47 protein-coding genes (1 of these 47 running past the window's edge) are annotated in these 57671 nt (G+C 71.6%); 25 read left to right on the top strand and 22 right to left on the bottom strand.

Annotation, left to right across the window (positions count from 1 at the left end):
• On the top strand, nucleotides 1-445 hold the final stretch of the coding sequence (locus tag BEK98_RS01720) for a carboxylate--amine ligase (protein ID WP_094214530.1). 827 nt of this gene lie to the left of the window's left edge; the window shows 445 of its 1272 coding nt (coding positions 828-1272); its start codon lies beyond the left edge, outside the window; it ends in the stop codon at nucleotides 443-445.
• The gene (locus BEK98_RS01715) at nucleotides 445-1701 is read left to right on the top strand and encodes an FAD-dependent oxidoreductase (RefSeq protein WP_094214529.1); all 1257 of its coding nucleotides are present in this window, start codon (nucleotides 445-447) and stop codon (nucleotides 1699-1701) included. Before BEK98_RS01720 ends, BEK98_RS01715 begins: the two co-directional genes overlap by 1 nt.
• 87 nt (nucleotides 1702-1788) lie before the next feature.
• Here the strand turns inward: BEK98_RS01715 and BEK98_RS51575 are convergent, their stop codons facing one another.
• The 3 genes from BEK98_RS51575 to BEK98_RS01700 all read right to left on the bottom strand — a co-directional run bounded on the left by BEK98_RS51575 (nucleotide 1789) and on the right by BEK98_RS01700 (nucleotide 3872).
• A complete protein-coding gene (locus tag BEK98_RS51575) occupies nucleotides 1789-2829 on the bottom strand; it encodes a chaplin (protein WP_094214528.1) in 1041 nt (346 codons plus the stop codon).
• A 120-nt stretch (nucleotides 2830-2949) separates the two neighbouring features.
• The gene (locus BEK98_RS01705; protein ID WP_244201706.1) at nucleotides 2950-3201 is read right to left on the bottom strand and encodes a chaplin; all 252 of its coding nucleotides are present in this window, start codon (nucleotides 3199-3201) and stop codon (nucleotides 2950-2952) included.
• 272 nt (nucleotides 3202-3473) lie between these two features.
• Nucleotides 3474-3872 carry a rodlin gene (locus BEK98_RS01700; RefSeq protein WP_094214526.1) on the bottom strand — a complete coding sequence of 133 codons (399 nt, stop codon included), beginning with the start codon at nucleotides 3870-3872 and terminating at the stop codon, nucleotides 3474-3476.
• 257 nt (nucleotides 3873-4129) lie between these two features.
• Here BEK98_RS01700 and BEK98_RS01695 point away from each other — a divergent pair, with 257 nt between their 5' ends.
• Complete coding sequence (locus BEK98_RS01695) at nucleotides 4130-4528, top strand: rodlin (protein WP_094214525.1); 399 nt, start codon at nucleotides 4130-4132, stop codon at nucleotides 4526-4528.
• 223 nt (nucleotides 4529-4751) lie between these two features.
• Nucleotides 4752-5150, top strand: a complete 399-nt coding sequence (locus tag BEK98_RS01690) for a rodlin (protein ID WP_094214524.1) — start codon at nucleotides 4752-4754, stop codon at nucleotides 5148-5150.
• 66 nt (nucleotides 5151-5216) lie between these two features.
• Here the strand turns inward: BEK98_RS01690 and BEK98_RS01685 are convergent, their stop codons facing one another.
• The 10 genes from BEK98_RS01685 to iolC form a co-directional block, all read right to left on the bottom strand.
• Nucleotides 5217-7136 carry an AMP-dependent synthetase/ligase gene (locus BEK98_RS01685; protein WP_094214523.1) on the bottom strand — a complete coding sequence of 640 codons (1920 nt, stop codon included), beginning with the start codon at nucleotides 7134-7136 and terminating at the stop codon, nucleotides 5217-5219.
• A gap of 86 nt (nucleotides 7137-7222) precedes the next feature.
• Nucleotides 7223-8740: a vWA domain-containing protein gene (locus BEK98_RS01680; RefSeq protein WP_094214522.1), complete on the bottom strand. Its 1518-nt coding sequence runs from the start codon at nucleotides 8738-8740 to the stop codon at nucleotides 7223-7225.
• Nucleotides 8741-8897: 157 nt separating this feature from the next.
• Nucleotides 8898-9761 (bottom strand): ABC transporter permease, encoded by an 864-nt coding sequence (locus BEK98_RS01675; protein WP_094214521.1) that lies wholly within the window; start codon nucleotides 9759-9761, stop codon nucleotides 8898-8900.
• Nucleotides 9758-12589, bottom strand: a complete 2832-nt coding sequence (locus BEK98_RS01670) for a CocE/NonD family hydrolase (RefSeq protein WP_094214520.1) — start codon at nucleotides 12587-12589, stop codon at nucleotides 9758-9760. The genes BEK98_RS01675 and BEK98_RS01670 overlap by 4 nt, the downstream gene beginning before the upstream one ends.
• 203 nt (nucleotides 12590-12792) lie before the next feature.
• Entirely contained in the window at nucleotides 12793-14199 is a 1407-nt protein-coding gene (locus tag BEK98_RS01665) for an APC family permease (RefSeq protein WP_094214519.1), read from the bottom strand.
• 378 nt (nucleotides 14200-14577) lie between these two features.
• Nucleotides 14578-16080 (bottom strand): CoA-acylating methylmalonate-semialdehyde dehydrogenase, encoded by a 1503-nt coding sequence (mmsA, locus tag BEK98_RS01660; protein WP_094214518.1) that lies wholly within the window; start codon nucleotides 16078-16080, stop codon nucleotides 14578-14580.
• 15 nt (nucleotides 16081-16095) lie between these two features.
• A complete protein-coding gene (gene iolD, locus BEK98_RS01655; RefSeq protein WP_094214517.1) occupies nucleotides 16096-17982 on the bottom strand; it encodes a 3D-(3,5/4)-trihydroxycyclohexane-1,2-dione acylhydrolase (decyclizing) in 1887 nt (628 codons plus the stop codon).
• Nucleotides 17979-18794: a 5-deoxy-glucuronate isomerase gene (gene iolB, locus BEK98_RS01650; protein WP_094214516.1), complete on the bottom strand. Its 816-nt coding sequence runs from the start codon at nucleotides 18792-18794 to the stop codon at nucleotides 17979-17981. Before iolB ends, iolD begins: the two co-directional genes overlap by 4 nt.
• 7 nt (nucleotides 18795-18801) lie before the next feature.
• Nucleotides 18802-19680 carry a Cgl0159 family (beta/alpha)8-fold protein gene (locus BEK98_RS01645; RefSeq protein WP_094214616.1) on the bottom strand — a complete coding sequence of 293 codons (879 nt, stop codon included), beginning with the start codon at nucleotides 19678-19680 and terminating at the stop codon, nucleotides 18802-18804.
• A 65-nt stretch (nucleotides 19681-19745) separates the two neighbouring features.
• Entirely contained in the window at nucleotides 19746-20696 is a 951-nt protein-coding gene (gene iolC / locus BEK98_RS01640; protein WP_094214515.1) for a 5-dehydro-2-deoxygluconokinase, read from the bottom strand.
• Nucleotides 20697-20821: 125 nt separating this feature from the next.
• On the opposite strand from iolC, the gene BEK98_RS01635 reads away from it, so the two are divergent.
• The 3 genes from BEK98_RS01635 (at nucleotide 20822) to BEK98_RS01625 (ending at nucleotide 22939) form a co-directional block, all read left to right on the top strand.
• Nucleotides 20822-21736 (top strand): sugar phosphate isomerase/epimerase family protein, encoded by a 915-nt coding sequence (locus BEK98_RS01635; protein ID WP_094214514.1) that lies wholly within the window; start codon nucleotides 20822-20824, stop codon nucleotides 21734-21736.
• A 372-nt stretch (nucleotides 21737-22108) separates the two neighbouring features.
• Nucleotides 22109-22309 carry a helix-turn-helix transcriptional regulator gene (locus BEK98_RS01630; RefSeq protein WP_094214513.1) on the top strand — a complete coding sequence of 67 codons (201 nt, stop codon included), beginning with the start codon at nucleotides 22109-22111 and terminating at the stop codon, nucleotides 22307-22309.
• A 57-nt stretch (nucleotides 22310-22366) separates the two neighbouring features.
• The gene (locus BEK98_RS01625) at nucleotides 22367-22939 is read left to right on the top strand and encodes a GNAT family N-acetyltransferase (RefSeq protein WP_094214512.1); all 573 of its coding nucleotides are present in this window, start codon (nucleotides 22367-22369) and stop codon (nucleotides 22937-22939) included.
• Here BEK98_RS01625 and BEK98_RS01620 read toward each other — a convergent pair.
• Nucleotides 22920-23963: a zinc-dependent alcohol dehydrogenase family protein gene (locus BEK98_RS01620; protein WP_094214511.1), complete on the bottom strand. Its 1044-nt coding sequence runs from the start codon at nucleotides 23961-23963 to the stop codon at nucleotides 22920-22922. The two genes, BEK98_RS01625 and BEK98_RS01620, sit on opposite strands and share 20 nt — an antisense overlap.
• 31 nt (nucleotides 23964-23994) lie before the next feature.
• On the bottom strand, nucleotides 23995-26208 hold the full coding sequence (locus tag BEK98_RS01615; protein ID WP_094214510.1) for an MMPL family transporter: 2214 nt from the start codon (nucleotides 26206-26208) through the stop codon (nucleotides 23995-23997).
• 160 nt (nucleotides 26209-26368) lie between these two features.
• Here BEK98_RS01615 and BEK98_RS01610 point away from each other — a divergent pair, with 160 nt between their 5' ends.
• From BEK98_RS01610 to BEK98_RS01595, 4 genes are all read left to right on the top strand, one after another.
• Nucleotides 26369-27007: a TetR/AcrR family transcriptional regulator gene (locus BEK98_RS01610; RefSeq protein ID WP_244201705.1), complete on the top strand. Its 639-nt coding sequence runs from the start codon at nucleotides 26369-26371 to the stop codon at nucleotides 27005-27007.
• Between the two features lie 86 nt (nucleotides 27008-27093).
• Nucleotides 27094-28032, top strand: coding sequence for a PrsW family intramembrane metalloprotease (locus BEK98_RS01605; RefSeq protein ID WP_094214508.1), 939 nt, complete (start codon nucleotides 27094-27096; stop codon nucleotides 28030-28032).
• Nucleotides 28033-28119: 87 nt separating this feature from the next.
• Nucleotides 28120-28359 (top strand): heavy-metal-associated domain-containing protein, encoded by a 240-nt coding sequence (locus BEK98_RS01600; RefSeq protein ID WP_094214507.1) that lies wholly within the window; start codon nucleotides 28120-28122, stop codon nucleotides 28357-28359.
• 129 nt (nucleotides 28360-28488) lie between these two features.
• The gene (locus BEK98_RS01595; protein WP_094214506.1) at nucleotides 28489-30738 is read left to right on the top strand and encodes a heavy metal translocating P-type ATPase; all 2250 of its coding nucleotides are present in this window, start codon (nucleotides 28489-28491) and stop codon (nucleotides 30736-30738) included.
• A 718-nt stretch (nucleotides 30739-31456) separates the two neighbouring features.
• On the opposite strand, the gene BEK98_RS01590 is transcribed toward BEK98_RS01595, so the two are convergent.
• Both BEK98_RS01590 and recD2 read right to left on the bottom strand, forming a co-directional pair.
• Nucleotides 31457-32746 (bottom strand): citrate synthase, encoded by a 1290-nt coding sequence (locus tag BEK98_RS01590; RefSeq protein ID WP_094214505.1) that lies wholly within the window; start codon nucleotides 32744-32746, stop codon nucleotides 31457-31459.
• 253 nt (nucleotides 32747-32999) lie between these two features.
• Entirely contained in the window at nucleotides 33000-35225 is a 2226-nt protein-coding gene (gene recD2, locus BEK98_RS01585; protein ID WP_208642977.1) for an SF1B family DNA helicase RecD2, read from the bottom strand.
• 127 nt (nucleotides 35226-35352) lie between these two features.
• On the opposite strand from recD2, the gene BEK98_RS01580 reads away from it, so the two are divergent.
• The 6 genes from BEK98_RS01580 to BEK98_RS01555 all read left to right on the top strand — a co-directional run bounded on the left by BEK98_RS01580 (nucleotide 35353) and on the right by BEK98_RS01555 (nucleotide 42342).
• On the top strand, nucleotides 35353-36393 hold the full coding sequence (locus tag BEK98_RS01580) for a LacI family DNA-binding transcriptional regulator (RefSeq protein WP_094214504.1): 1041 nt from the start codon (nucleotides 35353-35355) through the stop codon (nucleotides 36391-36393).
• Nucleotides 36390-37910 (top strand): sugar ABC transporter ATP-binding protein, encoded by a 1521-nt coding sequence (locus BEK98_RS01575; RefSeq protein WP_094214503.1) that lies wholly within the window; start codon nucleotides 36390-36392, stop codon nucleotides 37908-37910. Before BEK98_RS01580 ends, BEK98_RS01575 begins: the two co-directional genes overlap by 4 nt.
• Complete coding sequence (locus BEK98_RS01570) at nucleotides 37900-39849, top strand: ABC transporter permease/substrate-binding protein (RefSeq protein WP_094214502.1); 1950 nt, start codon at nucleotides 37900-37902, stop codon at nucleotides 39847-39849. Before BEK98_RS01575 ends, BEK98_RS01570 begins: the two co-directional genes overlap by 11 nt.
• Nucleotides 39850-39922: 73 nt before the next feature.
• Complete coding sequence (locus BEK98_RS01565; protein WP_094214501.1) at nucleotides 39923-40825, top strand: ribokinase; 903 nt, start codon at nucleotides 39923-39925, stop codon at nucleotides 40823-40825.
• Entirely contained in the window at nucleotides 40822-41211 is a 390-nt protein-coding gene (gene rbsD, locus BEK98_RS01560) for a D-ribose pyranase (RefSeq protein ID WP_094214500.1), read from the top strand. Before BEK98_RS01565 ends, rbsD begins: the two co-directional genes overlap by 4 nt.
• 276 nt (nucleotides 41212-41487) lie before the next feature.
• Complete coding sequence (locus BEK98_RS01555; RefSeq protein WP_094214499.1) at nucleotides 41488-42342, top strand: phosphotransferase family protein; 855 nt, start codon at nucleotides 41488-41490, stop codon at nucleotides 42340-42342.
• Nucleotides 42343-42382: 40 nt separating this feature from the next.
• Here the strand turns inward: BEK98_RS01555 and BEK98_RS01550 are convergent, their stop codons facing one another.
• From BEK98_RS01550 to BEK98_RS01540, 3 genes are read right to left on the bottom strand one after another with little or no spacing between them, the layout of a single operon-like run.
• Nucleotides 42383-43183 (bottom strand): sugar phosphate isomerase/epimerase family protein, encoded by an 801-nt coding sequence (locus tag BEK98_RS01550; RefSeq protein WP_094214614.1) that lies wholly within the window; start codon nucleotides 43181-43183, stop codon nucleotides 42383-42385.
• Between the two features lie 32 nt (nucleotides 43184-43215).
• Entirely contained in the window at nucleotides 43216-44367 is a 1152-nt protein-coding gene (locus BEK98_RS01545; RefSeq protein WP_094214498.1) for a dihydrodipicolinate synthase family protein, read from the bottom strand.
• Nucleotides 44364-45515, bottom strand: a complete 1152-nt coding sequence (locus BEK98_RS01540; RefSeq protein WP_094214497.1) for a Gfo/Idh/MocA family protein — start codon at nucleotides 45513-45515, stop codon at nucleotides 44364-44366. Before BEK98_RS01540 ends, BEK98_RS01545 begins: the two co-directional genes overlap by 4 nt.
• Nucleotides 45516-45793: 278 nt before the next feature.
• Between BEK98_RS01540 and BEK98_RS01535 the strand changes: the two genes are divergently transcribed.
• The 4 genes from BEK98_RS01535 (at nucleotide 45794) to BEK98_RS01520 (ending at nucleotide 50142) form a co-directional block, all read left to right on the top strand.
• Nucleotides 45794-46849: a LacI family DNA-binding transcriptional regulator gene (locus BEK98_RS01535; RefSeq protein WP_094214496.1), complete on the top strand. Its 1056-nt coding sequence runs from the start codon at nucleotides 45794-45796 to the stop codon at nucleotides 46847-46849.
• A gap of 161 nt (nucleotides 46850-47010) precedes the next feature.
• On the top strand, nucleotides 47011-47940 hold the full coding sequence (locus BEK98_RS01530) for a bifunctional helix-turn-helix transcriptional regulator/GNAT family N-acetyltransferase (RefSeq protein WP_094214495.1): 930 nt from the start codon (nucleotides 47011-47013) through the stop codon (nucleotides 47938-47940).
• A gap of 16 nt (nucleotides 47941-47956) precedes the next feature.
• On the top strand, nucleotides 47957-48757 hold the full coding sequence (locus BEK98_RS01525) for a sugar phosphate isomerase/epimerase family protein (protein WP_094214494.1): 801 nt from the start codon (nucleotides 47957-47959) through the stop codon (nucleotides 48755-48757).
• Between the two features lie 143 nt (nucleotides 48758-48900).
• Entirely contained in the window at nucleotides 48901-50142 is a 1242-nt protein-coding gene (locus tag BEK98_RS01520; protein ID WP_094214493.1) for an MFS transporter, read from the top strand.
• Here the strand turns inward: BEK98_RS01520 and BEK98_RS01515 are convergent.
• Nucleotides 50117-50710 carry an RBBP9/YdeN family alpha/beta hydrolase gene (locus BEK98_RS01515; RefSeq protein WP_094214492.1) on the bottom strand — a complete coding sequence of 198 codons (594 nt, stop codon included), beginning with the start codon at nucleotides 50708-50710 and terminating at the stop codon, nucleotides 50117-50119. The two genes, BEK98_RS01520 and BEK98_RS01515, sit on opposite strands and share 26 nt — an antisense overlap.
• A 37-nt stretch (nucleotides 50711-50747) precedes the next feature.
• Nucleotides 50748-51986: a 3-phosphoshikimate 1-carboxyvinyltransferase gene (aroA, locus tag BEK98_RS01510; RefSeq protein ID WP_094214613.1), complete on the bottom strand. Its 1239-nt coding sequence runs from the start codon at nucleotides 51984-51986 to the stop codon at nucleotides 50748-50750.
• Nucleotides 51987-52336: 350 nt separating this feature from the next.
• On the opposite strand from aroA, the gene BEK98_RS01505 reads away from it, so the two are divergent.
• The 4 genes from BEK98_RS01505 to BEK98_RS01490 all read left to right on the top strand — a co-directional run.
• Nucleotides 52337-54172 carry a glycoside hydrolase family 3 protein gene (locus BEK98_RS01505; protein WP_094214491.1) on the top strand — a complete coding sequence of 612 codons (1836 nt, stop codon included), beginning with the start codon at nucleotides 52337-52339 and terminating at the stop codon, nucleotides 54170-54172.
• Between the two features lie 112 nt (nucleotides 54173-54284).
• Nucleotides 54285-54917: a hypothetical protein gene (locus BEK98_RS01500; RefSeq protein WP_094214490.1), complete on the top strand. Its 633-nt coding sequence runs from the start codon at nucleotides 54285-54287 to the stop codon at nucleotides 54915-54917.
• Nucleotides 54918-55019: 102 nt separating this feature from the next.
• Nucleotides 55020-55340, top strand: a complete 321-nt coding sequence (locus BEK98_RS01495; protein WP_094214489.1) for a CU044_2847 family protein — start codon at nucleotides 55020-55022, stop codon at nucleotides 55338-55340.
• A gap of 25 nt (nucleotides 55341-55365) precedes the next feature.
• The coding region (locus tag BEK98_RS01490; protein WP_208642976.1) for an nSTAND1 domain-containing NTPase at nucleotides 55366-57671 on the top strand (2306 nt) is incomplete at its 3' end.

Raw genomic sequence — 57671 nt, 5'->3', positions numbered from 1 at the left:
CATCTTCGACCTGGACTTCCGTCGCTGCGGCAGCACCGGCCGCTACCACCTGCTCGACTTCAACCCGCGCCCCGGCGCCCAGTTCCGGCTGTTCGCCGACAGCGCGGGCCTGGACGTCGTACGCGCCCTTCACCTGGACCTCACCCACCGTCCGCTGCCGGACGGGGTGCCGCTGCCCGGGCGGGAGTTCGTGGTGGAGAACTACGCGCCGCTCAACGCGCTGCGCCCGGCGTCCGGGGAGCGGGAGCTGGCCTGGCACGCGGCGGACGACCGGGCGCCGGGCCGGGCGCTGTGGGCGCTGTGGGGCCGGCACGCGGCGGGCCGGCTCACCGGGCGCCTGCGGCAGCGGCCGGTCCGCCGGGACCTCACCGACGACTTGTCCGAGGACTTCTCCGACGACATCTCCGACGACTTCTCCGACGACGAGAAAGCGAGCAGTTGCTGATGTACGACCTGCTGGTGGTGGGTGCGGGCCCGTACGGTCTGTCGATCGCGTCGCACGCCGGGGCGGCCGGGCTGAACGTGCGTGTCCTCGGGCGGCCCATGGCGTCCTGGCGCGACCACATGCCCCGCGGGATGTTCCTGAAGTCGGAGCCGTGGGCGTCCAACCTCTCGGATCCCGAGGGTCGTTGGCGGCTCGACGTGTTCTGCGCCTTCCGGGGCATGACGGCCCGTCACGCCGAGCCGATCCCGCTGGACGTGTTCGCCGAGTACGGCCTGTGGTTCGCGCGCAACGCCGTGCCCGTGCTGGATGAGCGGACGGTGGCCCGCCTGGCGCCCCTCGACGGCGGCTTCGAGGCGGTCACCGAGGACGGCGAGACGCTCGCCGCGCGGACCGTCGTGCTGGCCGTGGGCGTGCTGCCGTTCACCGCGATCCCGGCGGCGCTGCGTGGCCTCCCGCCGGAGCTGGTCTCCCACAGCAGCCACCATGCCGGCCTCGACCGCTTCCGCGACGAGGACGTCACCGTGATCGGCGGCGGACAGGCGGCCCTGGAGACGGCCGCGCTGCTCGCCGAACAGGGCACCCGGGTACGGGTCCTGGCCCGCGCGGACCGGCTGTGCTGGAACGACATGCCGCCGCCCTGGGAGCGCCCCTGGTGGCGTACCGCCCGCGCCCCGCACAGCGGCCTCGGCCCCGGCTGGCGGAACTGGTTCTACGCCGAGCGGCCCGGCCTGTACCGCCGGCTGCCGGAGCGGACCCGGACCCGGATCGCGGCCGACGCGCTCGGCCCGGCCGGTGCCTGGTGGGTGCGCGAGCGGGTGGAGAGCCGGGTGGAGGTGCTGCTCGGCCAGGAGGTGGCGGCGGCGCGTGCGGTGCCGGGCGGGCTGCGCCTGGAGACGGTGGCCCGGCGGGGCGGGACACGGACACTGGAGACCGGGCACGTCATCGCGGCGACCGGGTTCCGGGTCGGCCTCGACCGGCTGCGGCCGCTCTCCTCCGAACTGCGCGCGCTGCTGGCGATGACCGCCGACGGTGCCCCGGAGGTGGGGCCGGACTTCGAGTCGTCGTACCCCGGCCTGTTCCTGGCCGGTCTGGTCACGGCCTCGGGCTTCGGCCCGGCGATGCGCTTCGTGCACGGCGCGACCTTCACGGCGGGCACGCTGGTGCGCGGGGTACGGCGCCGGCTGCGCTCGGGGCCGGCGGGCTGGCGGATCCCGGCCGGACGGCGTGGCGAGGTGCCGGAGGCGGTGTGGCGCTGAAGGATGCGGTACGGCGCCACTGCGGACGGCGCCTGCGTGTGGCACGGGACGCGGGGTGCCGGGCACTGGGGTCCGGCACCCCGCGCGCTACCGACCGGAGGCCGCGCGGCCGCGCCGGTACAGGACCGTCCCGGCCGCGATCAGCGCGGCACTGGCGGCCGAGGTCGCCAGCATGGCCCGCGCGTCACCACCGGTGTGCGGAAGGCTGGGCGGCTGCCCCCCGTGGTGGCCGCCGCCGTAGGGCGGGGGCGTGTGGTCACCGCCGCCATAAGGGGGCGGAGTGGTGTGGTCACCGCCGCCGTACGGAGGCGGAGTGGTGTGACCGCCACCGCCGTACGGGGGCGGGGTCGTGTGACCGCCACCGCCGTACGGAGGCGGAGTCGTGTGACCACCGCCGCCATAGGGAGGCGGAGTCGTGTGGTCTCCACCGCCATAGGGAGGCGGAGTCGTGTGGTCTCCACCGCCATAGGGAGGCGGAGTCGTGTGGTCACCGCCGCCGTACGGGGGCGGGGTCTTGTGGTCCTCGCCGCCATACGGAGGCGGGGTCGTGGGACCGCCACCGCCATACGGAGGCGGAGTCGTGTGACCGCCACCGCCGTACGGAGGCGGGGTCGTGTGACCACTGCCGTGCGGAGACGGGGTCTTGTGGTCCTCGCTGCCATGGGGAGACGGAGTCTTGTGGTCCTCGCTGCCGTACGGGGGCGGGGTCTTGTGGTCCTCGCCGCCATAGGGAGGCGGGGTGGTGTGGCTGCCGCTGCCGTACGGGGACGGAGTCGTGTGGCCACCGCCGCTGCGAGTAGACGGGGTCTGGTCGCCGTAGCCCGAGTCGTGGCCGGCGTCGCGGTTCGAGCCCCCGTGCCGGTCACCGCCGTCTTTCTTCGAACTGTGCGTGGTGGCACAGGAGTTGCCGAAGGCCGGGTTCAGCGCGGCGGCCGCGTCCACAGAGTTGCCGCAGACGTTGACCGGGACTTCCACCGGGGCTTGGACGGTGTTGCCGGACAGCACGCCGGGCGAACCCTGGGCGACGCCGTGCGCGCCCGTGTCGGCGAGCGCATGACTGCCGTACAAGGACAGCATGCCTGTCGCCGCGGCGGCCACGACCATGCCCTTGCTGAGGGTCTGTCGCAATCTCGTTGTCTTCCTGCTCGAAGAAGTGGGAAGGCCGGCCTCGGGACGAAGAATCCAAGGATCGACGGTCCGAGGCCGGCCAGGACACAGCCGGTGGGCTGGTGCGTTGCGTAGCGTGCGTCAGTCGTTGACGCAGGGGTCGCCGAACGCCGGGTTCAGCAGACCGATGACGTCCACCGTGTTGCCGCAGACGTTGACCGGCACGTGGACCGGGACCTGGATCACGTTGCCGGAGATGACACCAGCGGACTGGGTCGCCCCACCGGTGGCCCCGGAGTCGGCGAAGGCGGGGGCCGCCCCGCCCAGGGCCAGGACGGCGCCGGCGACGACAGCAGCGCTCTTCTTCATGAACTTTCCCTTCTCAGCGGTCATGCCCCTTTGACGGCCGAAACCGAGCGAGCACAGCTTGAACGGCTCGCACCATGACCGGCAGGTTGTAAAACGAGGGATAGACGGTCGAAGAAACTGCGGAACGCGCGTCGCCCTGGAATTCACTCGAACGCCATCAGGGAATTGACAGGTTGGCGTATACGAGGAGAAACGCTTCTTCGAAAAAGGCGACGAGAGACGGCGAAGGCCGCCCGGGCAGCAGTGCGGAAATCCGCACGCCACCCGGGCGGCCTTCGGACCGGCCGGGCCGGCGGTCAGCCGTTGGTGGACAGGACCTTGAGGTCGTCCAGCACGTGCGACACCGGCTCGTCGCCCTTGGCCTGGGTGGAGTTCTCGGCGCACTCCTGGTACTGCGGCGCGGACAGCACCGGGATGTCCTGCACGCCGACGTTGACGGCGGCGAGGATGGACTGGGCGTTGACCTTCGCCGGAAGGCCCACGCAGAGCTTGTTGAGCGAGCTCTGGACCAGCGTGGCCTGCGGGCTCATGTCGCCCACGGTCGTGCTGTTGCCGAACGACTCGCTGGCGCCGTCGCCACTGAACGACGTGGTGCCGTTGTCGTTGTCGATGGCAAGCGCCTGCGGGGCCATCGCCGCCGACACACCGACGAGGGACGCGGCGACCGCCGCCACGGCCATTGCCTTCTTCAGCATCTTGCTTTCCTTTCCTGACTGCTCGCCAAGACGCACGTTCTGCCCCGCATCAACCGCGGCCGGATCGATTGGTTGCGGGTCATCACCCGTTCGGCTCGTTCGGCCCCGGGGAATCGGTGGAATTCCCCTGTCCGTCTCCCCGGGCATACGCCACAGCCCCGTTTAGGCCATCGGAGTGAAGCAGAGCAACCCATCGCCTGATGGGCAGTTGACCAGGAAGCTCCGGTGGTCGGGGTTTCTCCAGAAGGGAATTGCAAGTGATCAAGAAGGTTCTGGCCTCCGCCGCGGTCGCCGCTTCCATCGTCGGTTTCTCCGCCGCCGCCGCGTCCCCGGCCATGGCTGTCGACAACGACAACGGCACCACGTCGTTCAGTGGCAACGACGCCGTTCAGTCGTTCGGCAACTCCAGCACGAGCGGGGACCTGAGCCCCCAGCTGGCGCTCATCCAGGGCTCGTTCAACAAGCCCTGCATCGGCCTGCCGGCGAAGCTCAACGCCCAGTCCATCCTGGCGCTGGTCAACGTCGGCGTGCAGGACATCCCGATCCTGTCCGCGCCGCAGAACCAGCAGTGCACCGAGAACTCGACCCAGGCCAAGGGCGACGAGCCGCTCTCGCACATCCTGGACGACATCTCCGCCCTGTCCAGCAACGGCTGATCCGGAGATCTCCCGGCCCTGCACGGGCCCTCCCCGACGGGCCGCCGACTTCCCGGCGGCCCGTCGGCGTGTTCGGCCGCCCCTTGAAGGTAAAGGGGGGTATCTATGGACTTATCGGACTGCATTAGCCCAATCGGGGCAAAGCCCGCAACTGCGGCGTGGTCCGGGCCGTTGACGATCACGCAGCTCCTCCCCGGAGTCCGCCTTTCGAAAGGGAACCAACATGAAGAAGCTGTGGGCGACCGCGGCTGTCGCCGCCTCCATCGCCGGTCTCGCTGGTGCGGCCGCCCCCCAGGCTCTCGCCGTCGACAACGACAACGGCACCACGTCGTTCAGCGGTAACAACGCCTCGTCGTCGTTCGGCAACTCGGGCACGCTCGGCGACCAGAGCCCGCAGCTGTCGCTGGTCGAGGGCTCGCTGAACAAGGCCTGTGTCGGCCTGCCCGCGAAGGTCAACGTCCAGTCGGTGGCCGCGCTCATCGCGAACGTCGGCGTCCAGGACATCCCGGTCCTGTCCGCGCCGCAGAACCAGCAGTGCGCCGAGAACTCGACCCAGGCCAAGGGCGACGAGCCGCTCTCGCACATCCTGGACGACATCTCCGCCCTGTCCAGCAACGGCTGAGCAAGGTCCTCCGCGCGGCGGGTCACCGGTTCCCCCGGTGGCCCGCCGCCGTCGTGTGCCGCAGTACTACTTCCGGTACAGCGCCTCGATCTGTTCGGCGTAGGCCGCCGTCACAGCGTGCCGCTTCATCTTCAGGGACGGCGTCAGCAGCCCGTTCTCCTCGGTGAACTCACCCTCGACGAGTGCGAAGGCGCGGATCGACTCGGCGCGCGAGACGGCCTCGTTGGCGTAGTCGACCGCCTTCTGCACCTCGGCCCGCAGCCGCTCGTCCCGGACCAGCTCGGACAGCGGGGTGTCCGCGGGCAGCTTGCGGACCGCCAGCCAGTGGGCGACCGCCTCGGGGTCGAGGGTGATCAGGGCCGCCACGAAGGGCCGGTTGTCCCCGACGACCACGCACTGGCCGACCGGCGAGCGGCTGCGCAGCCGGTCCTCCAGGACCGCCGGGGAGACGTTCTTGCCGCCGGAGGTGATGATGATGTCCTTCTTGCGGCCGGTGATGGTGAGGTAGCCGTCCTCGTCCAGGGAGCCGAGGTCGCCGCTTGCGAACCAGTCGTCGGCGAGGACGGCGCCGGTGGCCGCCGGGTTGTTCCAGTACGACCCGAAGACCACCCCGCCCTTGATCAGCACCTCCCCGTCGTCGGCGATGCGTACCGACACGCCGGGGATCGGCAGGCCGACCGTGCCCGGGCGAGGGCCGAGCGGGGGCACGATGGTGGCGGCCGCGCTGGTCTCGGTCAGGCCGTAGCCCTCGTAGACGACGATCCCGGCCGCGTGGAAGAACAGGTTGAGGTTGCGGTCCAGCGGGGAGCCGCCGCTCATGGCGTACCGCAGACGGCCGCCCAGCTCCTTGCGGATGCGCCGGTAGACCAGCAGGTCGTACAGGGCCCAGGCGGCGTACAGGCCGGGCCCCGGGCCCTTGCCGGTGCCGAGGAACTTCCTCAGGTAGGCCTCGCCGAAGCGCACGGCGACCCGTTCGGCGCGGTCGAAGGAGGCGCCGCGGCCGATCTTCTCGGCGGTGGCGCGGCCGGTGTCGTGGATCTTCTCGAAGAGGTACGGCACCCCGACCAGGACGGTGGGCCGGAACTCCTTGAGCGCGGGCCGGAGTTCGTCGGGCTTGACGCTCGGGAAGTGGCCGATCTCGATACGGCCCATCAGACAGGCGAGTTGCAGGGTGCGGCCGAGGATGTGGGCGAGCGGCAGGAACAGCAGGATGGAGGCCGTCTGTCCGGTGACGGCCTGGAAGACCGGGTGCAGCAGCTCGACGGTGTTGGCGGCCTCGGCGTGCAGGTTGGCGTGGGTGAGGACGCAGCCCTTCGGCTGTCCGGTGGTGCCGGAGGTGTAGCAGAGGGTGGCGATGGTGTCGGGGGTCACGGCGGCGCGTCGCTTGGCGACCTCGTCGTCGGCCAGGTCGCGGCCGAGGGCGGTGAGATGGGCGAGGGCATCTGCGTCCAGTTCCCAGAGGTGCGGTGGCTGGGGGTGGTGCGCGGTGCCGGTGGTGACCGTGGCGGTGTTCTCGGCGGTCTCGGTGACGACGTACCGGGCGCCGGAGTCGCGGACGATCCACTCCACCTGCTCGGCGGAGGAGGTCGGGTAGACGGGCACGGACTGGCCACCGGCCGCCCAGATGGCGAAGTCCAGGACGGTCCACTCGTAGCGGGTGCGGGACATCACGGCGACCCGGCCGCCCGGTTCGAGTCCGGCGGCGATCAGCCCCTTGGCGACGGCGGTGGCCTCGGCGGCGAAGGCGGCCGCCGTGACCGGGCGCCAGGCGCCTTCGGTACGGCGGCGCAGCAGCACCGCGTCCGGGGTCTCGGCCGCGTGCGTGAACGGGAGGTCGGCCAGGGAGCCGTCGGTGAGCGGCGGTGCCAGGGGCGCCGCTCGCACCTCGCGCACGGCGCCCGTCGCGTCCCTGACGATCTCCACCGAGCCACGGGCCGCCAGGTCGGTGCGCTGCCGTGCCCGCTTCAGATCCCTGCGTACGCCCATCACGGCTCCCGGTGGCGGCTCGAACGTACCTGCCGGGACGTCAACTTACTCCGAAGTAAGGGAGGGTCAATGGGACGTGCGGTGACTCAGTCCCCGGTGTCCGTGTGGCTCGCCTCCCGGATCGCGTCGGCGAGGTCCTGTACGTCCTGGTCCTCGGTGACGTCGGCCAGCATGGCGGCGCGGTCGGCGAGGCGGGTGAGGCTCGGGGCGCCGGGGAGGGCGGGGCCGTGGTCGGTGCCGGCGCGCAGGGCGTCGGCGAAGTAGGCGGCCACCGCCGTGACCTGGAAGCGGGGGCTCGCCTCCCAGACGGAGTCCTTGAGGGCGCCGGTCTCCACGGCGCCGGACTCCTCGTGCGGGGCCCGGGTGGTGGGGTCGAGCCAGCGGACGGTGGCGGTGGCGAGGTGGCCGTCGGCGCCCGGCCTGGTGCGCACCGCGTACAGGGCGGTGACGGTGTGGCCGGGGCCGACCTCGCCGCCGTCCACGTGGTCGTTGCGGAAGTCGTCGTCGGCGACCTTGCGGTCGTCGTAGCCGACGAGGCGGAACTCGGCGACGGTGTGGGGGTCGAAGGCGACCTGCGCCTTGGCGTCGCGGGCGGTCAGCTCGATGTTCTGCGGGAGTTGCTCGCAGAAGACCTTGCGGGCGCCGTCGGTGTCGGAGACGTAGGCGGTGTGGCCGTCGCCCTTGTCGGCGAGGCGTTCCATGAGGGCGTCGCCGTAGTTGCTGCCGACGCCTACGCCGAAGAGGGTGATGCCGTGCTCGCGGCGGGCGGAGTCGATGCGGCGCAGGATCGCGTCGGGGCTGGTCTCGCCCTCGTTGGCGAGGGCGTCGGAGACGAGGACGACCCGGTTGGTGGCGCCCTTGCGCAGGCCCTCGACGGCGGTGGCGTAGCCGGTCTCGACGCCCGCGCCGAGGTTGGTGGAGGACTGGGCCTCCAGGCCGTCGACGGCGTCGTGGATCTCGCCGCGGTGGCCGCCGAGGCGGGTCATCGGCAGGACGGTCTCGGCGTGTTCGCTGAAGGTGACGACGGCCACCGAGTCGTCGTCGCGCAGCCGGTCCGTCATGGTGTTCAGGGACTGCTTGGCGAGGTCGAGGCGGCCGGGTTCGTCCATGGAGCCGGAGACGTCGATGACGAAGGTGAGCGCGGCCGGTGGGCGCTTCTCGGTGGGTTCGGCGGTCCGGGTGGCGAGGCCGACGCGGACCAGGGACCAGTTCGGCTTCGCGGTGCGGGCGCCGTCGACGGTGACCGAGAAGCCGTTGCCGTCGGGGCGGCGGTAGTCCTGGCGGAAGCTGTTGACGAACTCCTCGGGGCGGACGGTCTGCGGGTCGGGGGTGCGGCCGTCGGCGAGGGTGCGGCGGGCGTAGGTGTAGGAGGCGGTGTCGACGTCGAGGGCGAAGGTGGAGAGGTCGCCGTCGGACGGGGGCGACTCGAAGCCCCGCTCGTCCCGGCCTGGGGCGGGGGCGGGCAGGCCGCGTTTGTCGGAGCTGTTGGTGTGGTTCTCGGTGCCGCCCGCCCCGCAGGCCGTCAGCAGCAGGCTTCCGGCCGCCGTGAGGGCGAGCAGTGTGCCGCGTATCCGTCGTGATCGCTGTGTCCGGTTCCGCTCCATCTCGCGTTCCCCCTGCGTCGGTTGACGTCGGCTTGTGCGACCTCTGCCGACTGTGACGGCGCAGGGGGCCGGAACGTGCGATCCGGAGCGTTGCGGATGAGTCTCGAACCGGCCACGGCGGGGCCCCTTCGAGACCGGTGGGTGACCCTCCGGTGACCTAGGACACCACGTCCTTGCGGGCGAACCCCCGGAAGGCCAGGGCGAACAGCACCAGGGCGTACGTTATGGAGATCGCGGTGCCCTGGATCATGCCGGACCACTCGGGGTGCGGCTGGACGGCGTCGGCCCAGGCGAACTGCCAGTGCGCGGGCAGGAAGTCACGCCAGTGGCCGAGGGCGGTGACCGCGTCCAGGACGTTGCCGACGATGGTCAGGCCGACCGCGCCGCCGACCGCGCCGAGCGGTGCGTCCGTCTTGGTCGACAGCCAGAACGCCAGTCCCGCGGTGACCAGTTGGGACACGAAGACGTACGCCACGACCACCAGGAGCCGCTGTGCCGCCGTGCCGGAGTCCAGTGCGCCGCCGGTGGGTATCTGCAGCGGGCCCCAGCCGTAGGCGGCCGTGCCGACCGCGAGGGCCACGACCGGCAGCAGCACCATCGCGGCGAGGCTCATCCCGAGCCCCACGGCGAGCTTGGACCACAGCAGCCGGGCCCGGGGCACGGGCGCGGCCAGCAGATAGCGCAGGGAGGACCAGCTCGCCTCCGAGGCGACCGTGTCCCCGCAGAACAGGGCGACCGGGATCACCAGCAGGAAGCCCGCCGAGACGAACAGGTTGACCGCGGCGAAGTTGGCGCCGGACGCGGTGGCCGTGTCCATCAGGGTGACCTGGCCGTTGCGGCTGCCCGGGTCGCCGCCGATCGCGAAGGCGATGAGCAGCACGAACGGGAGGACGGCCAGGATCCCGCCCATGATCAGCGTGCGCCGCCGCTTGAGCTGGCGCACCAGCTCCACGCGCAGGGGCAGGGTACGGCCGGCGCGGTAGCCGGAGGCCGTCTCGGTGCGCTCGGCCAGCGTGCTCATGCGGAACCTCCGATCAGGGTGAGGAAGGCGTCCTCGAGACGGCGGTGGGGGCCGAGCGAGGCGACGGGGACTTCGAGGCGCACCAGCTCGACGAGGAGACGGGCGGCGGCGGCCGAGCCGGTGACGGAGAGCCCGGGCACTCCCCCGCCGGTCTCGGAGGCGGGGGGCGGGACGGTGATCTGCTCGGCCTCACCGGCTCCGGGCGCGCCCGCGTCGTCGGACGCCGTGCCCCGGTCCGCCCGGCCGGCGGCCACCGGGACCACGACCGGCTCCGTCTCGGGGCGGGAGTCCTCGCCGGGTGCCAGCCGCACGAGCAGACCCCCGTCCGTCCGTACCGCCGACTCGACCCCGGGCAGCGCGGCGACCTTCTCGACCAACGGGTCCGCGATGTCGGCCGCCAGGCCGACGAGCAGGGTGTCGCCGGAGCCCACGATCTCGCCCACCGGGCCGGCCTGGACGAGGCGGCCGCGGTCCATCACCACCAGGTGGGTGCAGGACTGCTCGACCTCGGCGAGGAGGTGGCTGGAGACGATCACGGTGCGGCCGGCGGCCGCGTAGCGGATCATCACCTCGCGCATCTCGCGGATCTGGGGCGGGTCGAGGCCGTTGGTGGGCTCGTCCAGGATGAGCAGGTCGGGCAGGCCGAGCATGGCCTGGGCGATGGCGAGGCGCTGGCGCATGCCCTGGGAGTAGGTGCGCACCGCGCGGGCGAGGGCGTCGCCGAGGCCGGCGATCTCCAGGGCCTCGTCCAGGTGCGCGTCCTCGGGCGGGCGGCCGGTGGCCCGCCAGTACAGTTCCAGGTTCTCCCGGCCGGACAGGTGCGGCAGGAAGCCCGCGCCCTCCACGAAGGCGCCGACCCGCGACAGCACGGGCGCGCCGGGCCGGATGGCGTGGCCGAAGACGCGGATCTCGCCGCCGTCCGGCTTGATCAGGCCCATCAGCATGCGCAGTGTGGTGGTCTTGCCGGCGCCGTTGGGCCCGAGCAGACCGAGCACCTGGCCCTTCTCCACGCGGAAGGACAGCTCACGCACCGCGTACCGGTCGGCGGACTTGGCGTACCGCTTGCTCAGGTCCGTTATCTGCAGCGGGACGTCGGCGAGTGCCGGGTCGGGTGCGGGGGCGGTCGTACGGCGGCGGCCGGTGAACAGCAGGGCGAGCGCGCCCGCGGCTCCGGCCAGGGGCAGCCACCACACCCAGGCGGGCAGGGGGGCGGCCGCGGTGGTGACGGCGGGGGCCGTCGGCACGCTCAGGTCTCCCTTGAGGGAGACGGTGTACGTGGCCGGGGCGGCCGGTGAGGCGTAGCCCAGGTCGGTGGAGGCGAGGACCAGGCGGAGCCGGTGGCCCTTCTGGACCTCGTGGTCGATCGCCGGGAGGGTGATCGTGACGTCCTTGCCGGACTTGGCGCCGGTGACGCGCAGGGGTGCGACGAGCTGCGAGGGCAGCACCTGCTGGGTGCCGTCGGGGCCGACGTCGTAGACCTTGCCGAACAGGACGGCGTCCGCGCTGGTGGAGGTGACGTGGGCCGTCACGGTCGGCGAGCCGGTGATCCTGAGGTCGCCGGTCACGGGCGCCGAGTCGAACTTCGCGTACTGGCCGGGGAAGTCGAGGGAGACACCGACGCCGAGCGCGGACAGCTGGGCGAGGCCGCCGCTGCCGCCGAGGCCGGGCAGGGCGGAGACGCCGGGCGGGCTGGCGCCCGCGGGGTTCGCGAAGCGCTGCTCGCGGCCGGTCAGTGCGATGGCCCGCTGGTGGTCGCGCAGGCCGGGGTAGCTGTCGGCGCTCGCGCCGCGCAGCTGGGCGGCGCCGTCGGTGGAGTCGACGCCTCCCGTGCGGGTGATCCGGAAGGCCGGGCCGGTGTCGGCGGACGTGTCGCCCTTCAGGTAGCGGTCGAACCAGCTCGCCACCCGCCCCTGCACCCGGCCGCTCTCCAGGTCGCCGCCGTCGTGTCCGCCCGCGATCCAGTCGACGTCGACCGGGGAGCCGTTCACGCGGATGGCCTTGGCGGCGGCGTCGGACTGGGCGAGGGTGAACAGGGAGTCGGTCTGGCCCTGCACCAGCAGGGTGGGCACCTTGATGCGGTCGGCGACCGCGGACGGCGAGCGCTCTTCCAGCAGTTTGCGGGCGGCCGCGTCCGGGGTGCCGGACTCGGCGACCCGGTCGTACATCCGGCACAGGTCCGGCTCGAACTTCGCGCAGCCGCCCGCGGTGTTGAAGAAGATCCCGGCCCACAGCTTCTTGAAGACGCCGTTCGGGAACAGGGCGTCGGCGAGGTTCCAGTAGGTGATGGCCGGGGCGATGGCGTCGACGCGGTGGTCGTATCCGGCGGCGAGGAGGGAGATGGCTCCGCCGTAGGAGCCGCCGGCCATGCCCACGCGCGGGTCGCCCGGCTTGTCGAGGCGGACCTGCGGCTGCTCGGCCAGCCAGTCGATGAGCCGGGAGACGTCGGCGACCTCGTGCTTCGGGTCGTTCAGCCCGACCTTTCCGGTCGAGTGGCCGAAGCCGCGCGCGGACCAGGTCAGCACCGCGTATCCGTCGCGGGCGAGGTCCTCGGCCTGCTGCCGGACGTCGTCCTTGCTGCCGCCGAAGCCGTGTCCGAGCAGGACGGCGGGGCGGCGGCCGGCCGAGCCGCCGGTGAAGTACGAGGTGTCGATGCGCGTCCCGTCGGCCATGGTCATGACCCGGTCGCTGCGGTGCACCGGCGGCGCGCCGTCGGAGGCGACGGCCGACCATGTGCCGGCGCCGGCGAGCACCACGACGGCGGCCGCGGCGGCCATCAGCCGCCGCGGCCCCTTGAGCAGCCCGCGCAGTGCGGGCCCGCTCTGCCTCATGCGCGCCCCTGCGGGGGCAGGTGAAGATCCATGCCTCAACGGTACGGGCCGCCACCGACAGCGGAGGCGGCCGCCAGGCTGAACCCCGGGCCCTCCTTGGGGCGTACGGGCCTGCCCCGGCGTACTTCAGGCGTGGTACGCAGACGTCCTCGCCGCCCGGCACGGTGCGGGCGGCGAGGACGCGGGGACGGGTGAGGGGTTCGCTAGGCCTGGTCGTCCTCCGGGATCGAGACCAGCCAGCGGGTCTCGCGGCGCGGGCGGAGGTAGAAGGCCCAGTAGAGGGTGGCGACCGCGGTGATGCCGCCGGTCCACAGCAGGTAGGTCGCCTCCTGCTGGATGAGGATGTAGCCGAGGACCGCGATCAGCAGGACCGGCATCGCGGGCCACAGCGGCATCCGCCAGGCGGGCGTGTGCTTGTGGGAGCCGCGCCGGGACAGGAGGGCGGCGACCGCGACCAGCAGGTACATGCCGGTCACCGAGACGCCCGTCACGCCGTACAGGGTGTCCAGGTTGACGAAGCAGAGCAGGGCGCCGGGGACGCCGACCGCGAGCGTGGCGACCCAGGGGGAGCCGAAGCGGCCGAGCTTGGAGAAGACGTTGTTGACCGGGCCGGGCCAGGCCTTGTCGCGGGCGGAGGCGAACAGCACGCGGGAGTTCTGGATGACCATGACGATGCCCGCGTTGATGATCGCGAGGGCCACGCACAGGCTGACGAAGGTGCCGACCGCAGAGTTGGACCAGGCGGTGACCATGGAGCTGATGTCGCCGCCGGTCAGCTCCTTGAGGTCGCCGGCGCCCATGGTGATGGCGGCGACCGGGACCAGGATGACCACGGTGGAGATCGCCAGGGTGGCCAGCACCGTGCGGGCGACGTTGCGGCGCGGGTTCTCCAGCTCCTCGGAGAGGTAGACGGCGGTCGAGAAGCCCTGGGTGACGAAGAGGGCGATGGCGAGCCCGGAGACGACCAGCATGGCCGTCACGGTGTCCGTGTGGCCGTGCTCGCCGGCCACCTGCATGGAGACCAGGCTGCCGACCCCGCGGTGGCTGTGCGTGAAGCCCAGGAGGGCGACGACACCGGCGGCGACGACCTCCAGGACCAGGAAGATGCCGGTGATCCAGGCGTTGGCGCGCAGGTCGAGCAGGCCCGCGAGGGTGGCGAGCAGCATCACGCCGGCGCCGGTCATCGACGGGTCGAGGTGCACGATCGGCGCGAGGTAGTCGGCCGTGCCCATCGCGATCACCGGCGGGACGATCATCACGACCAGCAGGGACAGGACGAAGACGAGCCAGCCCGCGAGCCGCCCGGCCATCGTCGACACCATGGCGTACTCGCCGCCCGCGCTGGGGATGAGGGTGCCCAGCTCGGAGTAGCAGAACGCCACGGCGATACAGAGGAGGGAGCCGATGGCGATCGTCAGGGCGGTGGCGGTGCCGAGGGAGCCGAAGAGGTCGGGGACGACCACGAAGAGCGTGGAGGCGGGCGTGACACAGGAGAGCGTCAGCAGGGTGCCGCCGACGACGCCGATGGAACGCTTGAGCTTCTGGGGGCTGTCAGGGGCCCCGGAAGCATCTATGACGGCTGTCTCGACAGGGCGGAGCGTGTCGGTCATGCGGCGGGTTCCGATCGACTTGTTCGACTGAGGGTGGGGTCGGGAGCGCTATCGCCTCCGGCGGCTCGTCGTACGTTCGTCTCGTCCGCTCCCGGCGCTGCATAGAGAACCCCGACGAAAACCATTGCGTCAATGGCCGTTTACCTTCGGAATCCGCACCTCCAGCAAGACTTAAGCAGCATCACTTTCACAGGCCGCGACGCCCTATAGGCGCATCCAGCAAGCCCCAGCGGAATGTGACCTTGCTTTCGAAGGTCATCTGCACGTAACCCCTTCGCCATCCGTTTAATCCCGCAAGAACGAGAATCGCAGCCAAGGCGTCAAAAAAATGTCAGGCCGTCCGGTATCCGGACGGCCTGACAGGGGGGTGCGCAGCACTCAGTGGTTGCGGGGGAAGCCGAGGTCGACGCCGGCGGGGGCCTCGGAGGGGTCGGGCCAGCGGGTGGTGACGACCTTGCCGCGGGTGTAGAAGTGCGTGCCGTCGTTGCCGTAGATGTGGTGGTCGCCGAAGAGGGAGTCCTTCCAGCCGCCGAAGGAGTGGTAGCCGACGGGGACCGGGATCGGGACGTTCACGCCGACCATGCCGGCCTCGATCTCCAGCTGGAAGCGGCGGGCGGCGCCGCCGTCCCGGGTGAAGATCGCGGTGCCGTTGCCGAACGGGGAGGCGTTGATGAGGGCGACGCCCTCCTCGTAGGTGTCCACGCGCAGCACGCACAGCACCGGGCCGAAGATCTCGTCCTGGTAGGCCTTCGCGGACGTGGGCACCTTGTCGAGCAGGGAGATGCCGATCCAGTGGCCGTCCTCGTAGCCCTCGACGGTGTAGCCGGTGCCGTCCAGGACGACCTCGGCGCCCTCGGCGGCCGCGCCCTCGACGTAGGAGGCGACCTTGTCGCGGTGGACCTTGGTGATGAGCGGGCCCATCTCGGAGGTCGGGTCGTTGCCGGGACCGATCTTGATCTTCTCGGCGCGCTCGCGGATCTTGTCGACCAGTTCGTCGCCGATGGCGCCGACCGCGACGACGGCGGAGATGGCCATGCAGCGCTCGCCGGCGGAGCCGTAGGCGGCGGAGACGGCAGCGTCGGCAGCCGCGTCCAGGTCGGCGTCGGGCAGGACCAGCATGTGGTTCTTGGCGCCGCCCAGGGCCTGCACGCGCTTGTGGTTGGCGGAGGCGGTGGTGTGGATGTAGCGGGCGATCGGGGTCGAGCCCACGAACGAGACCGCCTTGACGTCCGGGTGCTCCAGGAGGCGGTCAACGGCCACCTTGTCGCCGTGGACGACGTTGAAGACGCCGTCGGGCAGGCCGGCCTCGGCGAGCAGCTCGGCGATCTTGATGGCGGCCGAGGGGTCCTTCTCGGACGGCTTGAGCACGAAGGTGTTGCCGGTCGCGATGGCGATCGGGAACATCCACATCGGGACCATCGCCGGGAAGTTGAACGGCGTGATGCCCGCGACGACACCCAGCGGCTGGCGGATCGAGGCCACGTCGACCCGGCTGGCGACCTGCGTGGACAGCTCGCCCTTCAGCTGCACGTTGATGCCGCAGGCGAGGTCGACGATCTCCAGGCCGCGGGCGACCTCGCCGAGCGCGTCGGAGTGCACCTTGCCGTGCTCGGCGGTGATCAGCTCCGCGATCGCGTCCCGGTTCGCGTCCAGCAGCGCCCGGAACTTGAACAGGATGGAGGTGCGCTGGGCCAGCGAGGACTGGCCCCAGGTCACGAAGGCGTCCTTGGCCGCCGCGACGGCCGTGTCCACCTCCTCGACCGACGCGAACGCGACCTTGGTGGTGACCGCGCCGGTCGCCGGGTCCGTGACCGGCCCGTACGTACCCGACGCGCCTTCGACGGTCTTGCCGCCGATCCAGTGGTTGACGATCTTCGTCATGCCCAGAAACTCCTTTTACAGATGGCGGCGTCGGGTCGAGACGTGCCGTTCGTACAGCTCACGTGCCTTGACCGCGGACGATCGGGTCGCGGTCTCGGCCACAGGAACATCCCACCAGGCCTGCGCCGGAGGCGCGCCCGACACAGTGTCGGACGTTTCGGTCTCCACGTAGACACATGTGGCAGTGTCGGCGGCCCGCGCCTCGGCGAGCGCCGCGCGCAGGTCCCGTACGGTCTTCGCGCGCAGCACGCGCATGCCGAGGCTGGCCGCGTTGGCGGCGAGGTCGACGGGCAGCGGGGCGCCGGTGAAGGTGCCGTCGTCCGCGGTGAAGCGGTAGGCGGTGCCGAACCGCTCGCCGCCCACGGACTCCGACAGACCCCCGATCGAGGCGTACCCGTGGTTCTGCACGAGCAGGATCTTGATCGCGATGCCCTCCTGTACGGCGGTCACGATCTCCGTCGGCATCATCAGGTACGTCCCGTCGCCGACCAGCGCCCACACGTTCCGCTCGGGCGCGGCGATCTTCACCCCGATCGCGGCCGGTATCTCGTAGCCCATGCAGGAGTAGCCGTACTCCAGGTGGTACTGGTCCCGGGACCGGGTGCGCCACAGCTTGTGCAGGTCGCCGGGGAGCGATCCGGCCGCGTTGATGATGATGTCGGACTCGTCCACCAGGGCGTCCAGGGCGCCGAGGACCTGCGGCTGGGTCGGCCTGATGTCCGGCTCGTCCGCCTCGTAGCAGGCGTCGACGCGCTGCTCCCAGCGCTCCTTGTCCTCGGTGTACTCGGTGACGTAGGAGTCGGCGGCCCGGTGCTCGTGCATCACCAGTGCCTCGGTCAGCTCGCCCAGGCCGCTGCGGGCGTCCGCGACCAGCGGCAGCCCGGCCAGCTTGTGGCCGTCGAAGGGCGCGATGTTGAGGTTCAGGAAACGCACGTCCGGGTTCTCGAAGAGCGTGCCGGAGGCGGTGGTGAAGTCGGTGTAGCGGGTGCCGACGCCGATCACCAGGTCCGCGGTGCGGGCCAGCTCGTCGGCGGTCGCGGTGCCGGTGTGGCCGACGCCGCCGACGTCCTGCGGGTGGTCGTGGCGCAGCGAGCCCTTGCCGGCCTGGGTGGAGGCGACCGGTATCCGGGTGGCCTCCGCGAACTCCGCGAGGGTCTCCTCGGCGCGGCTGTGGTGGACTCCGCCGCCCGCGATGACGAGGGGCCGGCGGGCCTCCCTGATCACCCGGACCGCCTCGGCCAGCTCGGTGGGGTCCGCGCCGGGACGTCGTACGACCCACACCCGCTCGGCGAAGAACTCCTCCGGCCAGTCGTACGCCTCCGCCTGCACGTCCTGCGGCAGGGCGAGGGTGACCGCGCCGGTCTCCACGGGGTCGGTGAGGACCCGCATGGCCTGCAGGGCGCTCGGGATCAGGGCCTCGGGCCGGGTGATCCGGTCGAAGTACCTCGACACCGGGCGCAGGGTGTCGTTGACCGACACATCGCCCGCGTACGGCACCTCCAGCTGCTGCAGGACCGGGTCGGCGGGGCGGGTGGCGAAGACGTCGCCGGGCAGCAGCAGCACCGGGAGGTGGTTGATGGTGGCCAGCGCGGCGCCGGTGACCAGGTTGGTCGCGCCCGGGCCGATGGAGGTGGTCACCGCGTGGGTGGACAGGCGGTTCGACTGGCGGGCGTAGCCGACCGCCGCGTGCACCATGGACTGCTCGTTACGGCCCTGGTGGTATGGCATGACATCGGTGTACTCGATCAGCGCCTGGCCGAGGCCGGCCACGTTGCCGTGCCCGAAGATGCCCCAGGTGGCGCTGATCAGCCGCTGCCGCTCGCCGTCGCGTTCCGTGTACTGGGCGGCGAGGAAGCGGACGAGTGCCTGCGCGACCGTGAGCCTCGTCGTCGAGGTCGTCATCGGTAAGCCTCCGTGTGATCCGGGTGGAAGCAGATCCGCCACTCCCGCGTCTCACCCGGACCGGACATGACGTTCAGGTAGTACATGTCGTGCCCGGGCTGGGCGATCGACGGGCCGTGCCAGCCGTCGGGGACGAGGACGGCGTCACCGGAGCGGACCTCGGCGAGGACGTCGGTCCCGCCCTCGCGCGAGGGGAATACGCGCTGATAGCCGAGACCGTTCGGGCCGTCGATCTCGAAGTAGTAGATCTCCTCCAGCTCGGACTCCTCGCCCGGCCGGTGCTCGTCGTGCTTGTGCGGCGGGTACGACGACCAGTTGCCGCCGGGTGTGATCACCTCGACGGCGATCAGCTTGTCGCAGTCGAAGGAGTCGGCGGAGGCGAAGTTGCGCACCCGGCGGGCGCAGGTGCCGCTGCCGCGCTCCTCGACGGGGACCTCCGGCGCGGGGCCGTAGCGGGCGGGGAGTCGTCGCTCGCACTTCGCTCCTGCCAGGGCGAAGCGGCCTCCCGCGCCGGAGGCGATCAGGACCTGGGCGTCCCGGGGCACGTACGCGAAGTCGGAGACCTCCGCGAAAACGCTTTCCCGGCCCAGGAGTTGGAATTCTTCCCCAGCGATGCGCACGGTACATCCGCCTTGCAGCGGAAGCACGATCCATTCACTGTCCCCAGTGGTGAACGTATGTGTACCGCCCGGTGACAACTCCACGATGCGCAGGCTGCTGTGCGTCCAGCCGGCCCGCTTGGGGTCGATGTCGACGGCGTACTGGGCGTTCGCGGTGGCACCCCGGGGCAGGTGCAGGTCGGTGCTGGTCATGCGGCCCTCACAGCAGTCCTACGGCGGTGTCCACGGCGGCGACCACATCGCCGTCCGCCGGGTACAGCAGCGAGCGGCCGACCACCAGGCCGCGCACGGTGGGCAGTTGCAGCGCGCCGCGCCACTTCTCGTAGGCGGCCACCTGCTCCTCGGGCGAGTCGCCGATGTCGCCGCCGAGCAGCACGGCCGGCAGGGTCGAGGTCTCCATGACCCGGGCCATGTCGTCGGGGTTCTCGGTGACCGGCACCTTCAGCCAGGTGTAGGCCGAGGAGCCGCCGAGGCCCGAGGCGATGGCGATGGACTTGGTGACCGCCTCGGCGCTCAGGTCGTTGCGCACCCGTCCGTCGGGGCCGCGCCGGCTGATGAACGGCTCCACGAAGACCGGGAGCCGGTGCGCGGCCATCGCGTCGATGGCGCGGGCGGTGGACTCCAGGGTGGTCAGGGAGCCCGGGTCGTCGTAGTCGATGCGCAGCAGCAGCTTGCCGGCGTCGAAGCCGAGCCGCTGGATGTCCTCGGGGCGGTGGCCGGTGAAGCGGTCGTCCAGTTCGAAGCTGGCGCCCTGCAGGCCGCCGCGGTTCATGGAGCCCATGACGACCTTGTGGTCGAGGGCGCCGAGCAGGAGCAGGTCGTCCAGGATGTCGGCGGTGGCGAGGACGCCGTCGACGCCGGGCCGGGACAGCGCGAGGCACAGGCGTTCCAGCAGGTCGGCGCGGTTGGCCATGGCGAGCTTGCGGTCGCCGACACCGAGTGCGCCACGGGCCGGGTGGTCGGCGGCGACGATCATCAGCCGGCCGTTCTCGTTCAGCAGCGGGCGACGGGCCCGGCGCAGTGCGGCCTCGGCGATCGCCTCGGGGTGGTGGGTGCGGGTGTGGACCAGCTCGGCCACGTCCACGCGCGGCTGCCGGGCGCTGTCCCCGCCCTCGTGGTGGGTGCCTGCCACCCTGCCCGCCCTCACAGGACCGCTCCGGTCTCGAGCGCGGCGGCCACCTCGTCGGGGGTGGGCATCGCGGAGGAGCACTCCAGGCGGGAGGCGACGATGGCGCCGGCCGCGTTGGCGTGTCGCATGATCGTCTCCAGGTCCCAGCCCTCCAGCAGACCGTGGCAGAGGGAGCCGCCGAAGGCGTCACCGGCACCGAGTCCGTTGAGGACGTCGACGGGGAGCGGCGGGACCTCGGCGGACTCTCCCTTGTTGTTCACGGCGAGAACTCCCTTGGGTCCCTGCTTGACCACGGCGACCTCGACCCCGGCGTCCAGCAGCGCGCGAGCTGCGGCGTGCGGCTCACGCACGCCGGTGGCGACCTCGACCTCGTCCAGGTTGCCGACGGCGACCGTGGTGTGGCGCAGGGCCTCGGCGTAGAAGGGGCGGGCGGAGGCAGGGTCCTTCCAGAACATGGGGCGCCAGTCGAGGTCGAAGACCGTCGTACCCGACTTCGCCCGGTGGGCCAGGGCCGCGAGGGTCGCCGTACGGCTGGGCTCCTCGCTCAGGCCGGTGCCGGTGATCCAGAAGATCCGGGTGTCCCGGATGGCGTCCAGGTCCAGGTCGTGGGCGTCGATCTCCAGGTCCGGGGCCTTGGGCTGCCGGTAGAAGTACAGCGGGAAGTCGTCCGGCGGGAAGACCTCGCAGAAGGTGACCGGCGTGGGCAGTCCGGGCACCGGGGTGACCCAGCGGTCGTCGACGCCGAAGCCGCGCAGGGCCTCGTGCAGATAGACGCCGAACGGGTCGTCGCCCGTGCGGGTGATCACGGCGGTCCGCCGGCCCAGCCGGGCCGCGGCCACCGCCACGTTCGTCGCCGACCCGCCGAGGAACTTGCCGAAGGACGACACCTGGGCGAGCGGGACACCGGTTTGCAGCGGGTAGAGGTCCACACCGATCCGCCCCATGGTGATCAGGTCGTACGCCATCGGCTTCCCTTCGTCACGGCTCTCCCCGGCTTTCTAGTCCTGTCCGCCGAGCCCTGTCAATGTTTTGTCCAGACATTCGGACCAGACCTTGACACCGCTTTCCACCGCCCCGCAGGCTGACGGCCATGACGTCGTTGTCACCCTCCTCACTTTCCCGTATCCGGATCGGATCGGCGCCCGACTCCTGGGGCGTCTGGTTCCCGGACGACCCGCAACAGGTCCCCTGGCAGCGCTTCCTCGACGAGGTCGCCGACTCGGGCTACGAGTGGATCGAGCTGGGCCCCTACGGCTATCTGCCGACCGACCCGGCGGTGCTCGCCGAGGAGACCGCCCGGCGTGGCCTGAAGGTGTCGGCCGGCACGGTCTTCACCGGTCTGCACCACGGCGAGGCGGTCTGGGACAAGACCTGGGCGCACGTCTCCGACATCGCCGCCCTCACCCAGGCGATGGGCGCCCGCCACCTGGTCGTCATCCCGTCCTTCTGGCGGGACGACAAGACGGGTGAGGTGCTGGAGCCCTCCGAGCTGACGGCTGCGCAGTGGCGCGATCTGACCTCCCTGACCGAGCGCCTCGGGCACGAGGTACGGGAGCGGTACGGCCTCACGATCGTCGTCCACCCGCATGCCGACACCCACATCGACAGCGAGGAGAACGTCACCCGCTTCCTCGACGGCACCGACTCCGACCTGGTGTCGCTGTGCCTGGACACCGGGCACTACGCCTACTGCGGCGGGGACAGCGTCAAGCTGATCGAGACCTACGGCGAGCGGATCGGCTATCTGCACCTGAAGCAGGTGGACCCGGAGATCCTGGCCGACGTACGGGCCAAGGGGACGCCGTTCGGGCCTGCGGTGGCGCAGGGGGTGATGTGTGAACCTCCCTCCGGGGTGCCCGCGTTGGGGCCGGTGCTGGATGCCGCGCAGAAGCTTGACGTGGATCTGTTCGCGATTGTGGAGCAGGACATGTATCCCTGTGAGCCGGACAAGCCGCTGCCGATTGCGCGGCGGACTCGGGCCTTCTTGAGGTCGTGCGGGGCGTAAGGGCGCCTTCTCGTCTGCCGGGTTCTGTGGGTGTGCGGGTGCGGGTCGTTTGTGGGGGGAAGCCGGCGGACCGGGCTCGACGACAGGGGTATCCCCGGTTCGAGCGAAGCCGAGAACCGGGAAAGAGTCCCGGTCCGCCCTGCCGCGCGCTGTGAGCGCGTGCCTCTGCTGCGGGCGTGTCACAAATACCCCCTTCCTGTCACACATGTCGCGCCTACGCGGGTTCTCGGTCACACCTGGTCAACAGGCACTTTCCCGTGGTCACTCTGCGTCGTTCACCGGGCACAGGCTTGGTGATCGCCAGCGCAGCGCCCGGCTCCCCCGACGGCCGCCCCCGGCCGCCGCCGCGGCGCGCGCAGGGAGGTGCGACTCATGACCGACCGAAGGCTCTGGTCCTACAAGGAGATCGCGGCACACATCCGGGTGCAGCCGGACACCGTACGGTCCTACCGCAAGCACGGCCTGCTGCCTCCGCCCGACCACGTGGAGGGCGGCAAGCCCTACTGGTTCGCCGAAACCGTCCGCGCCTGGGTCGCCTCCCGACCGGGCAACCGGGGCCGAAGAGTGGACTGACCAGGCCTTCCGGAAAAGCACCTGTGCCCCACCCGTCGCGTGGGGCACAGTCGCCTCATGAGCTTCTCCAGCTTCTCCGTCAAACCCGTCCTGACCGGCCGGAAGACCGTCCTGCGCCCCTTCACCGAGGCCGATGCCGACGTGATGTGGGAGATCATCGAAGACCCCGAGGTCGTCCGCTTCACCTACGAACCGTCGATCGAGCTGACCCCGGAGCGGCTGCGGTCCTGGTACGGCTCCCGGGCCGCCGCCCCCGACCGGCTCGACCTGGCCGTCACCGACCCCGCGACCGGCGAAGTAGTGGGAGAGGTCGTCCTGAACGAGTACGACCCGGACGCCCGCAGCTGCACCTTTCGCACGCTCATCGGGCCCCGGGGCCGCGGCCGCGGTATCGGCACCGAGGCGGCCGGACTGATCGTCGCCCATGGCTTCGAGGAACTCGGTCTGCACCGCATCGAGTTGGGTGCCTACGCCCACAACCGCCGGGCCCTGCACGTCTACGAGAAGGTCGGGTTCGTGGTCGAGGGGGTCCGGCGGGAGGTGCGGCGGCGGGACGGCGAGTGGGCCGACGAGGTGATCATGTCGATCCTCGACCGTGAGTGGGCCGCGCTCAGCTCCACGGTTCGATGACCGTCACGCCCGCGCCCGGTGCCGTACCCATCGCCGCCAGGGCCTCCGGGACCGCGTCGAGCGGGATCGTGCGCGTGATGAGCAGGTCCGGGCGCAGCACCCCGGACCCGACCAGCTCCAGCATCCCCGGATAGGCGTGCGCGGCCATGCCGTGGCTGCCCAGGAGTTCGAGCTCCAGGGCGATGGCGCGGGCCAGCGGGACGGGGGTGGTGCCGTCCGCCGAGGGCAGCAGGCCCACCTGGACGTGCCGGCCGCGGCGGCGCAGGGAGTCCACGGAGGCCGCGCAGGTGGCGGGCGAGCCGAGGGCGTCGAGGGAGAGATGGGCGCCGCCGCCGGTCAGCTCCCGGACGGCGGCCGCCGTGTCGGGCACGCCGGTCGCGTCCAGGCACTCGGCCGCCCCGAACTTCCGCGCCAGGTCCAGGGCCCGGGGCGACACGTCGACGGCGACCACCCGCGCTCCCGAGGCCGCCGCGATCATCACCGCCGACAGCCCGACCCCGCCGCAGCCGTGCACGGCGACCCACTCCCCCGCCGCCACCCGGCCCTGCTGCACCACCGCGCGGAAGGCGGTGGCGAAGCGGCAGCCGAGGGCGGCGGCCGTGGCGTACGTCATCCCGTCCGGGATCGCGACCAGGTTCACATCGGCATGGTCCAGGGCCACGTACTGGGCGAAGGAGCCCCAGTGGTGGAATCCGGGCTGGGTCTGGCGCTCACACACCTGCTGGTCTCCGGCCGCGCAGGACGGACAGCTGCCGCAGGCGCAGACGAACGGCACGGTGACCCGGTCGCCGGGCCGCCAGCCGGTCACCCGGGCGCCCACCGTCTCGACGACTCCGGCGAGTTCGTGCCCCGGCACGTGCGGGAGCGTGATGTCCGGGTCGTGGCCCATCCAGCCGTGCCAGTCGCTGCGGCAGAGGCCGGTCGCCTCGACCCGCACCACGACCCCGTGCTCGGCGGGCTCCGGATCCGGCACCTCCCGTACCTCGGCCGGCTCCCCGTACTGCTCGAACACCACGGCTCTCATGCGCCTCACCCTGCCATGGAAGCCACCCGGCTCACACCCCCGCCGGTTCCTTCTCCTTCTTCTTCGCCGGCGCGGCCGGTTCGCCCTCGCTGAGTCCGAACCGCTGGTGGAAGCGCCGCAAGGGGGCCGGGGCCCACCAGGTGGCGCGGCCCGTGAGCCGCATGATCGCCGGGACCAGGAGGCTGCGTACGACCATCGCGTCCATCAGCACCGCGAGGGCGATGCCGAGGCCCAGCATCTTGGTGTTGGTCACCCGCGAGGTGCCGATGGCGACCATCACCACCGCGAGGATGACCGCCGCCGCGGTGATCAGCCCTCCGGTGCGCTGCAGCCCGTGGCGGACCGCCTCGTTGTGGTCGCCGGTGCGGTCGTACTCCTCCTTGATGCGGGAGAGCAGGAACACGCCGTAGTCCATGGAGAGGCCGAAGGCCACGCAGAACATCAGGACGGGCAGGGTGGTCTCGATCGAGCCGGTGCTGGTGAAGCCGAGCGCACCGGAGAGGTGGCCGTCCTGGAACACCCAGACCACCGCGCCGAACATCGCCGTCAGGCTGAGCGCGTTGAGCACCACCGCCTGCAGGGGTATCAGCACGCTGCCGGTGAGCAGGAAGACCAGCAGCAGGGTGACGATCGCGATGAACGCCCCCGCCCAGGGCAGGCGTTCGCCTATCGCGTGCTTGGAGTCCACGAGGACGGCGGCCGTGCCGGTCACCTTGGTGTCGAAGGGGGCCTTGAGCGAGCGCAGGTCGCCGACCAGGCGCTGGGCGGCGCTGTCGACGGCCTCGCCCTTCGGCTGCACCGTGAAGTAGGCCGTGTCGCCCTTGACCAGCGGGCCGTCGACACGGACCACCTCGGGCAGGGCGGCCACCCGCTGCTTGTAGTCGGCGTACTGGGTCTGGGTGGCCCCGCCCTCGGCGAGGATCTCCAGGCCGCCGCCGGGGCTGCCCGGGAAGTCGTCGCGGATGTGCTGCTGCACCACGTGCGACTCGGCGCCCGAGGGCAGCTGGCGGTCGTCGGCGGTGCCGAACTTCACGCCCAGGAAGGGCAGTCCCAGGAGCACCAGCAGGGCGGTCGTGCCGAGCGCGAAGAGCGGGGCGCGGCGCATCACCAGCGTGGCGGCGCGGGCCCAGGCAGTGCCCTCGGCACCGGAGGGCTTCGCCGTGCGGCGGAAGAGGCGGCGCAGGTCGAGGGAGTTGACCCGGTGGCCGAGCAGGAGCAGGGCGGCCGGGAGCAGGATCAGGGCGGCCGCGGCGGCGAGCAGGACCACGGCGATGCCGGCGTAGGCGAAGGACCGCAGGAAGTACTGCGGGAAGACCATCATGGCGGCCAGGGAGACCGCAACGGTGAGGGCGGAGAACAGGACCGTGCGGCCGGCCGTGCGCAGGGTCGTGCCGACGGCGGTCAACGGGTCGGCTCCGGCGGAGAGTTCCTCTCGGTAGCGGCGGACGATGAACAGGGCGTAGTCGATGGCGAGGCCGAGGCCGAGTGCCGTGGTGAGGTTCAGCGCGAAGACGGAGACGTCGGTGAAGGACGTCAGGCCGCGCAGCACCGCGTTCGTGCCGAGGATGGCGACGATGCCGATGCCCAGCGGCAGCAGGGCCGCGATCGCGCTGCCGAAGATCATCACCAGCAGAACGAGGGTGATGGGCAGGGCGATCATCTCGGCGCGCGTGAGGTCATCCTTGATGATCGTCTGCATCTCGTGCCGTACCGCGACGATGCCGCCGACCTTCACCTGGACCGGGCCGTGTGTGCCCCGGTAGTGGGGCGCTATGCGGTCCAGGGTCTTGCCCATCGCGTTCTCGTCGCCGGTGATGCGGGCGGCGATCAGCGCCTCGTGGCCGTCCTTGGCGCGCAGGGCGGGCGATTTCGACTGCCAGTAGGAGCCGACGCCGGTCACGCCCTGCTCGGTGGCCAGCCGCTCGGTGAGGTCGCGGGCCCGGGCGGCGACCGCCGGGTCGTCGACGGAGGCGCGGCCGGAGTCGACCAGGAGCAGCAGGTTGGGCTGGGAGTCGGGGAACTCGCGCTCCAGGGCCTTGGTCGCGTACGTGGACTCGGCGGCCGGGTCCTCCCAGCCGCCGCTGCCCAGACGGTCCGCGACCCCGCTGCCGGCGAGCACGGCGAGCGCGGTGAGCACCAGGGCCACCAGCAGCGACAGGCGCGGGCGGGCGGTCACGAAACGTGTCCAGCCGCCGACGGGGGGCGGTCCGTCCCCCAGGTGCGGCGCCTTGTTGACTTCGGTCATCGTGCGGTGTCCCCTTCACCCTGACCCAGGTCTGTGCAGGCAGGCAGCATGGGTCGGTCATTGCCATAAACTGGCAAACACGAGAGATCGCTCGCGTTTCTCAAGAATGCGAGCGACCGCTCGTGTTTGTCAATCACCTTCGAAGGGCTGGGGATCACGCGTGTCCGAAACCTCGGATAAGGAGCAGCCGCGCCGCCGCCAGGCACGTGGTGAACGCCGTATCGCGCAGCTCCTCCAGGCCGCCGCCCAGGTCTTCTGCACCACCGGCTACACCGCTGCCAGCACCAACGCCATCGCCCGCGAGGCGGGCGTCTCGCCGGGCACGCTCTACCAGTTCTTCCCGAACAAGGAGGCGCTCGCGATCGAGCTGGGCGACCGGCTCATCCACGAGATGCAGGAGACCTACGGCGAGGCGCTGACCCCGGTCGAACCGGCCACTCCGCTGGAGGAGGCCATCGGCACGGCCGTCGACCGGTTCATCGCCTTCAACACGGAGCACCCGGTCTTCTTCGCGCTGATGCACGGCCCCGACGTACCCGGCAGGATCGCCGAGGCGCACGACCAGCTGCACGCCACCCTGGTCGGCCGGATCGAGGGCCTGCTCGGCTCCCTCATGCCCGGGGCCGGCCCGGCCGACGTCACGCGCACGGCCCATGTCTGCCTCGGCGTCTACAAGGCGGGCCTGGAGCTGGTCCTCGCCCACGAGGGCGCCGAGCGGGCGGCCTACGTGCAGGAGATCAAGGACGTCCTGATCCGCTACCTGGAACCGCTGGTGGGCGACCGGCTCGGCCACGGGTGACCCCGGGGCGATCCCCGGACTGCGCCCGTGGGCACATCTGCCTAAAGTGCGGATAAATCGCCCAGCAGGAGCTCTAGGGGACCCACGTGACCCACTCGCCGCCGCCCGGTATGCCCCGGGCCCGCATTCCCGGCCCCCAGCAGCCCCCGCCGCCGTACCCGCGCATCGGCGCGGGCCTGTGGAGGCGCTGCCTGGGCGGCGGTCTCACGCTGTGGGCGCTGGCCGCGCTGGTGACGTACACGACGCGGAACACCGCGTTGCTGCCGACCCTCGTCCTGCTCGGCGGCTTCCTGGTCCCCGTCGTCTTCGTGCTGTGGGCGTACGAGCGGCACGGCCGGGACCTGGGCGTGAGTGCCGTCCTCGGCTGCTTCCTGACCGGCGGCGCGCTCGGCGTGCTCGGCGCCGCGGCGATGGAGTCGTACCTGCTCCGCCCCTCCCCGGGGATGTTCACCGGCGTCGCCCTGATCGAGGAGGCCGCCAAACTCGGCGCACTCGTGTTCGCACTGCGTCGCCAGCCGGCCATCCGCGGGGTGCGGGCCGGGCTGGTGCTCGGCGCGGCCGTCGGCTTCGGCTTCGCGGCCCTGGAGAGCTGCGGGTACGCCTTCGCCGCGGCCGTCTCCGCCGACGGCATCGATCTCAGGACGCTGCTGGAGACGGAGATCCTGCGCGGGGTGCTCGCCCCCTTCGGGCACGGCCTGTGGACGGCGATCGCGGGCGGCGTGCTGCTCGCCCACCGCCGTCCGAACGGGCACTTCCGGCTCGCCGCGCCGGTCGTCGGCACCTGGCTGGGCGTCTCGGTGCTGCACGCTCTGTGGGACGCCACGCACGGCATCGCGATCTGGCTGGTGACCCGCCTCTTGACCGCCGGCCCGGCACCGGAGCTGTTCGCACAGGGGTACATCCCGCGGCCGAGCGCCGCACAGGAGCACCTGTTCACGCTGTTCTCGGTCGGCGGTCTGATGCTCGTCGCCGTACTCGGCATCGCCTGGGTGCGGTCGCTGGCACACCGGGGCACCTCTTGGTGAAATACCCCCTAGGGGTATACTCTGAGAAAGGTTGGGGCTCCCCCGTGGGCCCCAACGGCCCCACACGCCACGACGAGGAGTAACGACATGACCGCCCAGACCGACGCTTCGGGCTCCGTCACCACCGTCTACCAGGTGACCGGCATGAGCTGTGGCCACTGCGAGGGCTCCGTCTCCGGCGAGATCTCCCAGATTCCCGGCGTCAGCTCGGTCAAGGCCGTCGCGTCGACCGGCGAGGTGACCGTCGTCTCCGAGGCCCCACTCGACGACGAGGCCGTCCGCGCCGCCGTGGACGAGGCGGGCTTCGAGCTGGCCGGCAAGGCCTGAGAGCACGGCCCGAGCGACCGGGCCCGCCCCGAGCCCCGGGTGCGAGCCCCGAAACCTTTCACCGACCGGGCCGTGCCGACCAGCTGATACTGGCTCCGCGCGGTCCGGTCCGATGTCTGGAGTCCGGACATGACCAGCACCACCACAGAGACAGCGGGCGCGATAGGCAGCACGTCCGAGGTCGAGCTGCTCATCGGCGGGATGACCTGCGCCTCCTGCGCCGCGCGGGTGGAGAAGAAGCTCAACCGCATGGACGGCGTGAGCGCCACCGTGAACTACGCGACGGAGAAGGCGAAGGTCAGCTACGCCGAGGGCGTCCTGATAGCCGACCTGATCGCGACCGTCGTGAAGACCGGCTACACCGCCGAGGAGCCCGCGCCACCGGAGCCCGAACCCGAGGCCGAGGCCGACGGGACCGCCGAGCACGACCCCGAACTCGCCGCCCTGCGGCACCGGCTGCTGGTCTCCGTGCTGCTCGCCGCCCCCGTCGTCCTGCTCGCCATGATCCCCGCGCTGCAGTTCGACAACTGGCAGTGGCTCTCGCTCACGCTCGCCGCCCCGGTCGTCGTCTGGGGCGGTCTGCCCTTCCACCGGGCCGCCTGGACCAACGCCCGGCACGGCGCCGCCACCATGGACACCCTCGTCTCGGTCGGCACACTGGCCGCGTTCGGCTGGTCGCTGTGGGCCCTGTTCTTCGGCGACGCGGGCATGACCGGCATGCACGACGAGTTCCGGTTCACCGTCTCGCGCATGGACGGCGCCTCCACCATCTACCTGGAGGTCGCCGCCGGAGTCGTCGCGCTGATCCTCCTCGGCCGCTATCTGGAGGCCCGCTCCAAGCGGCGCGCGGGTGCGGCCCTGAAGGCCCTGATGAAGCTGGGCGCCAAGGACGTCGCCGTACTGCGGGACGGGCGCGAGGTGCGCGTGCCGGTGGCCTCGCTGGCCGTGGGCGACCGGTTCGTCGTACGGCCCGGCGAGAAGGTCGCCACCGACGGCACGGTCGTCCAGGGCGTCTCCGCGGTGGACGCCTCCATGCTGACCGGCGAGTCGGTGCCGGTGGACGTCGGCCCCGGCGACCGGGTCACCGGCGCCACGGTCAACGCGGGCGGCCGGCTGGTGGTGGAGGCGACCCGGGTCGGCACGGACACCCAGCTCGCCCGGATGGCCCGGCTGGTGGAGGACGCGCAGAACGGGAAGGCCGAGGTGCAGCGGCTCGCCGACCGGATCTCCGCCGTCTTCGTCCCCGTCGTCATCCTGATCGCGCTCGCCACCTTCGGCGTCTGGCTGGCGGCCACCGGCGACACCTCCGCCGCGTTCACGGCCGCCGTCGCCGTGCTGATCATCGCCTGCCCCTGCGCGCTCGGCCTCGCCACGCCGACCGCGCTGATGGTCGGCACCGGCCGGGGCGCCCAGCTCGGCATCCTGATCAAGGGGCCCGAGGTGCTGGAGTCCACGCGCCGCGTCGACACCGTCGTCCTGGACAAGACCGGCACGGTCACCACCGGCCGGATGACCCTCCAGGCGGTGCACGTCGCCGACGGCGAGGACGAGAAGGAGCTGCTGCGGCTCGCCGGAGCCCTGGAGCACGCCTCCGAGCACCCCGTCGCGCGGGCGATAGCCGCGGGCGCCGAGAAGCGAACCGGGCGGCTCCCCGCGGTCGAGCACTTCGAGAACGTCCCCGGGCGGGGCGTACGCGGGCGCGTGGAAGGCCGTGAGGTGGCCGTGGGGCGCCTGTACGACGCACTCCCGGAGGAGTTGGCCCGGGCCGGGCGACAGGCCGAGCAGGAGGGCCGTACGGCCGTCACGGTCGGCTGGGACGGACGGGCCCGGGGTGTCCTCGCCGTCGCCGACGCGGTCAAGGAGACCAGCGCCGAGGCGGTGCGCGAGCTGCGCGCCCTCGGGCTCACCCCGGTCCTGCTCACCGGGGACAACCGGACGGTCGCCGCGGCGGTCGCGAAAACCGTCGGCATCGACGAGGTGATCTCCGAGGTGCTCCCCGAGGAGAAGGTGGACGTCGTACGGCGGCTGCAGCGCGAGGGACGCGCCGTGGCGATGGTGGGTGACGGCGTCAACGACGCGGCCGCGCTGGCCACGGCCGACCTGGGGCTCGCCATGGGCACCGGCACCGACGCGGCGATCGAGGCCGGCGATCTGACGCTCGTGCGCGGGGACCTCCGGGTGGCCGCGGACGCCATCCGGCTCTCCCGGCGCACCCTCGCCACCATCAAGGGCAACCTCGTGTGGGCCTTCGGCTACAACGTGGCCGCGCTGCCGCTGGCCGCCGCGGGGCTGCTGAACCCGATGATCGCGGGGGCGGCGATGGCCTTCTCCTCGGTGTTCGTGGTGACCAACAGCCTGCGACTGCGCCGCTTCCGCTGAAACACCCCAGGGTTACCGAGGGTTAGGCGCGGCCGAAGTAAGAGCCCCCCTAGAGTCAGGCGCGAGCCTCACATAAGCTCTTCACAAGGCTCGCGCATCTTCCTTACGCTTGGGCCTCGATCGTCGTATCGGGGCTCTTGCGCACCTAAGGGACATATGCAAGAGACGCAGATCACAGTGATGCGAACGTAACCATCGAAGGGGTTCGAAGGTCTAAGTTGGCGATGTCAGAACAGCGTCTTGGGGGGCGCTGACTGGCATCTGGGGATGTCTTGGGGGACTTCCTCAGAGATGCGTTGCCGGGGCACGCACACCGGGAAGCTTTGAGCGGCCCTCCCAGAGTGCGTTGTCCCGGCAGATCGCACCGCATCACTGGAGTACGACGGGTTTTGCTCGTTGTGCTCAGACAGCGATTTCAGGCGCTGTCCTCTCCGAGCGCCCGGCCGGATCCCGTGGGGGGAATCCGCACCGGGACATGGGAAGGCGCCCTGGTCGTCGGCCCGTGGGGGGACTGACGGCTCAGGGCGCCTTCTGTTTACGCTCAACTTCTGGAGCTCGCTCGGTGCAGCGCCCCAAGGGGGCGCGGGGAACCGCGCGACCAACCGCAACGGACGGGCAGCCGCCCACGCTCCTTGAGCATCGAGCTCTTGGGCGAGCGCCTCCGAACGGCACAGCCCAGCGAGGGGCACCAGTCACCCGGCGCCCCCACCGGCAGGTGTCAGCGCTCCTCGACCGGAACGAAGTCGCGCTCGACGACGCCCGTGTAGATCTGGCGCGGGCGGCCGATGCGGGAGCCGGGCTCCTTGATCATCTCGGTCCACTGGGCGATCCAGCCCGGCAGACGGCCGAGGGCGAACAGGACCGTGAACATCTCGGTCGGGAAGCCCATGGCGCGGTAGATCAGGCCGGTGTAGAAGTCGACGTTCGGGTAGAGGTTGCGCGAGACGAAGTAGTCGTCGGAGAGCGCGTGCTCCTCCAGCTTGAGCGCGATGTCCAGCAGATCGTCGGACTTGCCCAGGGCGGAGAGGACGTCGTGCGCGGCGGCCTTGATGATCTTGGCGCGGGGGTCGAAGCTCTTGTAGACCCGGTGGCCGAAGCCCATCAGGCGGACGCCGTCCTCCTTGTTCTTCACCTTGCGGATGAAGGCGTCGACGTCGCCGCCGTTCTCCTGGATGCCCTCCAGCATCTCCAGGACGGACTGGTTGGCGCCGCCGTGCAGGGGGCCCCACAGGGCGGAGATGCCGGCCGAGATCGACGCGAACATGTTGGCCTGGGACGAGCCGACCAGGCGGACCGTCGAGGTCGAACAGTTCTGCTCGTGGTCCGCGTGCAGGATCAGCAGCTTGTCGAGCGCGGAGACGACGACCGGGTCCAGCTCGTACTCGTCCGCCGGGACCGAGAAGGTCATGCGGAGGAAGTTCTCGACGTAGCCCAGGTCGTTGCGCGGGTAGACGAACGGGTGACCGATCGACTTCTTGTACGCGTACGCCGCGATCGTCGGAAGCTTGGCGAGCAGGCGGATGGTGGAGAGGTTGCGCTGCTTCTCGTCGAACGGGTTGTGGCTGTCCTGGTAGAAGGTGGACAGCGCCGAGACGACCGACGACAGCATGGCCATCGGGTGGGCGTCGCGCGGGAAGCCCTTGTAGAAGTTCTTGACGTCCTCGTGCAGCAGGGTGTGCCGCGTGATGTCGTTCTTGAACGTGGAGAGCTCGTCGACGGTCGGCAGCTCACCGTTGATGAGCAGGTACGCCACCTCGAGGAAGGTGGAGCGCTCGGCGAGCTGCTCGATGGGGTAGCCGCGGTAGCGGAGGATGCCCGCCTCGCCGTCCAGGTAGGTGACGGCGGATTTATACGCGGCCGTGTTGCCGTAACCGCTGTCCAGAGTCACCAGACCGGTCTGGGCGCGGAGCTTCCCGATGTCGAAGCCCGTGTCACCGACGGTGCTGTCGACCACCGGGTAGGTGTACTCGCCGTCGCCGTACCGCAGTACTACAGAGTTGTCGCTCACGTCTTCCCTCACCCGACGTAGTGCCTCATCTTCGAGGTGCCCTGACTGTCTCTACCATCCCCCATTTGGCTCAGGAGAGTGCACTCGGGGTCGACCATTGGGCCTATTGGCGGCACTCAGTGCCGCCAACCTGCTCATCCTGCCCCCTCCGACCGGCATCTGGAAGTGCTCTGTGACCTTTGCGACTCGTTTGATCGATCATTTTTTGTGATGCCGCTCGCCGCCTCTGTCGCCGCCCCTGTTCAGGGGCCGGTCAGGAGCCGTGCAGCCTGAAGTCCAGTGCCGTGCAGCGCCGTCCGGCCGAGACCGTGCGCACCGCCTGTCCGATCGCCTTGCGTGAACCGACGAGGACGACGAGTCGCTTCGCCCGTGTCACCGCCGTGTACAGGAGGTTCCGCTGGAGCATCATCCAGGCCCCGGTGGTGACGGGGATCACCACTGCGGGATATTCACTCCCCTGTGAACGGTGGATCGTCACCGCGTACGCGTGCGCCAACTCGTCCAGTTCATCGAACTCGTACGGAACCTCCTCGTCCTCGTCCGTCAGCACCGTCAGCCGCTGGTCGACCGGATCGAGCGAGGTGACCACGCCCACGGTGCCGTTGAAGACGCCGTTCTTCCCCTTCTCGTAATTGTTGCGGATCTGGGTGACCTTGTCGCCGACACGGAAGACCCGGCCGCCGAACCGCTTCTCCGGCAGATCGGGCCGGCCGGGCGTGATGGCCTGCTGGAGCAGGCCGTTGAGGGTGCCGGCGCCGGCCGGGCCGCGGTGCATGGGCGCGAGCACCTGGACGTCCCGGCGCGGATCGAGCCCGAACTTGGCCGGAATGCGACGGGCGGCCACGTCCACGGTGAGCCGGCCGGCCTCCTCGGTGTCGTCCCCCACGAAGAGGAAGAAGTCCTTCAGACCGTCGGTGAGCGGATGCTGCCCGGCGTTGATGCGGTGCGCGTTGGTGACCACGCCGGACTGCTGGGCCTGCCGGAAGACTCGGGTGAGCCGCACGGCCGGGACCGGGCCGCCCTCGGCCAGCAGGTCGCGCAGCACCTCGCCCGCGCCGACGCTGGGCAGTTGGTCGACGTCACCGACGAACAGCAGATGGCCCCCCGGAGGCACCGCCTTCACCAGCTTGTTGGCGAGCAGCAGGTCCAGCATGGAGGCCTCGTCCACGACGACCAGGTCGGCGTCCAGGGGGCGGTCCCGGTCGTAGGCCGCGTCGCCGCCGGGCTTCAGCTCCAGCAGCCGGTGGACCGTGGAGGCCTCGGCGCCCGTCAGTTCGGCGAGCCGCTTGGCGGCCCGGCCGGTGGGGGCGGCGAGCAGCACCTTGGCCTGCTTGGCGCGGGCCAGCTCCACGATCGAGCGGACCGTGAAGGACTTGCCGCAGCCGGGCCCGCCGGTGAGCACGGCGACCTTCTCGGTCAGCGCGAGCCGGACGGCGGCCTCCTGCTCGGGGGCGAGGTCGGCTCCGGTACGGGACTTCAGCCAGCCGAGCGCCTTGCCCCAGTCGACGTCCCGGAAGGCCGGCATCCGGTCCTCCGGCGTCCGCAGCAGGCGCAGCAGCTGGGCGGAGAGGGAGAGTTCGGCGCGGTGGAAGGGCACCAGATACACGGCGGTGACGGGCTCCGCGTCCCCTTCGGGGCCGGGCACCTTCTCGCGTACGACCCCGGGTTCCGCGCCGTCCTCCGCCGGTTCGGCCAGCTCGGCGAGGCACTCGATGACCAGCCCGGTGTCGACCTGGAGCAGCTTGACCGCGTCCGCGATCAGCCGCTCCTCGGGCAGGAAGCAGTGGCCCTGGTCGGTGGACTGGGACAGCGCGTACTGGAGGCCCGCCTTCACCCGCTCCGGGCTGTCGTGCGGGATGCCGACCGACTGGGCGATCTTGTCGGCGGTGAGGAAGCCGATGCCCCAGACGTCGGCGGCCAGCCGGTACGGCTCGTTCTTCACGACCGAGATGGACGCGTCGCCGTACTTCTTGTAGATCCGCACCGCGATGGACGTGGAGACCTCGACGGTCTGGAGGAAGAGCATGACCTCCTTGATCGCCTTCTGTTCCTCCCAGGCGTCGGCGATCTTCTTCGTCCGCTTGGGGCCGAGGCCGGGCACCTCGATCAGCCGCTTCGGCTCCTCCTCGATGATCGTGAGGGTGTCCACGCCGAAGTGCTGGGTGATGCGGTCGGCGAAGACCGGGCCGATGCCCTTGACCAGCCCGGATCCGAGATAGCGGCGGATGCCCTGGACGGTGGCCGGCAGGACGGTCGTGTAGTTCTCCACCGTGAACTGCTTGCCGTACTGGGGGTGGGAACCCCAGCGGCCTTCCATGCGGAGGGACTCGCCGACCTGGGCGCCGAGCAGGGCACCCACCACCGTGAGGAGATCGCCGCCGCCGCGGCCGGTGTCGACCCGGGCGACCGTGTAGCCGTTCTCCTCGTTGGCGTACGTGATCCGCTCCAGGACCCCTTCGACCACCGCCAGATTGGACATGATCCGACGCTACAGCCGGGCTCTGACATCACGATCCGGTCTCAGGCTCTTGTGGATGACCGTGTAATCGATTCCAATCCTCCGTACGCATTGATGTAAACGATTCCACGAGGAGGTGGAGCCGGCGATGGCGAGCATCAAGGACGTGGCCGCCGCGGCAGGCGTGTCCGTCGCCACGGTGTCGCGCGTCCTGAACGAGCACCCGTCGGTCAGCGCGGACGCACGCACGCGCGTACTGGCCGCCGTCGAGGCGCTGGGCTACCGCCCGAACGCCGTCGCCCGTTCCCTGCGCACCGACCAGACCCACACCCTCGGCCTGGTCATCAGCGACGTACTCAACCCGTACTTCACCGAGCTGGCCCGCTCCGTCGAGGAGGAGGCCCGCGCCCTCGGCTACAGCGTGATCATCGGCAACGCCGACGAACGGCCGGACCTGCAGGACCACCACGTACGGACCCTGCTGGACCGCCGCATCGACGGCCTGCTCGTCTCCCCCACCGACGGCGGCTCCCCGCTGATGCTGGACGCCGCGCGCGCGGGAACGCCGATGGTCTTCGTGGACCGGTGGATCCCGGGCGTCGAGGTACCGGTCGTCCGGGCCGACGGACGCGCGGCCGTACGGGATCTCGTCGCGCATCTGTACGGGCTCGGGCACCGGCGGCTCGCGATCATCGCGGGGCCGGCGGCGACCACGACCGGCAGCGAGCGCGTCGAGGCCTTCCGGGCGGCCATGGCCGAGTACGGGCTCCCCCTCCCGGACGCCCACATCGGCCAGGGCGACTTCCAGGCCGAGAGCGGCCGGCGGGTCACCGAGGGCTTCCTCGACCTGCCCGAGCCGCCCGAGGTCGTCTTCGCCGCGGACAACCTGATGGCACTCGGTGCCCTGGACGCGATCCGCGCGCGCGGGCTGCGCGTCCCGGACGACATCGCGCTGGCCGCGTTCGACGACATCCCGTGGTTCGTGCACACCGATCCGCCGATCACGGCGATCGCCCAGCCCACGGGCGAGCTGGGCCGGGCCGCCGTACGGGCCCTGGTGGACCGCATCGAGGGACGGGACGTCCCCGCGTCCGTCACCTTCGCCGCCCGTCTCGTCGTACGCCGCTCGTGCGGCGAGCCGGCTCCCCAGGAGCCGTCCCCCTCCCCAGTGCAAAGGAGCACGTCGTGAGCAACCCGGACGAGTTGCTGCGCATCGAGGGCATACGCAAGACCTTCCCGGGTGTGGTGGCGCTGGACGGCGTCGACTTCGACCTGCGCCGGGGCGAGGTGCACGTGCTGCTCGGTGAGAACGGCGCGGGCAAGAGCACGCTCATCAAGATGCTCTCCGGTGCCTACACGCCCGACGCCGGGCGGATCCTGGCCGGCGGCGAGGAGGTGCGCATCCACGGTGCGCAGGACTCCGAGCGCCTCGGGATCGCCACCATCTACCAGGAGTTCAACCTCGTTCCCGATCTGACGGTCGCCGAGAACATCTTCCTGGGCCGCCAGCCGCGCCGGTTCGGGATGATCGACCGTAAGCGGATGGAGGCCGACGCCGAGGTGCTCCTCGCGCGCGTGGGCGTGAACGTGTCCCCCCGCGCGCGGGTGCGCGAACTCGGTATCGCCCGCCTTCAGATGGTCGAGATCGCCAAGGCGCTGAGCCTCGACGCGCGCGTGCTCATCATGGACGAGCCGACCGCCGTGCTCACCTCGGAGGAGGTCGAGAAGCTCTTCGCGATCGTGCGCTCGCTGCGCGCGGACGGCGTCGGGATCGTCTTCATCACCCACCACCTGGAGGAGATCGCCGCCCTCGGCGACCGGGTCACGGTCATCCGGGACGGCAAGAGCGTCGGGCAGGTCCCCGCGTCCACGCCCGAGGACGAACTCGTACGGCTCATGGCGGGCCGCTCCATCGAGCAGCAGTACCCGCGCGAACGGGCCGAGCAGGGCGCCGCGTTGCTCACCGTCGAGGGGCTGACCCGGGACGGTGTGTTCCACGACGTGAGCTTCGAGGTGCGGGCCGGTGAGGTCGTCGGCATCGCGGGGCTGGTCGGCGCGGGCCGTACCGAGGTCGTACGGGCCGTGTTCGGCGCGGATCCGTACGACAAGGGGGCCGTGAAGGTCTCCGGCAGCGAGTTGAGGCGGCACGACGTGAACGCGGCCATGGCGGCCGGGATCGGCCTCGTGCCCGAGGACCGCAAGGGCCAGGGGCTGGTGCTGGACGCCTCCGTCGAGGAGAACCTCGGCCTGGTGACCCTGCGGAAGGCGACCCGGGCCGGGCTCGTCGACCTCAAGGGGCAGCGCGAGGCGGCCGGGCGGATCGCCGGGCAGCTGGGCGTGCGGATGGCCGGGCTGGGCCAGCACGTGCGGACCCTCTCCGGCGGCAACCAGCAGAAGGTCGTCATCGGCAAGTGGCTGCTCGCCGACACCAAGGTGCTGATCCTCGACGAGCCGACGCGCGGTATCGACGTCGGCGCCAAGGTCGAGATCTACCAGCTGATCAACGAGCTGACGGCCGCCGGAGCCGCCGTCCTGATGATCTCCAGCGATCTGCCCGAGGTGCTCGGCATGAGCGACCGGGTGCTGGTGATGGCCCAGGGCCGGATCGCGGGTGAACTCTCCGCCGACGAGGCCACGCAGGACGCGGTGATGTCCCTCGCCGTGAGCACCCCTACTACCGAACTGGAGGCCACCGGTGGCCACTGACACGCTCAAGAGCACGACGGGCGCGGGTGGCGCCCCGGCCGGCCTGCGCCGCCTCCTGCTCGACAACGGCGCGCTCACCGCGCTGATCGTCCTGGTCATCGCCCTGTCGGCGCTGTCCGGTGACTTCCTGACGACGGACAACCTGCTCAACGTCGGTGCCCAGGCGGCCGTGACGGCGATCCTGGCGTTCGGTGTGACCTTCGTGATCGTGTCGGCGGGCATCGACCTGTCGGTCGGCTCGGTGGCGGCCCTGTCGGCCACCGTCCTCGCCTGGAGTGCGACTTCGCACGGCGTGCCGGTCTTCCTGGCCGTGGTCCTGGCGGTCGCCACCGGCATCGTGGCCGGTCTGGTCAACGGCTTCCTGATCGCGTACGGCAAGCTGCCGCCGTTCATCGCGACGCTTGCCATGCTGTCGGTGGCGCGTGGTCTGTCGCTGGTCATCAGCGGGGGCTCCCCGATCGCCTTCCCCGACTCGGTCTCGCACCTCGGTGACACGCTCGGCGGCTGGCTGCCGGTGCCGGTGCTGGTCATGGTCGTCATGGGGCTGGTCGCCGCGTTCGTGCTCGGCCGGACGTACATCGGCCGCTCCATGTACGCGATCGGCGGCAACGAGGAGGCGGCGCGTCTGTCCGGCCTCCGGGTGAAGAAGCAGAAGCTCGCCATCTACGCGTTCTCCGGCGTGTTCGCCGCGGTCGCCGGCATCGTGCTGGCCGCCCGTCTCTCCTCCGCCCAGCCGCAGGCCGCCGACGGCTACGAGCTGGACGCGATCGCCGCGGTCGTCATCGGCGGGGCGTCGCTGGCGGGCGGCACGGGCAAGGCGTCCGGCACCCTGATCGGTGCGCTGATCCTGGCGGTGCTGAGGAACGGCCTGAACCTGTTGAACGTCTCCGCCTTCTGGCAGCAGGTGGTCATCGGTGTCGTCATCGCGCTGGCGGTGCTGCTCGACACCCTGCGGCGCAAGGCCGGGGCGACCCCGGTGACCGCCGGCGCGGGTGGCGGCAAGGGCAAGCAGGCGGGCACGTACGCGCTCGCGGCGGTGGTCACGGTCGCGATCGTAGGTGCCACCTCCTTCCTGCACAGCGGCTCCTCCGCCACGACGACCCCGAAGATGGGCCTCTCCCTCTCCACCCTCAACAACCCCTTCTTCGTGCAGATCCGGTCCGGTGCCCAGGCCGAGGCGAAGAAGCTGGGCGTGGACCTCACCGTCACGGACGCCCAGAACGACGCCTCCCAGCAGGCCAACCAGCTGCAGAACTTCACCAGTTCGAACCTCGGCGCGATCATCGTCAACCCGGTGGACTCGGACGCGGCGAGCAACTCGGTGAAGGCCGCCGGCAAGGCGCGGATCCCGGTCGTCGCGGTCGACCGGGGCGTCAACAAGGCCGCGGTGGACGCCCTGGTGGCCTCCGACAACGTCGCCGGCGGTGAGCTGGCCGCGAAGACGGTCGCCGAGAAGCTGGGCGGCAAGGGCAGGATCGTGATCCTGCAGGGCCAGGCGGGCACCTCCGCGGCCCGCGAGCGGGCGGAAGGTTTCGCCAAGGGGCTGAAGGCCTACCCGGGCATCCAGGTCCTGGCCCAGCAGCCCGCCGACTTCGACCGCACCAAGGGCCTCGACGTGATGTCGAACCTGCTCCAGGCCCACCCGGACGTCCAGGGCGTCATCGCCGCCAACGACGAGATGGCCCTCGGCGCGATCAAGGCGCTGGGCTCCAAGGCCGGCACGTCGGTCCAGGTCGTCGGCTTCGACGGAACTCCGGACGGTCTGACGGCGGTCAAGGACGGCACGCTGTACGCGTCGGTGGCGCAGCAGCCGAGCCAGTTGGGGAAGATCGCCGTGGACAACGCGCTGCGGGCGATCCAGGGCAAGAAGGTGGAGTCGACGGTGAAGGTGCCGGTGAAGGTGGTCACGAAGGAGAACGTCGCCGGGTTCACCGGCTGAGGTACCTCGGAGGCGGCCGGTGGCTCAGGGCGAGCCCCGGCCGCCTCAACTCGTTTCCCTAGGGAGTCTTTTCATGTACGACTACGACCTCCTGGTCGTGGGTTCGGCCAACGCCGACCTGGTGATAGGCGTCGAGCGGCGGCCGGCCGCCGGCGAGACGGTGCTCGGCGGCGACCTCGCCGTCCACCCGGGCGGCAAGGGAGCCAACCAGGCGGTCGCGGCCGCCCGGCTCGGGGCGCGTACGGCACTGCTGGCCCGGGTCGGCGACGACGCCCACGGCCGGCTGCTGCTCGACTCGCAGCGGGCGTCCGGGGTGGACACGGTGGGCGTGCTGGTGGGCGGGGCGCCGACGGGCGTCGCGCTCATCACCGTCGACCCCTCCGGGGACAACAGCATCGTGGTCTCCCCCGGCGCCAACGCCCGGCTGGCCCCGGCCGACGTCCGGGCCGCCGTCAGCCTCTTCCTCACCTCGCGGGTGGTGTCGGCGCAGCTGGAGATCCCGCTGGAGACGGTCGTGGAGGTCGTACGGAACCTCGCCGAGGGCAGCCGGTTCGTGCTGAACCCGTCCCCGCCGCGCCCGCTGCCCACGGAGGTACTGGCCGCCTGCGACCCGCTGATCGTCAACGAGCACGAGGCCCGGGTGCTCCTCGGCGACTCCGCCGTCGGCGAGGAGCCCGAGGACTGGGCGCGGCTGCTGCTGGCCAAGGGCCCGCGCTCGGTGGTGGTGACGCTGGGCGCGGAGGGGGCGCTGGTGTGCGACTCCTCCGGGGTGACCCGGGTGCCGTCGGTGAAGGTGGACGCGGTGGACACGACGGGGGCGGGCGACGCGTTCACGGCCGCCCTGGCCTGGAAGCTGGGCGCGGGTTCCGCACTGGCCGACGCCGCGGCCTACGCGGCCCGGGTCGGGGCGGCCGCGGTGACGAAGCGGGGCGCGCAGGAGTCGTACCCGACGGCCTCGGAGGTCGACGCGCTGTGAAGAAGGCGGGCATTCTCAACCGCCATCTGGCGGGTGCGCTCGCCGAGTTGGGGCACGGCGACGGGGTTCTGGTGTGCGACGCGGGCATGCCGATACCGGACGGTCCCCGGGTGGTGGACCTCGCCTTCCGCGCCGGTGTCCCGTCCTTCGCCGAGGTGCTGGACGGGCTGCTGGCCGAGCTGGTGGTGGAGGGGGCCACGGCGGCGGAGCAGGTACGGGGCGCGAATCCGGCGGCGGCCGCGCTGCTGGACGGGCACTTCCCCGGCCTGGCGCTGGTCCCGCACGAGCGGCTGAAGGAGCTGTCGGCGGGGGCGCGGCTGGTGGTGCGCACCGGCGAGGCACGGCCGTACGCGAACGTGCTGTTGCGGTGCGGGGTGTTCTTCTGAGGCCCTGAAGTCAGCGGCTGAGGTCCTGAAGTCAGCGACGCCCCGAAGTTTCGAGGGGGCGTGCCCGGTCCGTCGACCGGGCACGCCCCCTCGGCTTTCCCCTCCGTATCAGAACCTCGCGATCCCCCCCGGGTCCCTCCCCTGGAGGTCCTGATGCGAAGTACGACACGCGAGGTGGGGGGAGGGTTGCACGCCCACTCATGATTTTTCGCGGCTTCCTGCGACGGCCGTCGAATTCCGTTGCTCACCGCAAACCGGTGGCCTACGGTCCCGATCATGCTGAAGGACCTCTGTGCCCGCCTCGGCCTCGCCGGCGCACCGCTGACCCGGTTCGCGGACGGCTCGCAGCCGGTCTACGCCGTGGGTGACGAGCACGTGCTCAAACTGTTCCCCGGAGCTGCCGCGGCGGCCGGCGTCACCGAAGGCCGCGTCCTCGCCCACCTCCAGGGACGGCTGCCGGTGCCGACCCCGCAGGTGCGTGACTTCGGCCCCTACGAGAACGGCGGCCACTACGTCCTGATGTCCCGCCTGCGCGGCGAGAACCTGGCCCACGTCTGGAACCGGGTGCCGCGCGGCCACCGCGACCGGCTCGTCACCGAGATCGGCGAGACCCTGGCGGTGCTGCACTCCCTCGACCCCGCCCCCCTCGGGGACGTCCTCGGCCCCGCGGACTGGGGCGCCTTCCTGGACCGCCAGGCCGCCGGAGCCGTGGCTCAGCAGCGCGCCAAGGGACTGCCGGCCGCCTGGCTGGAGCAGATCCCGGACTTCCTCGCCTCGGTCCCGCTGCCGCGCGCCCCGCACCGTTCCCTGCTGCACACCGAGGTCATGCTGCAGCACTTCCTGGTCGATCCCGACGGCTGGCGTCTGACCGGGCTCTTCGACTTCGAACCGGCCATGATCGGCGACCGCGCCTACGACTTCGTGGCCGTCGGCCTGTTCGTCACCCGCGGCGACCCGCACCTGCTGGCCCGGCTCGCCGGGGCCTACGACCACACCTTCGAGCCGCCCCACCTGCTCGCGTACACCTTGCTGCACGTGTACAGCGACCTTCCCTGGTACCTGAGCGAACTGCGCGCGCCCGCCGAGGAGACGCTGCCCTCGCTCGCGGAGGCGTGGTTCGGCACGGAGTGACGTGTCGGGCCCCTGCCACCCGGGCGGGGGCCCTCGGCGCTCAACCGGCGACGTGCGTCACGAACCGTTCCGCCGTCTCCGCCAGCACCTCCCGCCCGTCCCGGGCCCACAGCTCCTCGTTGAACAGCTCGACCTCGATCGGGCCCGTGTAACCGGCCGCCTCCACATACCCCTTCCACTCCCGCATGTCGATCGCGCCGTCGCCGATCTGGCCGCGGCCGGTGAGGACGCCCTCGGGCAGGGGGGTGGTCCAGTCGGCCAGTTGGAAGGTGTGGATGCGGCCGCCCGCGCCCGCCCGGGCGATCTGGGCGGGGGCCTGGTCGTCCCACCAGATGTGGTACGTGTCCACGGTCACGCCCACCTGGTGCGCAGGGAAGCGCTCGGCGAGGTCCAGGGCCTGGGCGAGGGTGGAGACCACGCAGCGGTCCGACGCGTACATGGGGTGCAGGGGTTCGATGGCGAGGCGTACGCCGTGTTCCTCGGCGTACGGCCCCAGTTCCGCGAGCGCGTCGGCGATGCGCTCGCGGGCGCCGTGCAGGTCGCGCGAGCCCGCGGGCAGGCCGCCCGAGACCAGGACCAGGGTGTCCGTGCCGAGCGCGGCCGCCTCGTCGATCGCCCGGCGGTTGTCAGCCAGGGCCTGCTCCCGCTCGGCCGGGTCGATCGCCGTGAAGAAGCCCCCACGGCACAGGGTCGTCACCGTCAGGCCCGCGTCACGGACCAGCTTGGCGGTCGCCTCGACGCCGTACGACTGGACCGGCTCGCGCCACAGGCCCACGCCCGGCACGCCCAACTGCACGCAGGCGTCCACCAGTTCGGGCAGGGACAGCTGCTTGACCGTCATCTGGTTGATGGAGAAGCGTTCGAGTCCGGTGCTCACTGGTTCACCCCGTACAGCGACAGCAGGTTCTTCATACGTTCCTCGGCCAGTTTCGGGTCCGGGAACAGGCCGAGGCCGTCGGCGAGTTCGTAGGCGCGGGCGAAGTGGGGCAGCGAACGGGCCGACTGGAGGCCGCCGACCATCGTGAAGTGGGTCTGGTGGCCCGCGAGCCAGGCCAGGAACACGACTCCGGTCTTGTAGAAGCGGGTCGGGGCCTGGAAGAGGTGGCGCGACAACTCCACGGTGGGGTCGAGCAGGGCGCGGAAGCCCGGTGTGTCGCCCGTGTCCAGGACGCGGACGGCTTCGGCCGCCAGGGGTCCCAGCGGGTCGAAGATGCCGAGCAGGGCGTGGCTGAAGCCCTTCTCGTCGCCCGCGATCAGCTCGGGGTAGTTGAAGTCGTCCCCGGTGTAGCAGCGCACACCCTGCGGGAGGCGGCGGCGCAGGTCGATCTCGCGCTGGGCGTCCAGGAGCGAGACCTTGATGCCGTCCACCTTGTCCGGGTGCGCCGCGATCACCTCCAGGAAGGTGTCCGTCGCCGCGTCCAGGTCGGACGACCCCCAGTAGCCCTCCAGCGCCGGGTCGAACATCGGGCCCAGCCAGTGCAGGACCACCGGCTCGGCGGCCTGGCGGAGGAGATGACCGTAGATCTCCAGGTAGTCCTCGGGGCCGCGAGCGGTGGCCGCGAGCGCCCTGGACGCCATCAGGATGGCCTGCGCGCCGGACTCCTCGACGACCGCCAACTGCTCCTCGTAGGCCGCGCGGATCTCGGCCAGGGTGCCGCCGGTGATCTGATCGGTGCCGACACCGCAGGCGATCCGGCCACCCACGCTGTGCGCCTCCGCCGCAGACCGGCGGATCAGCTCGGCCGCGCCCGCCCAGTCCAGGCCCATCCCGCGCTGGGCGGTGTCCATCGCCTCGGCGACACCGAGCCCGTGGGACCACAGGTGGCGACGGAAGGCGAGCGTGGCGTCCCAGTCGACGGCGGCCGGCGAGTCGGGGGTCGTGTCCGCGAACGGGTCGGCCACGACGTGCGCCGCCGAGAAGACCGTACGGGAGGTGAAGGGGGTGCCGGTCGTCAGCGCGAGCGGTTCGGTCCGGGGCTCGTACGTCCGCAGGTCGCCGGCGGCGCCGGGAAGTTGGATGGTCACAGCGCGATCTCCGGTACGTCGAGACGGCGGCCCTCCGCCGAGGACTTCAGGCCCAGCTCGGCGAGCTGGACGCCGCGGGCGCCGGCCAGGAGGTCCCAGTGGTACGGCGCGTCGGCGTAGACGTGCTTCAGGAACAGCTCCCACTGGGCCTTGAAGCCGTTGTCGAACTCGGCGTTGTCCGGCACCTCCTGCCACTGGTCGCGGAAGACCTCGGTGGCGGGGATGTCCGGGTTCCAGACCGGCTTGGGGGTCGCGCTGCGGTGCTGGGCACGGCAGTTGCGCAGGCCGGCGACCGCCGAGCCCTCGGTGCCGTCCACCTGGAACTCCACCAGCTCGTCGCGGTTGACGCGGACCGCCCACGAGGAGTTGATCTGGGCGATCGCGCCGCCCTCCAGCTCGAAGACGCCGTAGGCGGCGTCGTCGGCCGTCGCGTCGTAGGGCTTGCCGTCCTCGTCCCAGCGCTGCGGGATGTGGGTGGTGGCCAGGGCCTGGACGGAGGTCACCCGGCCGAACAGCTCGTGGAGCACGTATTCCCAGTGCGGGAACATGTCGACAACGATGCCACCGCCGTCCTCGGCGCGGTAGTTCCAGGAGGGGCGCTGGGCGGGCTGCCAGTCGCCCTCGAAGACCCAGTAGCCGAACTCGCCCCGGATGGACAGGATCCGCCCGAAGAAGCCGCCGTCGATCAGGCGCTTCAGCTTCAGGAGGCCGGGGAGGAAGATCTTGTCCTGGACGACGCCGTGCCTGATGCCCTTCTCCTGGGCCAGGCGGGCCAGCTCCAGGGCGCCCTCCAGTCCGGTGGCCGTGGGCTTCTCGGTGTAGATGTGCTTGCCGGCCGCGATGGCCTTCTTGATCGACTCCTCGCGGGCCGAGGTGACCTGGGAGTCGAAGTAGATGTCGACGGTCGGGTCGGCGAGGACGGCGTCCAGGTCGGTGGAGACGTGCTCCAGGCCGTGCCGGTCGGCCATCTCCCTGAGGGCGTGCTCGCGGCGGCCGAGCAGGATCGGCTCGGGCCACAGCACGGTGCCGTCGCCGAGGTCGAGGCCGCCCTGTTCGCGCAGGGCGAGGATCGACCGGACGAGGTGCTGGCGGTAGCCCATGCGCCCGGTCACGCCGTTCATGGCGATACGCACCGTCTTGCGTGTCACGTCAGTCCCCTTCGTGGGCGCCGGGCGCCCCGATCAGCATCAGCATCGTCGTCGTCAGCGGCAAGCGCAGCAAGCGCTTTCTATCTGGAGAAGCTAGCCTCTGAACTGGGTCTGTACAAGACCGTGTCCTCTTCGAGTTGTTCGAGGGGGCGAACAACCGGGGTCGTTGGCCTTAAGGTCTGCTCGACACCGACCGGGAACCGTGACCGTGCCCGGCCTGTCTACGTGGAAGTACGAGCACCAATGCGCGACCAGATGCGCGACCGGAGGACGACGAGATGACGGTGACCCTGGCGGATGTGGCGGCCCGCGCGCAGGTCTCCCCCGCGACGGTGTCGCGCGTGCTGAACGGGAACTACCCCGTGGCCGCCTCCACTCGCGAGCGGGTACTGCGGGCCGTGGACGAACTGGACTACGTCCTCAACGGCCCGGCCAGCGCGCTCGCCGCGGCCACCTCCGACCTCGTCGGCATCCTCGTGAACGACATCGCGGACCCCTTCTTCGGGATCATGGCCTCAGCGATCCAGGGCGAGATCGGCGGGCCGGGCGGCCGGGCGGGCGGCGAACGTCTGGCGGTCGTCTGCAACACCGGCGGCTCGCCCGAGCGCGAACTGACCTACCTCACCCTCCTGCAGCGGCAGCGGGCCGCGGCCGTGGTGCTGACCGGCGGCGCCGTGGAGAACGCGCCGCACGCGGCGGCGGTGGCGGCGAAGCTGCGCAAGCTGGCGGAGGCCGGGACCCGGGTCGTGCTGTGCGGGCGGCCGCCGGCTCCGGACACCGAGGCCATCGCGCTGACCTTCGACAACCGTGGCGGCGCCCGCGCCCTCACGGACCACCTCATCGGCCTCGGCCACCGCCGGCTCGGCTACATCGGCGGCCCCGAGGAGCGAACCACCACCCGGCACCGCCTGGAGGGCCACCGCAGTGCGCTGACGGCGGCGGGCATCGAGGAGGACCCTCGCTGGACGGTCTACGGCCGCTACGACCGGCGGTCAGGCTACGAGGCCACGCTGGAACTGCTGCGCCGGGACCCGTCCCTGACCGCGATAGTCGCCGCGAACGACTCCGTCGCGGTGGGCGCGTGCGCCGCGCTGCGGGAATCGGGGCTGCGGATTCCCGAGGACGTGTCGGTGGCCGGGTTCGACGACCTGCCGTTCAGCATCGACGCGGTGCCCTCTCTCACGACGGTGCGGTTGCCGCTGTCGGAGGCGGGGGCCCGGGCCGGGCGGATCGCGATGGGGCGGGAGGAGCCGCCGCCCGGGGGGATTGCCTCGGTGCGGGGGGAGTTGATGGTGCGGGGGTCTACGGGGGTGCCTCGGCGCGTCGGCCAGTAGCCGACGGCCAGTGGTGCATCCGTCGCATGGCCCGACGTGGGCGGGCTTCCCCGGAGTGGGGTTTTACGGCGGAACACTGGGAGGCGGTGGACGGCGCGGGCGCTTCGACCTAGCCTCGGGGGAACGGTATCTCTGACTGAGTCAAGTATCCGGGGGCGATCATGACCGTCCAGGACGTCCGTGCCTTCAACCGCTTCTACACCGGCGTCATCGGCGCCCTCGACTACGGCCGTCACCTCTACGCGCCGTACACCCTCACCGAGTCCCGCGTCCTGTACGAACTCGCGCACGCCCGGCATCTGGACGCGGCCGACCTGCGCACCCGGCTCGCGCTGGACGCCGGCTATCTGAGCCGCATCCTCAACAAGTTCGAGGAGGCGGGGCTGATCGAGCGCGGGACGTCCGCGGCGGATCCGCGCCGCAGGAGCGTCACGCTCACCGCGGCCGGGCGCGAGGCCGCCGCGCTGCTGGACGAGCGGGCGCGGGAGACGGTCGGGGCGCTGCTGGACACCGTGGCGCCGGAGGACCGGCCGCGGCTGGCGGAGGCGATGCGGACCATCCGGGGCATCCTCGGGGGCGAGCAGGGGACGCCGGGTGATGTGGCCCTGCGGGAGCCGCTGCCCGGTGACCTCGGCTGGATCGTGCAGCGCAACGCCGCCCTGTACGCGGCCGAGTACGGCTGGAACGCCGACTACGAGGGGCTGGTGGCGAGGATCGTCGCCGACTTCGCCGAGGACCACGACCCGCATCTGGAGCGGGTGTGGATCGCGGAACTGGACGGGCGGGCGGTGGGGTGTGTGATGTGCGTGCGGGACGACGCTCCCGCCACCGCGCGGCTGCGGCTGCTCCTCGTGGAGCCCGACGCGCGCGGGCACGGCATCGGTGACCGGCTGGTGCGGGCCGTGGTCGACTTCGCGCGCGGAGTCGGCTACCGCGACCTGGTGCTGTGGACCAACGACGTGCTCAGCAGCGCCCGGCATCTCTACCAGCGGCACGGCTTCGTGCTCGTCGCCGAGCGGCCGCACCGCTCCTTCGGCAAGGATCTGATGGGGCAGGACTGGCGGTTGGATCTGCCCGGATCGGGCGTGTGACGAGTAGGGTCCGAGCATGAAGCTGGCGTTCTCCACTCTCGGTGTCCCCGGCCTGCCCATCCCTGAGGTCCTGGCGCTCGCGACCGCGCACGGCTACCACGGCGTCGAACTGCGCACCCATCCCGAGGAGCCGGTGCACCCCGGCCTCCCCGCCGCCGAGCGGGCCGAGACGGCCGCGCTGTTCAAGGGGGCCGGGGTCGAAGTGCTGGGCCTCGCCGGGTACGCACGCGTCGCCGCGCCCGGCGACGACACCCCCGTCCTCGACGAGATCCGTCAACTCCTCCAGCTGGCCCACGACCTGGGCGCCCCGTTCGTCCGGGTCTTCCCCGGCGCCGACCCGGACCGGCCCCGCGAGGAGTCCGACGCCATCGCCGCCCGGCGGCTGGGCACCGCCGCCGAGGACGCCTCCGCGCTCGGTGTCCGGATCCTGCTGGAGACCCACGACTCGCACCGCACCGCCGCCGACGCGATCCGCGTCCTCGGCCCGGTGGGCCACCGGCAGGTGGGCGCGCTGTGGGACGTGATGCACACCTGGCTGGGCGGCGAGCAGCCCTCGGACAGCTACGCGGCACTCGCCCCGCACCTCGGCTACGTCCAGGTCAAGGACATCGCCTCGGTCGACGACACCACTCCGCTCCCGCTCGGCGCGGGCATCCTCCCGCTCACCGAGTGCGTGGACGTCCTCTCCCGCCACGGCTGGGACGGCTGGCTGTGCTGGGAGTACGAGAAGCGCTGGTACGAGTCGGCGGCCCCGCTCCCGGACCTGCTGAGCGCGGGCCGCGACCACCTCGTACGCCTGCTGGGCGAGGCGGCCTAGCCCGCCCACGGCCCTCGCGGAGGACTGCCGCGTAGTGCCCGGCCACCGGATAATTCGCTGGCCGGGCCCTGGGCCCCCCGATAGCCTCCCCCGGTGATTCCCCCACCCGCACGCTGTGCCCTCCCCTGCCCCCGCCCAGTCTCATGAGCCTCAGCCGCTCGCTCATTGACGTACGGCCGCTGCGTACCTCGCCCGTCTTCCGGCGGCTGCTGGTCGGGCGGACCGTGTCTCTGCTCGGTGGGTACATGACGCTGGTGACGGTCATGTACCAGGTGTGGGACATGACCCGCAGCACGGCGTGGACCGGTGCGGTCGGGCTGGCGCAGGCGTTGCCGCTGGTGGTGTTCGGGCTGTTCGCGGGGGCCCGGGTGGACCGCGCGGACCGGCGGCGGATCTTCCTGACGGCCACCGTGGGCCAGGCCGCCTGCTCGCTGCTGCTGGCCGTGCAGGGCTTCGCCGGGCATGTCCCGGTGGTGACGGTGCTCGCGCTGGTCGCCGTCCAGTCGTGCTTCGGTGCGCTCGGCGCCCCGGCGGCCGGTGTCTTCGTGCCGCGGCTGCTGCCCAAGGACCAGGTGCCCGCCGGTCTCGCCCTGAACCAGATCACCGGCCAGGCGATGTTTCTGCTCGGCCCGGCCCTGGCCGGTGTGCTGCTGGGCTGGCTGGGCATCGGCGTCTGCTATCTGCTGGACGCGCTCAGCTTCGGTCTCGCCTTCTACGGCGCCTTCGGGCTCCCCGCGCTGCAGCCGGAGGGCGAGCCGTCGCGGGCGGGGATGCGCGGGGTGCTGGACGGGCTGCGGTTCCTGGCCGGGCACCGGGTGGTGCGGGGCGCGCTGATCACCGACCTCGCCGCCACCGTGCTGTCCTTCCCGGTCAGTGTCTTCCCGCTGGTCAACGCCGAGCGGTTCGGGAACAGCCCGCGTACCCTCGGCCTGCTCCTGTCGGCCCTCGCGGTGGGCGGCCTCGCGGCGACGGCGCTGTCCGGCTCGCTGACCCGGCTCGGCCGGCCGGGCGCGGTGATGCTGTGCGCCTCCGCCACCTGGGGTGCGGCCCTGGTCGCCTTCGGTCTGTCGACCGACCCCTGGATCGGCCTCGCGCTCCTCGCCGTGGCCGGGGCGGCGGACGCCACGGCGGTCGTCTCCCGGTCCACGATCGTGCAGACCCGCACCCCGGACGCGCTGCTCGGCCGGGTCACGGCGGCCGAGGCGATCGTCGGCCAGGCGGGGCCCAGCCTCGGCAACGTACGCGGCGGCCTGGTCGCCGGCTGGAGTTCCGGCGCGACCGCCCTGGTCACCGGCGGCGTGATGTGCGTCCTGGCGGTGACGGCGGTCGCGGCGACGACTCCCGAGCTGAGGGACCGGGCTACCGGGCTGCCGGACGCGCCGTGAGCGGTACGGAGCCGTCCAGGCACCAGTCGAGCACGCCCGGCCAGGAGCCGTAACCGGCGTCCAGGTCGAGGTGCGCGGCGCCCGGGACGACGTCGGTGGGAATGCCGAGCGGCGCACCGAAGAGGCGGTCGGCGCCCTCGGGGCAGTACGGGTCGTCGTCGCCCGCGACGAGCCGGGTCGCGCCGGGCAGTACGAAGTCGGGGGCGGGCGGTGCGAAGGCCGCCACCTCCGGGTACCGGACGAGGACGGATCCGGACGGCGGCGCGACGAGCAGCACCCGGTCCGCGTACCTCTGCTGCTTCATGCCCCGGGCCGCGGCGTGCAGCCACAGCACGGCGGAGAGGCTGTGCGCCACGACGACCCGCTCCCCGGAGTCGTCCAACTCCTCCAGGTGGCGGGCCAGTTCGCCGAGCCACACCTCGAGGTCCGGGTCGTCCGGGTCGGGCAGCTGCGGGTAGGTGACCCGGTGGCCCAGGGCGGTGAGCCGGCCGGCGAGCCAGTGCTGCCAGTGGCCCTCGGGCCGGTGGTTCTGCCAGCCGTGCAGGATGAGGTACGAGTGCGTGGTCATGCGGGCGATGATTTCCGCTCCCTTTCTTCCGGTCCAGTCAGTGTTTCCGGGCGCTCAGTGCCGCGAACGCCTCGTGGAAGTCCGGGAACGTCTTCCGTACGCAGCCGGGATCGTCGTACGACAGCCCGGGCGTGCGCAGTCCGGTCACCGCGAAGGACATCACGATGCGGTGGTCGCCGTAGGACTTGATCCCGACGTCCGGCAGGGGTGTGCCGGGCCGGATCTCGATCCAGTCGGGGCCGGTCGCCACGTCCACGCCGAGCCGCCGCAGGTTCTCCGCGCAGGCCTCCAGGCGGTCGCACTCCTTCACCCGGGTGTTGGCCACGTCCTCGATACGGACCGGACCGGAGGCGAAGGGTGCGATCGCGGCGAGGGTCGGCATGGTGTCGGAAATGTCCCGCATGGTGACGGTCAGGCCGCGCAGAACTCCCGTGCCGCGTACGGTCGTCCGGTCCGCGGCGACGTCCACCTCCGCGCCCATCCGCCGCAGCACCTCGACGAACCGCAGGTCGCCCTGGAGGGCCGCGGAGCCGAGGCCGGGCACGGTCACCTCGCGGCCCGGGGTGACGGCCGCCGCGGCGAAGAAGTAGCTGGCGGTCGAGGCGTCCGGCTCGATGGCGTAGGTGGTGGCCCGGTAGCCGCCCGGCGGGACCTCGAAGACCTCGCCGTCCCGGACCACCTCGACGCCGAACGCCCGCATCATCGCCAGCGTGATCTCCACGTACGGCACCGAGACCAGGTCGGTCACCCGGATCCGCAGGCCGTTGCGGGTCAGCGGGCCGAGCAGGAGCAGCGCGGTCAGGTACTGCGAGGACTGGCCGGCGTCCAGCACGACCTCGCCGCCCTCGACCCCGGCCGCCCGGACGGTCAGCGGGTGGTGGCCCTCGGCCTCCTCGTGCCGCAGGTCGACGCCGAGGTCGCGCAGGGCCCGGGTGAGCGGGGCGAGGGGGCGCCGGCGCATCTGCGGGGAGGCGTCGAAGCGGTAGGTGCCGTGGCCCGCGGCCGCCAGGGTGGGCAGGAAGCGGGCGGTGGTGGCGCCGTCGCGGCAGTACACGTCGGCCTCGGCGAGCGCCGGGCCCTGCGGGCGGCCGTCCACCTGCCAGGCGTCCGGGGTACGGCCCACCCGGTAGCCGAGCCGGACCAGGCCCTCGGCGAAGCCCTCGGTGTCGTCGGAGCGCAGGGGCCGTACGAGGGTGCTGACGCCGTCGGCGGCGGCCGCGAGGAAGAGCGCGCGGGCGGTGATGGACTTGGATCCGGGGATGTCGACTGCGGGCATGGCCGCCATGATGGTCCGTCGCCCGGGCGGATGGGCGGAATGTCCAGGGGCTGGACCACGCCTCCTCGCACGCCCACGGGAACCCGTCGCCCTCCCCGCCCGTCCAACGCACAAGCTGCCGGACGAATCCGTGGTGCGGTGTCGGCCCTCGCCGCAGGCCGCGAACGCCGACGTACCCTCTCCGCCGCACCACGCCCGACAGCCCACCGCCATCGGCGCGCCCCCCTCCCAAGCGCCGATGGCGGCCCCATGCTGGCTTACTGTGCAGTCACTTGACGGAAAGAAACTTCCCGGATATTGGTGGCTCCTCGGAAGTTTCCTTCAGCGGTTCTCCTCTGGAAGGAGCGCACGTGCACGACAGCAGCACGGGAAGCACGGGAAACACCGCACGGCCGTCCAGACGGACCGTCCTCGCCGCGACCGCAGGGCTCACCGCCGCGCTGACCGCCCCGGCCACCGCCGCCCACGCCGCCACCCCGAACGACCGCAGGCTCCGCGCCCTCGTCTCCCGCATGACGCTGGAGGAGAAGGTCGGCCAGCTCTTCGTGATGCGGGTCTACGGCCACTCCGCCACCGCCCCCGACCAGGCCGACATCGACGCCAACCTCAAGGAGATCGGGGTCCGCACGGCCGCCGAGCTGATCGAGAAGTACCGGGTCGGCGGGGTCATCTACTTCACCTGGGCCCACAACACCCGCGACCCCCACCAGATCGCCGACCTGTCCAACGGCATCCAGCGGGCCTCGCTGGAGCAGCCCCGTGGCCTGCCGCTGCTCATCGCCACCGACCAGGAGCACGGCATAGTGTGCAGGGTGGGCAAGCCGGCCACGCTGTTCCCGGGCGCGATGGCGATCGGGGCGGGCCGCTCCCGTTCCGACGCCCGCACCCTCGGCCGCGTCTCCGGTGCCGAGCTGCGCGCGATGGGCATCAACCAGGACTACTCCCCCGACGCCGACGTGAACGTCAACCCGGCCAACCCGGTCATCGGCGTACGGTCCTTCGGGGCCGACCCGGACGCGGTGGCGGCCCTGGTCGCGGCCGAGGTGAGGGGCTATCAGGCGTCCCGGGTCGCGGCGACCGCCAAGCACTTCCCGGGGCACGGCGACACCGCCGTCGACAGCCACACCGGCTTCCCGGTCATCACGCACAGCCGGGAGCTGTGGGAGAAGCTGGACGCGGTCCCCTTCCGGGCCGCGATCGAGGCGGGCATCGACTCGGTCATGACCGCCCACATCCAGTTCCCGGCCCTCGACGACTCCGGCGACCCGGCGACCCTCTCCCACCCGATCCTCACCGGCATCCTGCGCGGCGAACTCGGCTACGACGGGGTCGTGGTCACCGACTCCCTCGGCATGGAGGGCGTGCGCACCAAGTACGGCGACGACCGGGTGCCGGTGCTGGCCCTGAAGGCCGGAGTCGACCAGCTGCTCAACCCGCCCTCGATCGACGTGGCCTGGCACGCGGTCCTGAACGCCGTCCAGAACGGCGAGCTGACCGAGGCCCGGCTGGACGAATCGATCCTGCGGATCCTCCGGCTGAAGGGCCGGCTCGGACTCCTCGACCAGGCGTACGCCACCCGGGCCGGCGTCGATCGCACCGTGGGCACCGAGTCCCACCTGGCCACCGCGGACCGGATCGCCGAGCGGACCACGACCCTGCTGGTCAACGAGGACGACACCCTCCCGCTGGACCCCCGCACCACGCCCAGGATCCTGGTCGTCGGCGCCGACCCGGCCTCCCCGTCCGGCACCACCGGCCCGCCCACCTCGGTCCTGGCCGGCGCTTTCACCGAACTGGGGTTCACCGCCACCGCCCTGTCCACCGGCACCGCCCCGTCCGCGACGACCGTCGCCAAGGCGGTGGCGGCGGCGCAGGACGCGGACGCGGTGGTCGTCGGGACGTACAACGTCACGGCGGGCAGCGCCCAGCGAACCCTGGTCGAGCAGTTGCTCGCCACCGGCAGACCGGTCGTGGCCGTCGCCATCCGCAACCCCTACGACGTGGCCCAGTTCCCCGCCGTGAAGGCCTGCCTGGCGGCCTACTCCTGGACCGACGTCGAACTGCGCGCCGCCGCGCGGGTGATCGCCGGACGGGTGGACCCACGGGGCAGGCTCCCGGTGCCGGTGCAGCGGGCGGATGATCCGACGCAGGTGCTGTACCCCCTCGGTCACGGCCTGACGTACTAGACGTACGTCACACACCGGACACACCCCACCCAAAGGGCGGAAACCCCACCGTTCGCCTGGCGTGGCCCCCTCACCGGGGCCACGCTGGACGGGGGTGTCTGGGGGGTTGGCGATGCGCGGGAAAGGTGCCACGGGGGTGGCGTACCGGCTGCTGCCGCTAGCCCCTGCCCTCATCATGGCCTTGCTGGTCAGCGGCTGCCAGGGCCCGGCCGACGCCCCGGTGGGCAACGCCCGTCCCGCCACCCTCCGCCCCACCGGCTACGGCGCCCAGTTCCTCGGGGTCGGCGAGTGCAGCTCCTTCGGCACCGCCAGCTTCACCGAGGTGCCCTGCACCAGCGAGCGGGCCGCCGCCCGGGTCGCCGCCCGCTACGACGGCACGGTCACCGACGGCCCGCTGTGCCCGCCCACCACCGACTTCGTCCTGCACATCAGCGAACAGCGGCCGCAGGACGACGAGGACGGCGACGGCGCGATCCCCCAGGGCTACGCCTGCATGCGCAACCTGGAACCCCCGCACCCCGGCGACCCGGGCGCCGGCGGCGGCCCCCGCACGATCCCCGGCGACTGCGTGTACGACTCGGGCGACGGCCAGGTGCGGGAGACGGCGTGCGACGGGTCGGGGCCCCGGAAGCCGCGGTACAGGATCACCAAGGCGGTCCCCGACCGATCCGACTGCCCCGCGTCGACCGTCCTCTACGTCCAGCTGAGCGGGCAACGGCCGGTGGGCTGTGCCCGGCCGGTGTGAGGGCTCCTCCGTACGGCCCCCTACGAGCTGCGGCACCTGTCGGACGTGATCGATGCTGGCCGGGATCCCTGATGAGCGCCCGCGAGCAACGAAGGAGGCGTCTTGACCACACCTCTGACCCGAATTCCACTGGAGGGCGGGGGCTGCCTTCTGGTCGAGGGGGCGGCCGGCTTCAAGGGGCCGGTGAAGGCCGGGCTCGTCGGGGACGCCATTCGTGAGGTGCCGGAGACGCTGCAGCAGGCTCTGGTACCGATCACCCAGGCCGCGCAGGCCGCCCTGGACCAGCTGCGCAAGGCCCGGCCCGACCAGATCACGGTCGAGTTCGGGGTGGACCTCGCGGTCGAGGCCGGGGCGGTGATCACCAAGAGCCGGGCGAACTGTCATCTGCAGGTGACGGTGTCGTGGACGGGCGACGGTGGCTAGCCCCGGAAGAAGGGCTGACGATGGCATGCCGTCGGACCTGCCCACGGCGGTCGCGCAGATCCTCGGGCCGGACGGGAGTGTGGCGGGGGCGGGTTTCCTGGTGGCCGAGGACGTCCTGGTCACCTGTGCGCACGTGGTCCGGGCGGCCGGGTCCGGGCCCGGGGAGCGGGTGCGACTGGCCTTCCCGCGTGCGACGAGTGCCGACGGGCTGGAGGGGGACGTCGAGGGGTGGCGTGCGCCCGAGGGCGAGGACGTCGCCTTTGTCCGGCTCCGTGAAACGCCGCCGAGTACGCGGGTGTTGCCGCTGGGCTCCGCGGCGGGGTGCGGTGGCCACGAGGTCCGGTCGTACGGCTTTCCGGCCCAGGCACCGCGGGACGGGCACCTGGGCTTCGGCACGGTGGGCGATCTGCTGCCGGCCTCGCAGGACGGGAGCGCGCTCCTTCAGCTGACCGACGCCAACGACCTCACCACCGGGTTCAGCGGCGGGCCCGTCCTGGACCAGGAGACCGGCCTGGTCGTCGGCATGGTCACCGAGATCACGGCGCCCGACGGGTTCAGGCGGGGACAGGGCATCGCGTACGTCACCCCGACCGAGGTCCTGCGGGAGGTCCGCCCGGAGCTGGCGGCACAGGAGGTCTGCCCTTATCGGGGCCTGGAGCCGTTCACCGCGGAGCACGCCCGCTGGTTCGAGGGGCGCGGGGACGCGGTACGGCAGGTCGTGGCGAACCTGGCCCTGGGGCGGCGGCTGACGCTGCTGCTCGGGCCGTCCGGGTCGGGCAAGTCGTCACTGATCCAGGCGGGTGTGCTGCGGGCGCTGGCGGAGGGGGAGGTGGTGGGGAGCGATCGGTGGCTGCCGGTGCTGGCCCGGCCCCGGCAGGATCTGCCGACGGAGATCGAGCGTGCCGGGCTGCCCGGGGCGGCGCGGGACGGGATCACGGCCGCGGTCATCCGCAGGCTGGAGAAGGAGCCCGACCACGAGCGCGTTCTGCTGGTCGTCGACCAGTTCGAAGAGCTTCTGGTCCAGGGCGCCGACGGCCGGCTGCGGGACTTCCTGGACGTCATCAACGACATCACCGCGGCCGCCGACGCGCCCACCAGGCTCAGCGTGATCCTGGTCATGCGCGACGACTTCTATCCCCAACTGGCATCCCTCGCACCCAAGTTGCTGGAGGCCTCGACACCCGGGCTGCTCAACGTCCCGGGCGCGCTGAGCCAGCGCGACCTGCACGACATCATCGTGCTGCCCGCCGAGGACGTGGGACTCCGCTTCCAGCCGGGACTGCCCGAGCAGATCATCAGCGACGTCCTGGAGAGCAGCCCCGAAGCGACGGCGACTCGGCTGGCACCGGTCACTGTGCTGCCGCTGCTGGAGCTGACGCTCAAGCAGCTGTGGTCCCGGCGGGAGGACGGTTACCTCACCCATGAGGCGTACCGGCGCATCGGGGCGGTCACCGGAAGCCTGACGACGTGGTGCGACAGCGCCCTGAACAAGTTGTCCGCCGATCAGCAGCACATCGCGGAGCGCATCCTCACCTCGCTGGTGCACCCGGAGGACCCCGGCCGCCGCATCCCCGCCGTCCGCGCACAGGTGCCCCTCAACGATCTGCGCGACCTGGCGGCGGGCCCGGACGGTTCACCCGACGGCGACATCAACATCGTCATCGCCACGCTCACGAACCATCGCATCATCACCACGCAGTCGCTCCGCGATCCCCGTCGCCCCGATGCGCCTCCCAGGGAGCCGGTGGCGGAACTGATTCATGACGCGCTCATCCGTGACTGGGGCAAACTGCGGGATTGGGTGCGCGAGGATCGCCAATTCCAGGGGTGGCTCAACCGCACCCGTGAACGGCAGCTCCGCTGGGCCGCGGAGAAAGACCCGGGTGACCTGCTCGCGGGGACGGCGCTCGGGGAAGGCGTCGACTGGTCACGGGAACGTGGTCTGCCCGACGACATCGCGGCCTTTCTCTCCGCGAGCCGGCAACGCCAGGAGGCGGTCGCCCAGCGGCGCAGGCGGCTTGTCATGGTGCTGGCCACGTTGCTGGTGCTCGCGGTCCTTGCTGGCGCGGGGGCGTTCTCGCAGTGGCGGACGGCTGTCGCGGAACAGCGGGCGGCGCTGTCCCGGCAGCTCGCTGCCCAGTCCAACAACCTCATCGGCGTGAACCCCGAACTCGCCTCACTGCTGGCTGTCCAGGCATACCGCACCAGCCGCACTCCCGAATCCATCGAGAGCGTGCAAACCGCCGCAGCCCTCCCGCTGCCCAAGCGCTTGTCTGGTCACACCAACCCGGTGTCTTCAGTGGCTTTCAGTCCTGATGGCCGCACTCTCGC

The organism is Streptomyces diastatochromogenes (genome assembly GCF_002242805.1).
GTDB lineage: Bacteria > Actinomycetota > Actinomycetes > Streptomycetales > Streptomycetaceae > Streptomyces > Streptomyces diastatochromogenes.
Note: the sequence above shows the minus strand (reverse complement) of the source record. Positions and strands in the feature narration are given on the sequence as shown.

Coding starts and splice junctions, on each gene's coding strand:
- BEK98_RS01715 (WP_094214529.1), top strand. CDS start 445: ATGTACGACCTGCTGGTGGTGGGTGCGGGCCCGTACGGTCTGTCGATC.
- BEK98_RS01705 (WP_244201706.1), bottom strand. CDS start 3,201: ATGACCGCTGAGAAGGGAAAGTTCATGAAGAAGAGCGCTGCTGTCGTC.
- BEK98_RS01700 (WP_094214526.1), bottom strand. CDS start 3,872: ATGCTGAAGAAGGCAATGGCCGTGGCGGCGGTCGCCGCGTCCCTCGTC.
- BEK98_RS01690 (WP_094214524.1), top strand. CDS start 4,752: ATGAAGAAGCTGTGGGCGACCGCGGCTGTCGCCGCCTCCATCGCCGGT.
- BEK98_RS01685 (WP_094214523.1), bottom strand. CDS start 7,136: ATGGGCGTACGCAGGGATCTGAAGCGGGCACGGCAGCGCACCGACCTG.
- BEK98_RS01680 (WP_094214522.1), bottom strand. CDS start 8,740: ATGGAGCGGAACCGGACACAGCGATCACGACGGATACGCGGCACACTG.
- BEK98_RS01675 (WP_094214521.1), bottom strand. CDS start 9,761: ATGAGCACGCTGGCCGAGCGCACCGAGACGGCCTCCGGCTACCGCGCC.
- BEK98_RS01670 (WP_094214520.1), bottom strand. CDS start 12,589: ATGAGGCAGAGCGGGCCCGCACTGCGCGGGCTGCTCAAGGGGCCGCGG.
- BEK98_RS01665 (WP_094214519.1), bottom strand. CDS start 14,199: ATGACCGACACGCTCCGCCCTGTCGAGACAGCCGTCATAGATGCTTCC.
- mmsA (WP_094214518.1), bottom strand. CDS start 16,080: ATGACGAAGATCGTCAACCACTGGATCGGCGGCAAGACCGTCGAAGGC.
- iolD (WP_094214517.1), bottom strand. CDS start 17,982: ATGACGACCTCGACGACGAGGCTCACGGTCGCGCAGGCACTCGTCCGC.
- iolB (WP_094214516.1), bottom strand. CDS start 18,794: ATGACCAGCACCGACCTGCACCTGCCCCGGGGTGCCACCGCGAACGCC.
- iolC (WP_094214515.1), bottom strand. CDS start 20,696: ATGGCGTACGACCTGATCACCATGGGGCGGATCGGTGTGGACCTCTAC.
- BEK98_RS01635 (WP_094214514.1), top strand. CDS start 20,822: ATGACGTCGTTGTCACCCTCCTCACTTTCCCGTATCCGGATCGGATCG.
- BEK98_RS01630 (WP_094214513.1), top strand. CDS start 22,109: ATGACCGACCGAAGGCTCTGGTCCTACAAGGAGATCGCGGCACACATC.
- BEK98_RS01625 (WP_094214512.1), top strand. CDS start 22,367: ATGAGCTTCTCCAGCTTCTCCGTCAAACCCGTCCTGACCGGCCGGAAG.
- BEK98_RS01620 (WP_094214511.1), bottom strand. CDS start 23,963: ATGAGAGCCGTGGTGTTCGAGCAGTACGGGGAGCCGGCCGAGGTACGG.
- BEK98_RS01615 (WP_094214510.1), bottom strand. CDS start 26,208: ATGACCGAAGTCAACAAGGCGCCGCACCTGGGGGACGGACCGCCCCCC.
- BEK98_RS01600 (WP_094214507.1), top strand. CDS start 28,120: ATGACCGCCCAGACCGACGCTTCGGGCTCCGTCACCACCGTCTACCAG.
- BEK98_RS01595 (WP_094214506.1), top strand. CDS start 28,489: ATGACCAGCACCACCACAGAGACAGCGGGCGCGATAGGCAGCACGTCC.
- recD2 (WP_208642977.1), bottom strand. CDS start 35,225: ATGTCCAATCTGGCGGTGGTCGAAGGGGTCCTGGAGCGGATCACGTAC.
- BEK98_RS01580 (WP_094214504.1), top strand. CDS start 35,353: ATGGCGAGCATCAAGGACGTGGCCGCCGCGGCAGGCGTGTCCGTCGCC.
- BEK98_RS01565 (WP_094214501.1), top strand. CDS start 39,923: ATGTACGACTACGACCTCCTGGTCGTGGGTTCGGCCAACGCCGACCTG.
- BEK98_RS01555 (WP_094214499.1), top strand. CDS start 41,488: ATGCTGAAGGACCTCTGTGCCCGCCTCGGCCTCGCCGGCGCACCGCTG.
- BEK98_RS01550 (WP_094214614.1), bottom strand. CDS start 43,183: ATGACGGTCAAGCAGCTGTCCCTGCCCGAACTGGTGGACGCCTGCGTG.
- BEK98_RS01535 (WP_094214496.1), top strand. CDS start 45,794: ATGACGGTGACCCTGGCGGATGTGGCGGCCCGCGCGCAGGTCTCCCCC.
- BEK98_RS01530 (WP_094214495.1), top strand. CDS start 47,011: ATGACCGTCCAGGACGTCCGTGCCTTCAACCGCTTCTACACCGGCGTC.
- BEK98_RS01525 (WP_094214494.1), top strand. CDS start 47,957: ATGAAGCTGGCGTTCTCCACTCTCGGTGTCCCCGGCCTGCCCATCCCT.
- BEK98_RS01520 (WP_094214493.1), top strand. CDS start 48,901: ATGAGCCTCAGCCGCTCGCTCATTGACGTACGGCCGCTGCGTACCTCG.
- BEK98_RS01515 (WP_094214492.1), bottom strand. CDS start 50,710: ATGACCACGCACTCGTACCTCATCCTGCACGGCTGGCAGAACCACCGG.
- aroA (WP_094214613.1), bottom strand. CDS start 51,986: ATGCCCGCAGTCGACATCCCCGGATCCAAGTCCATCACCGCCCGCGCG.
- BEK98_RS01500 (WP_094214490.1), top strand. CDS start 54,285: ATGCGCGGGAAAGGTGCCACGGGGGTGGCGTACCGGCTGCTGCCGCTA.